Here is a 46088-nt window from a genome sequence, read left to right on the forward strand (position 1 = left end):
CAGGCCCCGCGCAAACCGCATCAGGGGGGTCAATATTGGGCGCCGATAAGGGGTCAGTTTTGCGCGCCGATTGACACGGGGGGCCGGACCGCGCTGGCCCAGCGCTTCGGGCCGCACATCTATTCGGCCCAGCACGTCGCGGCCGCGAAACCGGCCCCGGACCTGGCCCTGTTCGCCGTCGCGCGTCTGGGCGTGCCACCGGCAGAGGCCGTGTTCATCGACGACAACATCCACGGCATCCACTGCGCCCGCGCGGCCGGCTGCCTGGCCGTCGGCTTCGTCGGCCCCACCGATCATCGCCCCGATCAGGCGGGCGTCCTGCGCCGCGCCGGGGCCGATCATGTCGTGCACGGCGCGGAGGAGCTTCTGCACCTGCTGTGCACCCTTCTTCCCCAACATCAAGCGATGGCCTGACATCATGACCTCCCTTCCCCTTCTGGGCGTCGCCCTGAACACGCCGCATCTGGACACCTTCCGGGACTTCATCCTGTCCCGCGACCGGGATCTGGAGCTTCAGGATTTCTGCGACGCCGCGCTCCTGAACGGCGACTGGCGCAGCGTGGCGGATCACGCCAAGCGGGTTCTGGCCGGGCACAAAGGGCGCCTCGGGATCCACGGGCCGTTCTGGGGCCTGAACATCGCCAACCCCGACCCCGACATGGGCGCGCTGGTGCAGCGCAAGCATCTTCAGGGGCTGGAGGTGTGCGAACATCTGGGCGCCACGCAGATGGTGGTGCATTCGCCCTATTTCGCGTGGGACTTCAACAACCTCGACAACAATCCGGGGCGCGAGGGGTATGATCGGGTCCGGGCCCACTGCCATCGCATCCTGACCCCCGTCGTCCGCCGGGCCGAGGAGATCGGCGTCACGCTGGTGATCGAGAACATCGAGGACAAGGATCCGGACATCCGCTGCCTTCTGGCCGAAAGCTTCGCGTCGCCCTCGGTTGCCGTGTCGGTGGACACGGGCCACGCGCATTACGCCCATGGATCGAACGGGGCGCCGCCGGTGGACTACTACATCCGCCGCGCGGGCGGGCAGTTGCAGCATGTCCACCTTCAGGACGCCGACGGTTACGCGGACCGGCACTGGGCCATCGGCGAGGGCACAATCCGCTGGCACGCCGTGTTCCGCGCGCTGGCGGAACTGGACAGCCATCCCCGCCTGATCCTGGAGCTGCGGGACAAGGCGGGCATCCCGGCCTCCGTCGCGTGGCTGCAGGCGGCGGGGCTGGCGGAGTGAAGGCGCGCCCGGATCGCTCCGGGCGCATTCAGGCTCAGGCCGCGCGGGCCGCCAGCGCGTCCACGGCCAGGATCGCGTCCGCGATCTCCTCGGCCGTCAGGTCGGCGGCCAGGTTGCGCAGCGTGTCGCCTTCGGCATTGGCCAGTTCGCCCACCTTCAGCAGATCCTGACGCGAGGCGCCGTCAAGGTGCAGCTCCTTCAAGGTGACCGGCATACGGATGCTGCGGTAGAAGCGGATGAAGCGCGCGATCTCCTCCTCGGGGCGGCACTCCAGCACCATCTGGACCAGGGTGCCGTAGGCCACCTTCTCGCCATGGGTCAGGTGGTGGATGTCGCCGTCCAGTGCGGTGAAGCCGTTGTGGATCGCATGGGCGCCCGCCAGCCCGCCATTCTCGAACCCGAGGCCGGACAGAAGCGTCGCGGCTTCCACCACCGCCTCCACCGCGGGGGTTACAAGGCCCTGCTCCACCGCCGCATAGGCCGCCGCCCCTTGCGTCAGCAGCGTGTCCTCGCAGGCCTGCGCGATGGCAAGGCCGGCCACCGTCGGCATGCCGCCGACCATGGTCTTCGACCGCGACCGCAGAACGGCCTTCGCCTCCACGTTCGTCGCCAGACCGTCGGCGATGCCGGACGCGAACAGCCGCACCGGCGCCTTGGCGCAGATCGCCGTGTCCACCAGCACCAGATCGGGGTTCTTCTTGTAGAAACGATAGCCCTCGAACGTGCCGCTGTCGGAATAGATCACCGACAAAGCGCTGCACGGCGCGTCGGTCGACGCGATGGTGGGCACGATCGCCACGGGCAGCGACAGTTCGTCCGCGACCGCCTTGGCCGTGTCCATGGCCTTGCCACCGCCCATGCCGATGATGACTTCGGCCCCGGCGTCACGCGCCAGCGCCGCCAGACGCTGGATCTCGGCGTTCGACGCCTCGCCCCCGAACGCCTCACGCCGGAAGGTCACGTGGCCGTCCATCGCCGCCGTGGCCCGCTCGCCCGCGATGTTCCAGGTGGTGTCGTCGGCCAGAAGAAAGGCCTGCGCGCCCAGCGCCGCCACCTGCGTGCCAAGATCGGCAATGGCGCCGGCGCCCTGAACGTAGCGGGACGGGGATGCAAAGATGCGTGTGGCCATGAGGATGCTCCTGCCTTGGGGGACCGCCGGCGGGCGGCGGCTTCGCCCCTCCATCTATGACCTTGCGCTGCAAGATCAACGGGCCAAGCCTCAGGCGGCCCGGGGGGCAGGACCGGCCATCTTCGTGATAGCCTGGACGATCTGGCTGGGGATGCAGGGCTTCTCGTAGAACGTCGCCGCGGGATAGCGGGCCAGGATCTGGTCCGACGTCGCGTGACCCGAATGGAAGATCAGGGGCACGCCACGCTTGGCCAGTTCGTCGGCGACTGGAAAGATCTCGCCGTCGCGCAGGCGGACATCCAGAACCGCGCAGACGGGCACCGCCGCCTCCAGCGCCTCGATCGCGCGGGACACCGAGGAATAGGGCCCGTCGGCGACCAGTCCGGCCTCCTCGATCAGATCCTGCAACTCCATCGCGACAAGAAGCTCGTCCTCGACGAGAAACACGTATCTATTGGTCATGATCGAAGACATCGCCCGGTAGTGTGCAGGTCCTCTCGACCCGGCTTTCTGTGACAACCTGTTCCAGATGTCCCCCCAGCTGGCGGACCGACATCTCCACCAGACGGGTTCCGAAGCCGGCCTTGCCGGGGGACGTCTCAGCGGTGTCAAAGCTTTCGCGCCAAAGAAGTTCCACGCCGTCGTCGCTTCGGGCCCATGTCACGTCGAGTTGACCCGTGGACTTGCGCAGCGCGCCGTATTTGGCTGCGTTGGTCGCCCATTCGTGCAGCGTCATGGACAAGGGCGACAGGCAGCCCGGGCGCACCAGAAGGGTCGGCCCTTCGACGCGGATGGTGGCGTGGTCCTTGTAAGGGGCGATCGTGGTGCGCACGATGGCCGCGAAGTCGATCGCCTCCCCCGCCCCGTCCGAGGTGGCCAGCGAATGCGTCCGCCCGAGGGCCGAGATGCGTTCGCGCACCGACAGCGCGAAGTCGCGCACGTCGGTCTGCGACTTCGACTGTCCCATGATCATGCTGCCGATGATCGCGAACAGGTTCTTCACCCGGTGGTTCATCTCGCGGACCATCATCTGCCGGGTTTCGGCCAGCGAATATTCCGCCGTGATGTCGACCGACACGCCCACCAGCCGGACGGGCCCGTTTCCGGGGATCCGGCGCCCCAGCCCCTTGATCCAGCGGATGCCCCCGTCCGGCCCGTTGATGCGGAAGTTGACCTCCAGATCCTCGCCCGTGGCGGCGGAATCGGCCAGAAGGCTGCGGACCATCGCCTGATCCTCCTGCACCACCACCCGGTCCAGAATGTCCTCGACATCCGCCTCGGGACCGGCGCTGAACAGCGCCTGCTCGGTCTCGTCGAAGATGAAGGTCTCCTGCTCGACCAGATACTCCCACACGCCGATGCCGGCGGCCTTCACCGCCAGATCGCGCCAGTCGCGCGCCTCGGCCAGGTTGCGTTCCAGTTCCAGCGCTTCGGAGATGTCGGTGAACACCAGCGTGACCCCGTCCACCGTGCCGTTCTGCAACCGGTAGGGCAGCGTCCGGAGCGAGAAGGACTGGTCCCCCGCCCGGTTGCGCACCCGGCGCAGCTTGCCCGAGGATCCGTCGACGATGGCCTGCGCGTCCTCCAGATACCCGTCGTCGTTCAGGCGCGTGGCCACGTCCGCCAGGGGCCGCCCCTGATCGGTGGGCTGCAGCGGGAAGATGGCCCGCGCCGATTCGGTGTAGCTGCGGATGTTCAGCCGGCCGTCCAGCACCACCACCGCCAGATCGGTGGAGGCGAAGAAGTTGCGCAGGTCTGAATTCGCGACCGTCAGCTGGTCGACCTTGGTCTTCAGCTCGTCGTTGACGGTGGCCAGCTCCTCGTTCGTCGACTGAAGCTCCTCGTTCATCGACATCATCTCTTCGTTGGAGCTTTTCAGCTCCTCGTTCGCCGTTTCCAGCTCCTCAACCGCCGAGCGGAGGCGGTGGCGGGTCAGGCGCAGCTCATCCTCCAGCGCGTCGAGGTTATCGTCCGAATGCTGCAGCTCGGCCAGATCGGTGCTGCGTTCGGGGGTGAAGGTCCCCGTTTCGGTGATGACCAGAAGGGTGGTGCCGTCGGGCAAGGGATCGCAGATCACGTGGACGGGCTGGGTGCCGAATTCGGTCGTGACCTCCACGTCCCGGGCGACGGACCGCCGCCGCGTGTCGCGCGCCTGCCGCAGAAGCGGGCCGATGATCTTGCGCAGACCGGGGCGCGCCAGCGTGATGGCGCTGGACCCGCCGGTGCGCGTGACGGGGAAGTCGAAATAAGGGCCCAGCCGGCCATAGGCGGCCAGGATGCCCGCGTCCTGATCCAGCACCATGCTGGCCGGGGCGTAGCGTTCGATCAGGCGGCGGGCGGCGGCCCCTTCCTCAATGTTGCCGCGGCGGGGCGGGCGTCCGGGTTCCGTCCGGCCGATGGGGGCCGGGCCGCGATGGCTGCCGGGCAGGTCGATGGGATAGACCGGCGCGCCGGGCGACCGCTGGAACAGGCGGGCCTGCTGGTCCACGGCGGGAAACAGGCTTTCGAACCGGCCAATGCTTTCGGACGGGCCCAGGAACAGGAAGCCTTCCGGGCGGATGGCGTAGTGGAACAGCGGCATCACCGCCTGCTGCAGCTTGTCGTCGAAATAGATCAGCAGGTTGCGGCAGGACACGAGGTCCACCTTGGAGAACGGCGGATCCTTGACCACGCTGTGGCTGGAAAAGCGGATGGCGTCGCGGATGTCAGCGTTGATGGTGAAGTGATCCGCGTGCGGCGTGGTGTAGCGTTCCCGCAGCGCCCCTGGAATGTCCGCGATGGCCGACAGGGGATAGCGCCCTTCCCGGGCGATCTGCAGCATCTGCTCGTCGATGTCGGTGGCGAAGATCTGCACGGCGAAGACCTCGCCCCGCTGGCGCATCATGTCGGCCAGCAGCATCGCGATCGAATAGGCTTCCTCCCCGCTGGAGCATCCGGCCACCCAGATCCGCAACTCGTCGTCCGCGGGACGGCTGTCCAGCAGGGGCGCCAGCGCATGAGCCTGAAGGGAGGCGAACGCCTCCGGGTCGCGGAAGAAGCGGGTGACGTTGATCAGCAGGTCGCGGAACAGCGCGCTGCATTCGTTCCGGTCCGTCTTCACCCGCTGCAGATAGGTGTGGCCGGTGTCGATGCCCAGGACGTGCATCCGCCGTTCCACCCGCCGGATCAGCGTGCTGCGCTTGTAGCCGGAAAAGTCGTGCCCGATGACCGTGCGCAGTGTCTTGCACAACTCGTCCACGTGATCGGCCACCACCTCGGCCTGCGTGTCTTCCCCGTCGCCCTTGCGGGCATAGAAGCCTTGCAGGCATTCTACAATCGCGGCCGGATCCTTGACGTAATCGACCAGCCCCGTCGCCACCGCCGACAAGGGCATGCCGTCGTATTTCGCGGTTTCCGGCGTCTGGGCGATGCAGATGCCGCCGTTTTCCTTGATCGCCCGCAGACCGGTGGACCCGTCCGCCCCGGTGCCCGACAGGATCACGCAGGCCGCCCGCGCGTTCCGGTCGTTGGCGAGCGAGATGAAGAAGTCGTCGATGGGACGGCGCAGCCCGCGTGGCTGGATGAAGTCCGTCAACTCCAGCCGGCCGTTCTGGATCGCAAGACCGCGCCCCGGCGGGATGATGAAGACCTTGTCGGCCGCCACCCACTCCCCGCCCTCGGCCTGATGGACGTCCAGTTCGGTGTGGCGGTCCAGAAGCTGGGCCATCATGCTTTCATGGGTGGGGTCCAGATGCTGGACGATCACGAAGCACATCTGCGACGGGCGGTGCGCCGCGGCCAGCATCTCACGCAGGGCTTCCAGCCCCCCGGCCGAGGCGCCGATGCCGACAACCACGGGGAGTTCCGTCTTGGGGGCGGGATCAGGCAAGTGGCGGCGCCTCGTTCAAAGTGGACAGAAGCATCTTGGCCTGCGCGATCATGGAGGCGCTGTTGGCCACGGTCAGAAGCGACCCGTCGATGATGGTGCCGGTTTCCGACAGGATGGGGCGCAGCCCGGTCAGGGTGTGGCCCAGTTGTTCATCGTATTCGGCCAGAAGGTCGGTGCGCGTGCGGCTGATGTCGAACTGCGACGCGAAGATGTATCGCACGCTGCCGTCGCGGTTGCGCAGCTTCGACATGTAGAGAAGGTTCACGAAGGGCGTTCCGTCCTTGCGGAAGTTCACGAGGTCGGTCCGCACGCTGTTCTGGTCCGCCCGATCAAAGAAGGCGTGGATGCGCGCCCGGGCCTGCCGGTTGTCCGCATCGCGCTGCAGGAAGCGGCAGTTCTGGCCCAGAACCTCCTCCGCCTGATAGCCGGTCAGCGCGCTGAACCCGTTGTTCACAAGCAGAAGGGGACTCTCCCTTTCGGGCGCCGCCAGCGCAAGCGCCACGTGCGAACCCAAAAGGAACGTCTTCAGGTCGGCTGGCAGATGGGTCGTCATGCGGGCTCCGCTCCGGGGGTTATGCCGGATATATACGGTATGTTCCTAAGGAAAAGACGTTTACACGCCGTGACCCGAATTGTGAACCGCCGCAAAGGTCGCGGGGCGTCGCATGGAACCCGATCCCCGACGACCGGTTTCTGGACAGGCGGGCAGATCCTCTGGCCGAAGCCAGATCAGAGGTGCGCATGACCGACCCCCATCCCGTTGCCGCGGAAGCCGTTGCCCTTCTGCGCGCCCTTGCGCCCGGCGGGCGGGTCCTGCACGTCGCGCGCGACGAACGGGCGGCGGAGGCGCTGGCGGCCTTTCTGCGCGGCGCGCTGCCGGACCGGCGCGTCCTGATGTTCCCCGGCTGGGACTGTTTGCCGTTCGACGGCGCTTCCCCCACGCCGGACGCGATGGGGCGCCGCATGGCCGTGCTGACTCATCTGGCCGAGCCGGAGGCGGGCGATGTGGTCGTCGTGCCCCTGCCGGTCCTGCTGCAACGCTTGCCGCCCCCCTCGGCCCTGCGCCATTTCCCCATCCGCACGGGCCAGCCGCTGGACGTGGCCGCGCTGGAGGCGTTTGCCCGCGACACCGGATACGAGGTCGACGAACGCGTGGACGAACCGGGGGAGATCGCCCTGCGCGGCGGCACGATCGAGGTCTTCGGCGGCGGCGAATCCCGCCCGTGCCGGATCGAGATGGCGGACGGCCAGGTGACCGCCCTGCGGGCCTACGACCCCGTGACTCAACGCTCCACCACCGAGATGGAGGCGCTGGACCTTGTTCCCGTCACCGAACTGCCCCCGGCGGGGGAGGACGGCCATGCCCGCGGCGCCGAACACCGCCTGCCGGACGCTTGGGACGCCCTTGCCACCCTGCCCGACCACATGGGCGAGGCGCGGATCACCGCCCTGCCCGCCACGCTGGCCGACGCCGCCCGCCGCCACGCCCGGCTGGCCGAAGCCCGGGACGAGGCGGAGGCCGACGCGGCCCACCCCCTGCCCGTCGATGCCCTGTATGTGGGGCCGGAGGAGTGGGAGCAACTGGCCGAGCGGATCGAGACCCTGCCCGAACCCGAAAGCCGCGGCGTGCCCGGCTTTGCCGCCGCTGCCCGCCCGCGCGCCCGTCTGGCGCAGTTCCTGAACAGCGACGGCGTGGCGGGGCGGCGGGTGGTCTTCGTCGCCGGCTCCCCCACCGAACGGGCGCGGCTGGTGCGCATGGTCGGACAGGCCGACGGCCACCCGCCCGAAGCCGTGGACGGTTGGGCGGCGTGCGAAGCCCACGACCGCGCCATCCTTCTGGCGGATCTGGAGGAAGGGGTGGTCACCGAGGATGTGGTCCTTGTCACCGCGCAGGACCTGATGGGCAGCCGCGCAGGGGCGGCGCGGGACCGGCTGGTGCCGGCGATGGACGCCCTGCCCTTCACCGGCTTCGACCTTGGCGATCTGGTGGTGCACGAGGATCACGGGCTGGCCCGGCTGGAAGGGCTCGAAACCCTCGACCCCGACCGTCCGGGGTCCGAGGCGATCCGCCTGACCTTTGCGCAGGACGAACGGCTGATGGTGCCCACGCATGACGCGGGCCGCATCTGGCGCTATGGCACGGCCGAGGCGGGTGTGAAGCTGGACCGCGTGCGCGGCACCGCTTGGCCCCGCCGCCGCAAGGCGACCGAGGCGGCGCTGGCGAAACTGGCCGATCACCTGGTGGACCTGACCCGCAAGCGCGACGCCGCGACCGCGCCGAAGCTGGTCCCGCCCGCCCGCGACTATGAACGCTTTGTCGCCCGCTTTCCCTTCCCCTTGACGCCCGATCAGGCCGAGGCGACGCGCGCGGTCCTGAAGGACATGGCCTCGGGCCGGCCGATGGACCGGCTGGTGATCGGCGACGTGGGCTTTGGCAAGACCGAGGTGGCCCTGCGCGCCGCCGCCGCCGCGGCCCTGGCCGGTCGGCAGGTGGCCGTCTGCGCCCCCACCACCGTGCTGGCGCGCCAGCATTACGAGACGTTCCGCCGCCGCTTCGCCCCCTTGGGGATCGAGGTGGGGCACCTGTCCCGGCTGGTGACCGGCAAGCCCGCGACGGCCGTGCGCGCGGCGCTGGCCGACGGGTCCATCCGCATCGCCGTGGGCACCCATGCCCTGATCGGGAAGAACGTCCACCTTCCCGATCTGGGCCTGCTGATCATCGACGAGGAGCAGCGCTTCGGGTCGGCCCAGAAGGAGAAGATGCGCGCGCTGGGCAAGGACGGCCACGTCCTGTCCATGAGCGCGACGCCCATCCCCCGCACCCTGCAGACCGCGCTCGTGGGTCTTCAAGACCTCAGCTTCATGGCGACGCCGCCCGCCCGCCGCCGCCCCATCCGCACCCTGATCGCCGAGGACAGCGACGTGACCCTGCGTCAGGCGCTGCTGCGCGAACGCCGGCGCGGCGGGCGAAGCTTCGTCGTGGTCCCGCGGATCGAGGATATCGGCCCCATCGCCGAACGGCTGGAACGGCTTCTGCCGCAGCTGCGCCTGCGTGTCGCGCATGGCGACCTGTCCGCGGCCGAGATCGACGCCACCATGGTCGGTTTCGCGGCGGGCGAGGGCGACGTGCTGCTGGCCACCGGCATCATCGAAAGCGGGCTGGACGTGGCCCGCGCCAACACGATGCTGATCCTGCGCCCCGCGCTGTTCGGTCTGGCACAACTGCACCAGTTGCGCGGACGCGTGGGCCGGGGTGCGGCGCAGGCCTATTGCCACCTGCTGACGGCCGAGGGGGAGGAACTGGCCCCCGACGCGCAGAAGCGCCTTGGCACCCTTCAGGCCATGGACCGGCTGGGCGCGGGCATGGCGATCAGCGCGGCCGATCTGGACCGGCGCGGCGCGGGCGACCTTCTGGGCGACCAGCAGGCGGGCCACGTTCAGCGCGTGGGCCTTGGCCTGTATCAGGAGATGTTGGCCATCGCCCTCCGCCGCGCCAAGGGCGAGCCGGAGGCGCCCCCTTCCCCAAAGATCCCGGGCGAACCGGGCCACATCCCCGCCGACTACATCCCCGAGCCCGAGAACCGGATCGACCTGTATCACCGCATCGCCCGTGCCCAGCGCGCCGAGGAGGTGAACCGCCTGTCGGACGAGATCGCCGACCGCTTCGGCCCGCCCCCCGAATCGGTGGACCGGCTGCTGCGCGCCGCCCTGCTGCGCGCGCTGGCCGGAGGGCTGGGGGTGGACACCCTGAACCTTGGCCCCGAGGGCGTCGCGCTGGACTTCCGGGACGATGTGGACCTGGCGGAATACGAGGGACTCGCCATCGACGGCCTGAGTTGCGAGGAGCGGCGCCTGACCCTGCACCGCCCCGGCCCCGAGGACCGGCTGAAGGTGGCGGGCGACCTGCTGGAACAGCTGGCCTGATTCCGGGCCAGAACGTTTGGGTCAGGACAGCCTTCGGGCTGGGTCACGAGGATGGGGAAGCAGCCCTGTTCCACCGATTGTTCCTGCGCCGCGCGGCCCATCTGCCCGCCGACGATGACCTTCGCTGCCTCGATGTTGTCGCTGTTCTTCAGAACGGGGTGCGTGATGGTCGACACCCTTCCCGCGGAGCACGACGTCTGCGCGCGGGCCGCTTTTCGGCCTCACGCCCGCCTATCGATCCCTTCCGCCCAATCCGTTCAGATTGTGCGTATTTCCGCCCGGTTCATCCTCCGGTGAATCAGGGCCCGTTAAGATTTGGGCCTCAAGGTCGAGGGCATGACGCATCGTGATCCCAGTTTCGGCACTTCCCGGCGGTCGGTTTCGATCACCCTTCTCGCGATCCTCTTTCTAGGGCTGGCGGGGGTGATCGTGGCCGGAAGCTTTTCGTTCATGGGGGTGCGCAAGGTCGACCGCGACACCGCCGAGCGGGAGGTGGCCTTTGCCCGGATCGCCCTCGCCTCGCTGTTACAGGCGCAGCCGAAGGACCAGCAAAGCTCGGCCATCTGGAACGACGCCGTGCTGCGCGTGCGCGAAGAGGACGAGGACTTCATGGAAGGCAACCTCGGCGTCTGGATGCAGGAATTCTTCGGGCATGACCGCGACTTCGTGCTGCGGCCGAACGGAACGCCCGTCTACGCCTCGGCCGCGCTGGCGACCGTGCCCGTGGACGCGCAGGCCGAGGTGTATCCCGCCATCGCGCCGCTGGTGGCACGGCTGCGCGAACAGGTTCTTGAGGCCGAAAGCGCCGAGGACGCCGCGGCCCTGACGGCGCTGGATGTCGTGACGCTGGCGGACGGGCCGGCGCTGGCCAGCGTCGTTCCCATCGTGCCCGAGAACGAGGACATCCCCTTCGATCCGGCCGACACCTATCTGCATGTGGCCCTGCGGCATCTGGACGTCGGGTTGGCGGAAAAGATCTTCCGCCCCTACCAGCTGTCCGCCCCCCATTTCGAAACCGCGCCGGCCCCCGCCCCCGAACAGTCGATCCGGGTGCTGGACCCGTCCGCGCAACCCTTGTGGATGGTGTGGACGCCCAACCGCCCCGGCCTGATCCTGGCCCGCGAAATTGCGCCGGCCGCGATGATGGCGACGCTGGTCTGCCTGATGATCCTGCTGCTTCTGGGCCTGCGCCTGAACCGCACCACCCGTGATCTGGAACACAGCGAGGCGCAGGCCCGCCACAGCGCACATCACGACCGGCTGACCGGCCTTGCCAACCGCGTGCTGCTGGAGGAGCGGCTGGAACAGGCGCTGAAGCGCGCCCGCAGCGGCGATACGGGGCTGGGCGTCATCATGGTCGATCTGGACGCGTTCAAGCAGGTGAACGACGCCTATGGCCACCCCATGGGGGACAAGCTGGTGCAGCAGGTGGGCGGGCGGCTGGCCCGCATCGTCTGGGACGGCCCCACCGTGGCGCGCGTGGGCGGGGACGAATTTGTCATCCTTCTTCCCGGCCTTGCCGGAGAGGAGGATCTGGCGCAGCATTGCCGCTGGGTGCAGGACGGGCTGTCCGACCCGTTCCGGATCGACGGCCACTTCTTTCAGGTCACGGCCAGCCTTGGCGCCGTGCATTCCGATGTCTGCAGCCCCTACAAGGACGAGGTGATCCGCTGCGCCGACATCGCCCTGTACCGGGCCAAGAACGCCGGACGGGCGCAGTTCAGCCTGTATCATGGAGAGATGGACGACACGAACCGCAAGCGCAACCGGCTGGCCGCCGACCTCGCCGCCGTTCTGACCGAGGGCAACGGCAGCATCGCCGTCCACTACCAGCCCATCTTCGACGCGAATGGCCATCTGGCGGGGGCGGAGGCGCTGGCCCGCTGGCACCATCCCGAACTGGGCCCGGTTCCGCCCGACGTCTTCGTGGCCGTGGCCGAGGAGCGGGGCCTGATCGAACCCTTGGGCCGCGCCGTGCTGGACGAGGCGTGCCGCGTGGCGGCCCTTGCGGGCCTGTCCAAGGTCGCCGTCAACGTCTCGGCGCTGGAGATCTGCCGCGCGGGCTATGCCGCGCAGGTGCTGCAGGTGCTGCAACAGCGGGGCCTGCCCCCGTCGCGGCTGGAACTGGAACTGACGGAACGGGTGGCCATCGCCTCCTCCGCCGCAGCGCAGGCCAACATCGGCCCGCTTCTGGCGGCGGGCGTCACGCTGGCGCTGGACGATTTCGGGGCCGGTCATTCCTCCATCCGCTACCTGCGCGATTTCGGCTTCGACCGGGTGAAGATCGACCGCTCCTTCGTCCAGCAGATCGAGACGGACCCCACGGCCCTGAAGCTCGTCCGCGCGATGATCGACATGGCGTCGTCACTGGGGATCGCCGTGACCGCCGAGGGAATCGAGGAGGAGGCGCAGCTGTCCCGCCTCGCCTCCCTCGGGTGCAGCTCGTTCCAAGGGTATTTCCTGGGCCGGCCGATGGACCGCGACGCCATCACCCGCTTGGCGGCCGAGGCGGAGCAGGCCGACAACGTCACCTGGCTGCCCCAGGCCAGCCGGTCGATCGCGTGACGGGCGTCAGCCCCGCGCAGCCAAGGCCAGGCCGTCGACCACGGCGGTGAACGCCTCGCTGCGCAGGATGCGGGCCTGCGGGCACAGCTGACCCGACGCCTCCGCCACCAGCGTCATCAGGCTGGAGCCGCCGACCAGGATCACCCGCCCCACCGCCCCCGGCGCCACACCCGCACGGCGCAGCGTCTCCGCCGCCGCGTCGTGAAGTTCGGCGCGATACGCGGCCAGGGCGGCGTTCAGGGTGGCGGGCGTGACGGGCACCGACAGCCCACGTTCGATGAAGCCCATCTCGATCCGGGCGTCGTTGGCGCGGTTGTTGGCGGCGATCTTTCCCCGCTCCACCGCGAAGGCCAGCTCGTGGCCCAGCTCCTCCTCCAGCACGGTGGCCAGACGTTCCATCTTCGGGCGGTCCACGGCCATCCGCACCATGCCCCCCACCATCCGGCGCGTCTCGGGGGTGTAGAGGAAGGGGATCTTCGCCCAAGTCGCCAGATCCACGTAAACGCTGTTCGGCACCGGCAGCTCCCCCGCCCCCATCTCGCGCCGCAGGGTGCCGCCATGGCCCAGCGCGGGCATGGCATGGGCCATCGACACGGCGTGGTCGAAATCCGTGCCGCCCAGCCGGATGCCGTGGCTGGCAAGGATGTCAAGGCCGCCTTCCCGGCTTTGGAACAGCGTGAAGTCCGACGTGCCGCCCCCGATGTCCACGATCAGCCCCAGATCGTTCCGCTGGTCCATGCCGTGGCTGGCGATCGCCGCCGCCTCCGGTTCGGGCAGAAAGGCCACATCCTCGTAGCCCGCGGCCAGATAGCAGGCGCGCAGGTCATCCTCGGCCTGCCGGTCGCGGGCGGGGTCGGGGTGGAAATGCACGGGGCGGCCGGACAGGGCGCGGCGGAAGGTCCGGCCCGTCGCCTTGTCGGACCGTTCCCGCACCTCCACCAGAAAGGCGGTGACGATCTCAGCCAGGGTGCGGCGACGGCCGCCGATCATCCGCGATTCGTGCAGAAGCGGCGTGCCGAGGACGCTTTTCAGCGCCCGCATGTAGCGCCCCTCCTCCCCCGCGATCAGGGCCTCGGCGGCGGCGCTGCCGATGCGCATCCCGCCCCGTACGGGAAAGAAGACGGCGGTGGGCAGGGTTTCGGCCCCGTCCTCCACCGGGATGCGGGTGATGCCCCGGTCGGTCGCCACGGCCGCGGCCGAGTTGGAGGTTCCGAAGTCGATCGCGAGGATGTCTGTCATGGGCTCTGCCTGCGGATGGGCCGCACCGCGTAGCGGGAAAGCGGCACCGGCACAAGCCGTTCCGCATTGCCCCTTCCGCATCCTGTGGCTAGAACCGGACACGGATGCGGGCGTGGCGAAATGGTAAACGCTGGGGTCTTAAACACCTCTGCTTCGGCTTGTCGGTTCGAGTCCGACCGCCCGCACCACCCTAGAACACCGTCAGCCCGCGTTCGGTGACGATCGCGTCCAGCGGCTGGTCCGTCGGCTCCATCGGAACGGCGGGCAGTTCCTGCGCGGCAAAGGCGAAGCCGACCGCCAGAACCGGCCCTTTCGCGCGCAGGCGTTCCAGCGTGCGGTCGTAGAAGCCGCCGCCATAGCCCAGCCGGAAGCCCTTGGCATCGAACGCCACCAGCGGCACGATCACGATGTCCGGCACCTGCCAGTCGCCCGCCGCGGGGTTCAGCGTGCCGAACAGGCCCCGCTCCAGCGCCGCGTCCTGCGTCCAGCTGCGGAACCGCAGGGGCTGGCCCGCCCCCTCCACCACCGGCACGCAGACGGGGCCGGAATGCGCGGCCATCGCGGGACGGGGGTCGATCTCGGTCCGGATCGGCAGATAGCCGGCCAGCACCTTGCCCGCATGGGGGGCCAGCCAGGACGCCAGATGATCCGCCGCCGCCCCCTGCCCCCGGGCATGCGCGGCCGCGCGGGCCGCAAGGGCCGCCGCGCGCGCCGCGGCCTTCACAGCAGCACCACCGTCGCAAGGCCAAGGAAGGAAAAGAAGCCGACCACATCCGTCATCGTCGTCACGAAGGTGCCGGAGGCGAGCGCGGGGTCCAGCTTCAGCTTGTTCAGCATCAGCGGCACCAGCACCCCGGCCAGCGCCGCCACGGCAAGGTTGATCACCATTGCCGAGGCGATGACCCCCGCCAGCGCCAGCGACCCGCCATAAAGGAGGATCCCCATCCCACCCATGACGGCGGCGAAGAACAGCCCGTTCACCACGCCCACCGCCACCTCGCGTCGTACCACGCGCGCGGCGTTGGAACTGGTGAGGTCGCGCGTGGCCAGCGCCCGCACGGCCACCGTCAACGACTGGGTGCCCGCGTTTCCGCCCATGGACGCGATGATCGGCATCAGCGCCGCCAGCGCCACGATGACCGAGATCGTCCCCTCGAACTGCGAGATCACCCAGGCCGAGATGTTGGCCGTCAGCAGGTTCACGAAGAGCCACGGCGTCCGCGCGCGCAACGTGTCCCAGACCGAGTCCGAGATGGTGCTTTCGTCGCCCACGCCGGCCAGGCGCAGGATGTCCTCCTGGTGCTCCTCGTCCAGCACGTTCATGGCGTCGTCGATGGTGATGACGCCCACCAGCCGCCCGTCATCGTCCACCACGGGGGCAGAGATCAGGTGATACTGGTTGAAGGCGTAGGCGACGTCGCTGTCGGGATCCTCGGGGTGGAAGGTGCGGTAGCTGTCCTCGGACAACTCGCGCAGCGGCGTGTCGCGGCGCGCCGACAGCATACGGCCCAGCGTGACATAGGACACGGGCTTCATCCGCGGGTCGATCAGGATCACATGGTAGAACTGGTCGGGCAGGTAATCGGCGTTGCGCAGGAAGTCGATCGCCTCGCCTACCGTCCAGTGTTCGGGGGCGACCACCGCCTCGCGCTGCATCAGGCGGCCGGCGGAATATTCGGGATAGGTCAGCGCCTTTTCGACGGCCGCCCGGTCCGCCCGGTTCAGCGCGCCTAGGATGATCTCCTGCTGCGGCAGTTCCAGGTCCTGCACGATGTCCACCACATCGTCGGTGTCCAGTTCGCGCACGGCGTCCGCCAGCACCTGCGGCGACAGGGTGTCGATCACCTCCTCGCGGATGCCCTCGCGGATCTCGGACAGCACCTCGCCGTCCATGCCCTGCCAGAGGGTCAGAAGGTCGTGCCGTTCGGGCGCGGTGATCTGTTCCAGAAGGTCGGCGATGTCGGCGGGGTGCAGCGGTTCCAGCAGACTGGTGACGCGGGCCGGGTCCTGCGCCTCGACCGCGTCCAGGATGTCCTGGGCCAGCCGTTCGTTCAGACCCTCGTCCTCACGTTCCTCAAGTTCTGCCATGCGACCTCTCAAATGCTGCGTCCGCGATAACCTGCGTTTCGCCGGCCAGAAAGAGGGTTTAGTATGACATCACGTTAAAACGAGGAACGCGATGGACATTCTTCTGGGTCAGGTGCTGCGGTTCGACGGCGATCCCTTTGCCGAAGGCCGTGCGCATATCGACGAGGCGGTGGCGGTGGACGGCGGCCGCATCGTCGCCACCGGCACGAAGGACGCCCTGCGCGCCGCACATCCCGGCGCCCGCGTGACCGATTACGGGCGGTGCCTGATCTCGGCCGGGTTCGTTGATGCGCATGTGCATTACCCGCAGACGGCCATCATCGCCAGCTGGGGCAAGCGCCTGATCGACTGGCTGGACACCTACACCTTCCCCGAGGAGATGCGCTTCGGCGACCCCGCCTATGCCCGCGACATCGCGGACCGCTATCTGGACCTGACGCTGGCCAACGGCACGACCACCGTGTGCAGCTATGCCACGATCCACCCTGAAAGCGTGGACGCGTTCTTTGCCGCCGCAGGGGCCCGCGACCTGCGGGCCTTCGCCGGCAAGACCTGCATGGACCGCAACGCCCCCAACCGCCTCCGCGACACGGCGCAATCGGCCTATGACGATTCGAAGCGCCTGCTGGACGCGTGGCATGGCCGGGACCGGCTGTCCTATGTCATCACGCCGCGCTTTTCCCCCACCTCCACCCCAGAACAGCTGGCGGCGCTGGGCGCCTTGTGGCGCGAACATCCCGATTGCCTGATGCAGACCCACCTGTCCGAACAAACGGACGAGATCGCGTGGGTCCGCGACCTTTTCCCGCAGTCGCGCGACTATCTGGACACCTACGAGGCGCAGGGCCTGCTGGGCGAAGGCGCCGTCTTCGGCCACGCCATCCACCTGACCGACCGCGAACGCGCCCGGCTGATCGAGGCTGGCGCTTCGGTCGTGCATTGCCCCACCTCCAACACCTTCATCGGGTCGGGGCTGTTCGACATGGGCCTTGCGCGCGCCGGCCTGCGCGTGGGGCTGGCCACCGACACGGGCGGCGGCTCCAGCTTCTCCATGCTGCGCACGATGGCCGCGGCGTATGAGGTGGGGCAACTCCGGGGCGACCCGCTGCACCCGTCGCAGCTGTGGTGGCTGGCCACTCAGGGGTCCGCCCGCGCGCTGCGGGCCGAGGCGTCGATCGGAAACATCGCCCCGGGGATGGAGGCCGACCTCGTGGTGGTCGACCTCGCCTCCACCCCCGCCATCGAACAGGCGACCCCCCGCGCCACGGACGTCTGGGGCGAGGTGTTTCCCACGATCATGATGGGCGACGACCGCGCCATCCGCGCGGTCTGGGTGAACGGCCGTCCGCGCTAGCGTTCCGCTTCTGGTGTTGTCAAAAACAGGAGAAGCGTGCGCAAATGAAAGCAGAAGCGTGCGCAAGGCCGTCAAGCGCTATCTGCTGTGGTAGCCGTTCAGGGTAGAAGATGGGCGATGGCGGCACGGTCGTAGATGCGTGGGCTGCCGTCGGTCGGGGTGATGCCCTCCATCTCGAGACGGGCCCGCAAGGCGTCCCAATCCAACCGGGCCGCCACGCCCAGCCTGCGGAAGCTGATGAAGCGCTCGTGGAACTCCCGTCGGTCGGCGACGCTCATCCGCACTTGAGTTCCGCGCCGGGGGCCCGGCATCCGGCGGCAGGCAAAGCCGTTGCGGCGCAGGAACGTGAGGAGTTCGCTCGGCCCCACGCCCTGCCAGGGGGCGAAGGCATCCACGGACATCGCCTCGGGGTCCGCCTCAACATGCACGAGGATCGAGGCCACGCCCGATCGCTGCAGATAGCGTCCGCTGCGCAGCGATCCGTTGCGGATGCCGGCGATCAACTCCGGCAGCGTCACTTGCAAACGCCACGCGGCCTCGGTCAGGCTGCACCAGTCGTGCATTGCTACATAGACCGGCTCGGCGCCCAGCAGGAGATCGTCGATGGCGGCCTGCACGGCGAGCGGGTCGGGGCCATCGGGGCAAAGCCCGGCATCCTCCAATTCTCGCAAGGTCCACGGCGACGCGCACAGCGCCTGCAGGACCTTGTCCTCGGACAGCCCGACGGCCAGATCGCGCAGCACGTCGGCCGCCGCCTCGGCGCCCATGACATCCCATGCGTCCGACTGCCCCTTCAGGACCGGCACCCCGGCCGCCGCAAGCTCCGCGCGAAGATCCGCCTCGGGCCGCTGCAGCAGCTGCGCCGTCGCCGGAAGCGACAGCACCTCCCGCCGCAGGACTGGCTCGCCCAGAACCTCATCGCCGGGGCCGACAGGCCAGGTCGCCCGCATGTGCCGGCGCAGGATCTCGCGAAAGGGCACCCTCTCCTCGGGACAGGAATCGACCGCGAGCCAGTCGTGCAAGCCGCCGAAGATCTTGCGCGGCCCCTCCGCCGGGTTGCCCATCATCGACTGCAGCAGGCTCAACAAGTGCGGCAGTCGGTCCTCGCCTTCGGAAAGAAGCTGAAAGCCGGTAGCGCCCGAGCGGTGCCGCTGCTCGGGCGGAAGCTTGCGCGACTTCGCCCGCTGCGTCGAGATCGCAGCCCTGCCGAACTCCTCGCAGAAGCGGACAGCGGCGCAGAATTCGAACCGGTCAAGCCAGAAAGCACCGCCCTTGCCCTCCAGCCGGCTCAGCACCCAATGCTCGAACTCCGTCGGCTCCCGAACGTCCTGCATCGCGTCTACGCCGAGATCGGCTTCGGGCAAGCGAGCCGCCACATTCCACCGGTCGAGCTTGTCCGTCGATGACCATAAAAGGACAAGCGGACGTCGATGTTCGACGCATATGCCGAGGGCGGGAACACACCAGATGCCCTTCAGACCCGGCTGCGTCGCGAGACAATCCGGGCATCCCCGCATCACCACCCCAGTCGCGCGACCGTCCTGAACCCTGAGGCCACGAAACCACACGTCGCCACCCTGGAACTGCGGCGTGTCGTAACGCAGCGTCGCAGCGTCCAAACCTGCAAGTTCTGCAATCCGGTTTACGGCGGTGGAACGTCCCGCCCCGAGGTCGGCAGCGGACATTCCCATGTCGCGCAGAAATTCTCGCAGAGAAACGCGGTTGGCTTGCGCCAGGCGAGAGGCCGCGGACGCAGCGGCTTCGCCAAGGATCGGATGGATGGAAAGTGTTAGCCTCGACATGGCGGGCGGGTAGCGCATTAGCGCAGGAAGCGCCACCCGCCGGAGTCTGGTCGTGGGACAAAGCTGCCATTCAGCATGAGCGGTTCAGGGATCGGCATCAGTCTCCGAATACGCCGGAACATGTGCCAATCCGTCCACCGCGTGTCTCAAGACGGCCTTGACGGCTTCGACCCTTGGCAAATGTCCGGTCTGCTGATGCACCAGCATCCACAGATCGGCAGTATGACGTGGGACATCGGTCAATCCAGGGACCAGTCCGGCAGGTTCGGCCGCGAATACGGGAAGCACGGCCCATCCGAGGCCCATCCGCACGGCGGCCAGTTGCGCAGCGAGAGACGTGAGGCGCAGTGCAGGCTCCAGATGAGGCTGCAGGTCTTCGAGCCACCGAGCCATCGTCAGATGACGCAGATCCTCGGACCATCCGATGATGCGATGACGGAGGAGATCGTCGGCAGAGCTCGGCATGCCTCCGGTTGCGTGATCGGGCGACGCATAAAGCCCGAACGCGACCTGACCCACCTTGCGCTGCCGGTAGTTGCCCTGATCCGGCCGTGAGAGCCGGAGAATGATGTCGGCGTCTTCGCCTGCAAGGCGCACCGATCGAACACTGGCACGCAACTCCACCCGGAGGTTGGGATGCTGTTGCAAAAGAGATGCCAGCGCGGGCAGCAGAACGTCCTGCGCCAGAAGCTCGGGCGCTTCGATCCGGACAGGCCCGGATGTGACGCTGTCGCCACCACGCGCACTGCGTTCGAACACATGCATCTGCGCCCCCGCCCGCTCCGCCGCGGGGATGAGAGCGCGACCGGCGGGGGTCAGATCGTAGCCGTCGCGATGGGGGCGGAAAAGGCGGACATTCAGCGCGGCTTCTAGCGCCTCGATCCGCCGCGAGACGGTCGAGGGACTGACCTGCAACCGCGCCGCCGCCGTGGACAGGGTCCCCGTCTCGGCGACGGACAGAAAGTAACGGATGTCATCCCAGTTCATCCGCTTTGCATATACGCAAAACGGAAATGCGGGAAGAGTTCTGGAACGAGAGCCCGCCACATCTGATGATCCGGCAAATGGCATCAAGGAGCGAAGAGCATGGCCGAGACCATTACCGCGATCCGATTTTCCGATTATGGCGGGCCGGACGTCCTGTCCGTTGTCTCCGCGGCATTGCCGCCTCCCGCTGCCGGGGAGATTCAGATCCGCCATCTTGCGATCGGTGTGAACTTCATCGACATCTATCATCGCAAGGGCGTGTTCGGGGCACCTTTGCCCCTGCCGAACGGATTGGGGATCGAGGGGGTGGGCGTCGTGACCGCCATCGGCGAGGGGGTCACGTCGTTCTCGCAGGGGCAGCGCGTCGCCTATCTCGGCGGCCCTCCCGGTGGATACGCGACCCACAGGAACCTGCCTGCCGCCCGCGCCATCGACGTCCCCGATGGTCTTTCGGACCAGACAGTCGCCGCCTTGCTGCTGAAAGGTCTCACGGTCGAATACCTGATTCACCGTTGTGCACCTGTCACGGCAGGCGAGACGGTGGTCTGGCATGCGGCTGCGGGCGGGGTCGGCCTGATCGCCTGCCAGTGGTTGCATGCCATAGGTGTAACGGTGATCGGCACGGTCGGTTCAGACGCAAAAGCCGAGATCGCCCGCGCCCACGGTTGCGACCACACCATCGTCTACACACGGGAGGACGTGGCGGCACGGGTGGCCGACATCACGGGCGGCGCGAAGGTCAGGGTCGTGTTCGACTCGGTTGGTGCAGATACCTTCGCCGCGTCGCTGGAGTGCCTTCGTCCGCGCGGCACCCTGGTCAGCTTTGGTGAAAGTTCCGGGCCCGTGCCCCCGTTCGGGTTTGGCACACTGGGGGCCAGGGGATCGCTGTTCCTGACACGGCCCTCCATCGCGCATTACACGGCGGATCGTCGGGAATACGAGGCGGCGGCCAATTGCCTGTTCGCAGCCATTGCGTGTGGAGCCATCGCAGCGCCACAGATCACCACCTATCCGCTGGTCGAGGCCGCCCGCGCCCATGCCGATATCCAAGCCCGTCGCACGAGCGGCTCCGTCATCCTTCTGCCCTGAGAGGCCCCATGTCCGAGACCGAATACGACCTGACGCAAGCCCGTTTCGACTACACTCCTAAAGCCGATCCGGCAGAGGTGCGGCGCAACTACGACTATGATATGGAGAAGTTCCTGACCCATTCCAGCACGCACCGGATCAGCCCCGATGCCGTGGCGCTGGAGGCGTTCCTGACCTCGGCCTACCACAGCCTCGAGAAGGGTCTGACCATGGAGGTGCCCAAGGCCGGGTTCGGGTTGCGTAAGATCCGGCCCATCCTGGCCGCGGTCCGGGAACTGGAGCGCGAGGGTGCTGCCCAGTTCGCGACCGAGGGCGCGCGAGGCTGCATGCGTGCCTATGTCGCGTATCATGACACCCGAAGCCTTCCGATCCCGTCCGATGTCGAAAGCGATCTTCGCACCTTCGTGGCCGAGATGGAGACCCGGCCATATCCCGGTGGTGCCACCAAATTCACGCAGGCCGACATCGCCGCTGCGACCGCGATCGACTACGAGCGTTTCGTTCAAACCCGTTGCAGCCTGCGCCACTATACCGGCGCACCCGTTGCGCCGGACACGATCGAGACCGCCGTGCGCCTGGCCATCAAGTCGCCACGGACCTGCAATCGCGAGACGCGCCGCGTCCGGGCCGTTTTCGATCCAGCGCTCCGCGACAGCCTTCTGGCGCTTCACAGCGGCAATCGCGGCTTCGGGCACAACCTAGGGGCGGTTCTGGTTGTGACTGTCGATCTGCGGGAGTTCGACATGGTCGGAGAGCGCAACCAAGGCTGGATCGACGGCGGGCTGTTCGCCATGTCGCTCGTCTATGCCTTGCACGCCGGAGGCGTGGGCACCTGCATGCTCAACTGGTCCGAGGATTGCGAACAGGACAAGCGGCTGCGAGCTGCCTTCGACATTCCCGATCATGAGGTGGTCATCACCTTCATCGGGGTGGGTCAGATGCCCGAGACATTCGAAGTCGCCGCGTCGCCATCGCCGCCCGTGGACGAGGTTCTGTCACTTCTTCAGCCACGTTAGCGAATGTCGGCTTCGGGCTCTGAACGCCGATGCTGCTCGACCGCGCCCAGCTATGGCCGTGCCGTAGAGGATGGGACATTCCCGCCGTTCGCGCCGGCGAAGCGGAGGTATCGCACGTTCCCTGTTCTTGATGGCCAAGGTGGAAAGCCGACATTCACTGCATGAGCCATGACCGGCCAAAACGCGGCGCTCATTCATGTGGAGCTACATGTCCAGGAGCTTTTGCGTGTCGTGGTCATTGTAGGAACGATCAGTCGAGCGCCTTGCGACGTTATACATCCGCCCCGAGCGACCTCAATTTTGTGTCGATCCAATCCCGGTCAGCGCGACCTTCCTGCAGATCGACCATGTGTGCCAGTTCCTTGGCATGCTTCTTTCGGGCAGCTTCAAGCGTCGCGCGGGCTTCAGCGAACGGCACGGTGATCACGCCGTCTCCGTCACCCATGACGACATCGCCGGGTTCGATGACCATGCTGCCGAGGGCGATCGGCACGTTCAGCTCTCCTGGCCCGTTCTTGTAGGGACCGCGATGCGTCACGCCTGCCGCGAAGACCGGGAAGGACCATGTCCTCAGCGTGTCGAAGTCGCGTATCGCGCCGAAGATGACGATGCCGCCGAGGCGACGCGCGATGGCATGCGTGATCATCATCTCGCCGAGGATCGAGTTCGTCAGATCGCCCGCGGCATCGACGACGATGACGTCCCCCGGCTCAGCCATGTCGAGCGCCTTGTGGACCAGAAGGTTGTCTCCGGGAGGGGCGCGGACCGTCACGGCGGGCCCGCACATCGGCGTTCCGTCATGGACAGGACGTATGCAGGCGGGGGCGGACCAAACCCGCTCCATCACGTCGCTGACATTCGCCACAGGGACAGCTCGGAACCCCTCGACGATATCGGGTTCCACGCATCTTGCGCGTTGCAGCACTCTCAATCCGATCAAAGCCTTCTCTCCTGCGTTCACGTCGTCCGGAAAGCTTTCGCGGCGCGGGACATGAAGAACAAATCGAATGTCGTGATCGACTTATAACGTAAATTGCTAAATGCCGTCCCAAGCATAAAGGGTCGCGCCAGTTTTCGCGGCGATGCCACGAATTTCTCGGATCAGCTTGACCGACGTGTCCGTCAGGACGGACCTTTCACGACGGCACAGGAAGATGTCGCGCCGCAATTCCGGCCCGATGAGAGGCTTGAACACGACATCGGTCAGCGCCTCGGGCGGGATGGAGAGCCTTGGCAGCGCGGCGACCGCGTTGCGGCCGCGGATCATCGACAGGGTCGTGAGCGTGTTGCGCACCCGATACGCCGTCTGCGAGAACGAGATCGCAAGTTCCGGCACGACATCGATGATCTCCCGGATCTGGGTCTGGTAGCCCATGTTGAATATCTCTCGGCCGGCCAGGTCGGCCCAGTGCAGCGGGCGGTCAAGTTTGGCCAGCGGATCGTCCGCGTGGCAGAACAGCCCCACGAGGTCGTAGAACATCGGCACCGCCTCGATATCGGCGAAAGGCTCCGTGATGCCGCCGAACCCAAAATCGGCTTCGCCTTCCAGCACCTTGCGACGCACCCCTTCGGAATGATCCTCCGTCAGGCTGATCCCGACTTTTGGATGCAGCATGGAAAACGCGGCAAGCGATTGCGGCATGATCGAGCTGGCGATGGACGGCACAGTGGCGATGGCAATGTCGCTCTGGGTCCCGTCCTGCAACGCGCGCAGCTCGGCCAGCGCCGCATCCAGATCGCGGACCATGCGTTCAGCCGTGGGCAGTAGCGCTTCGCCATACCGGCTGAGCGTGACCTGCCGCGTCGTGCGCTCGAACAAGGTCGCGCCCACGCGGTCCTCCAGCTGCCGGATGCAGGAGGTGAGCGCGGGCTGTGTCAGATGCACGGCTTCGGCGGCACGGGTGAACGAACTTTCCCGTGCGACGGCGATGAAGGCGCGGATCTGGCGAAGCGTGATGGTCTGCGCGGCGTTGGTATTCATAAGAAGATCCCCCGCCCTCGAGCATCCATAGATTGCGCGAATAAATCAACGCGCCCTTTCAATTTGTGCGGCAGGGACCGCTGCCCGATTGTCGGAAGTGTCGATCCAGGGAGCCCGGCCGCGGTCGGAGGGATGGACCTCAACGGGGAGAGAAAGAATGCGTTTCACCACGAGCGCGCTGATGCTTGCGGCGTCAGCACTGATGGCGTCCCTTGCTGCCGCGCAGGACGTGCCGGCCGGATACCCGGCAGGGTATGCCGATACCATCAAGGCCGCGACGACCGAGGGCAGCCTGCTGATCTACACCAACATGGGCCAGAAGAACTGGCAGTTGGTGATCGAGGGCTTTCGCGCCAGATATCCCGGCATAACGGTCGACATTCTCGACGTCGGCTCGCGCGAATCGATCGAGCGCTATTTGGCGGAAAGCTCCACCGGGGTCGCGACGGCGGACCTGATCGCCACCGCCTCGCAGCCCGGCTGGCTGGATATGCAGGCGCGCGGGCAGATCATGGACTACGCCTCGCCCGAGGCGGGGAACTGGCCCGACTGGTCGAAGCCGTTTCCGGGCCTTTACACCGTATCCGCCGACCCTCTGGTCTTCGCTTGGAGCGCGCTGAACGTGCCCGAGGACCAGCGCGCCCACAGCTTCGCCGACTTCGTCGAACTGGCGCAGGAAAACAAGGGCGCGTGGGCAAACCGCGTGACGACCTATTCGCCGATCTCGTCGCCCTTCGGCTATGTCGCGCACTACTACTTCGTCAAGCATCACGGCGAGGAGAAGGCCTGGGCCTGGCTCGACGCGCTCGGCGCGCTGCCTCTCCGGATGGAAACCACTGGCGGGCCGCAGATGGAGAAAGTGACCAGCGGCGAATACGTCGTGTCATACTTCATGTCCGGCATCACCGTCTGGCCCCGCATCGACGAGGCGGGTCGCGGCCAGTTCCTCGACTGGACCTACATCGAGGACGGCCAGCCGATGATGATCCGCGGCATCGGCATCCCCAAGGCGTCGGCCCATCCCGAGGCGGCCAAGCTGATGCTGGACTACATCCTGTCGGAGGAAGGCCAGATCGCCTTCGGCAAGGGCGGCCTGACCCCCGCACGCCCCGGCGTGCAGCCCGGCGACGGGGTCCTCGCGACCTACAGTTCCGTGGTGGAGGCGGTGGGCGAGGACAACATCATCATGCTCGGTTACGACCCCGAGATGATGGACGGCTACGAGGTGTTCCAAGAACGCCTGCGGCAGTCGCTGGGGCAATGACGGGATGACCGTGCTCGCCCCGCCCGCCGCCGATGCCACCCGAAGGTCGTTGTTCGGCGAGATCCCGATCCAATACGGGCTTGCCGGACTGACCGTGATGCTGGTGGCCGCCCCCCTGGCCCCCATCATCCTGCAAGCGTTCAGCGACAAACCGCTTTACGACAACGGCGCGTTTACCTTCGCGAACTTCTCGCGACTGACGGGATTTCCCGGCTTCTGGCAGATGGCGTTGAACACGCTGCTGTTCGGGCTGATCGCGACCTTCGTCGCCCAAGTCATCGGCACGGCGGCGGCGATCCTGATCGGCCGCACCGACCTGCCGCTGCGCCGCCTCTTGGGGGAGGTGTTCCTCTGGCCGCTTTACGTCTCGTCGCTGATCCTCGCCTTTGCCTGGGCCACGATCTACGGGCCGTCCGGCTATGTCACCCAAGTCGCGATGCTGGCCACCGGCGGGATGCCGTGGGACCTCTACACCCTCTGGGGAATGAGCCTCGTGGCGGGCGTGTCGCTTGCGCCGGTGTCGTTCATCTACGGGCAGGCCGCCGCGGCCTCCACCGACCCGACCTTCGAGGAGGCCGCACGCATCGCCGGCGCAGGGCGCGTCTCCACCCTCGTGAACGTCACGCTGCCGCTGATGAAGCCGTCGCTGTTCTTCAGCTCCATCCTCATCTTCACCTCCTCGCTGGAGATGCTGTCGATCCCGCTGGTCTTCGGCACGCCGTCGGGGGTCAAGGTATTCTCCACGTTCCTCTACGAACGCATCGGCAATGCGGCGATCCCCGATTACGGGGTGGCCGCCACGGCGGCGCTGGTGCTGGTGGTCGTCATCGTGGGCCTCATCGCGCTGCAAAGCCGGGTGCTGGGGGCCACGCGGAAATACGTGACCATCGGCGGCAAGTCGGTGCGCCCGCGCCCGTTCCCGCTGGGGCCCTTCCGCTGGCCGGTCTTCACGGTGGTGGTGGCCTACGTCCTGCTGGCGGTCTGCCTGCCGCTGGGCATTCTGGTGCTGAGAGGGTTCGTGACGTTCCTGCATCCCATGGCGCCACTGGCCGACGTCCTGACGCTGGACAACTTCCGCGTCTTGGCCGAGTTTCCGTCCTACGCCCGGTCGATCTGGAACTCCCTGTTCATCGCCGGGGTCGGCGGTTTGATTGCCACCGCCTTCATCACGCTGGTCGCCATCGTGGTCCACCGGTCCGAGTTCCGGTTCCGCCGCCCGCTGCTCTATGTCGCACTGATGCCCCGGGCCATTCCGGGGCTGATCGCGGGGATCGGCTTCTTCTATGCCGTCGCGATGATCCCCGGTCTGGCGCCTTTGCGCAGCACGGTCTGGATCCTGATGATCGCCTTCACCATGGCCGCGATTCCGCTGGGTTACGGTGCCATTGCGCCCATGCTGCTGAAGATCGGGCCCGAGCTGGATCAGGCGGCCCGCGTTCAGGGTGCGAGCTGGTGGCGGTCGATCACCCGCGTGGTGCTGCCCTTGCTGAAGCCCGCGATCGTGGCCTGCTTCGCGCTCCTCTTCATCAACTTCTTCAAGGAATACTCGACTGCCGTGTTCCTCTACGCACCTGGCAGCGAGGTCATCGGCACCACCCTTCTGCAGTTCTGGACGCAGGGGCATCTGGGCTATGTCGCCGCCCTCTCCACCGTCCAGGTCGCTATCATCGCCTTCTGCATCGCCCTCGCGCGGTCCGTCTTCGGAGTGAAAATCTATGGCTGAGCTTGTCATCGATCATCTGGTCAAACGATTCGGGGCGTTCACCGCGCTCAAGGACTTCTCGCTGCACGTCCGCGACGGGGAGTTCGTCAGCTTCCTCGGGCCGTCGGGCTGTGGCAAATCGACGACGCTCGCGGCCATCGCAGGCCTGGACCGGCCCTCCGAGGGCAGCATCCGCATCGGCGCGCGCACTTTCTACGACGGCACCAAGGGCATCTTCCTGCCGCCCGAGGCGCGGGGCTGCGGGCTTGTCTTCCAGAGCTATGCGCTGTGGCCCCACATGACAGTCGCGAAGAACCTGTCCTTCCCGCTGAAGCTGCGCCGGGTGCCCAAGGCCGAGCAAGGCCGCCGCATCGCGCAGGCGCTGGATCTGGTCGAGATGGGCCCCTATGCCGACCGCTTCCCGCACGAGCTTTCGGGCGGGCAGCAGCAGCGCGTCGCGCTGGCGCGCACGCTGGTCTACAACCCCGAGATCCTGCTTCTGGACGAGCCGCTGTCGAACCTCGACGCCAAGCTGCGCGACCGCGCCCGCATCTGGCTGGCCGAGCTGCGCGACAAGCTGCGAATGACGACGATCTACGTCACCCACGACCAGGTGGAGGCGCTGTCGCTGTCCGACCGCATCGTGGTGATGAACAAGGGAGAGATCGCTCAGATCGGCACCCCGCAGGAGATCTACGAGAACCCGACCGACGCCTTCGTCGCGGACTTCATCGGCACCACCAACTTCCTGACGGGCGTGGCGGCGGGCAGTGGGGGGCGGATGCATCTGCAGTTCCCCGACGGCCAGACGCTCGGCCTGCCCGCTGGCGCGCGGGCGGTGCCGGGGCAGCCCGCGACGCTTGCGCTGCGCCCGAACCAGCTTCTGACCGGAGACGGGCCGGGCACCGCGCTGAAGGCCCGCGTCACGGGGCAAGCCTATGTCGGCGGGCGCTGGCAGGTCAGCCTCGACATCGGCGGCAATCCCGTCCGGCTGGAGGTGGAGGACCGGCTGGAGGGCGATACGCTGACCATCCGCGTGCCCGACGGCGCGGGCGCCGTGTTCCGCGCTTCGGCCGACACGCTGGCCCCGGTGACGGCAGGTGCCGCATGAGGATGCTGCGGAGGTCCAGCCTGACGGTCCCGCTCAGTTCCGAGCAGTTCATCGCCAAGGCGCATCTGCGCGGAGCCGACACGATCACGCTGGATCTGGAGGACGGCGTGGCACCCGCCGCCAAGCCTGCCGCGCGTGATGCGCTGCGCGATGCGGTGGTCTCGGCGGGCCGAGGGGGCGCCGGCGTCGGCGTGCGCATCAACCGCCCGCTGCGGATGGCAATGGCCGATCTGGAAGCCGCGGTGATCCCGGGCGTCGCCTACATCTCCATCGCCAAGGCGGAAAGCGCCGACCATGTGCGGCTTTTGTCCGAAACGATCCTGGAGCTGGAGGAGGAGCGCGGCCTCTCCCCCGGCGGCATCGGCCTGACCGCCGCGGTCGAGAGCGCCGCCGCGCTTCAGAACGCGCACGCGATCGCCGCCGCTGATCCGCGCCTCTTCGGCATCGGTCTGGGGGCCGAGGACATTGCCGCCGACTGCCGGATGGACCCGGTCGCCGACGCGCTGGTCCTGCCCAAGCAGATGATCGTCTTCGCCGCCCGCGCGGCAGGGATCGAACCCTTCGGCTATGTCGGCACCGTGGCCGACTATACCGATCTGGACGGCCTGCGCGAAGCGGTCCGCCGTGGCCGACGCATGGGCTTTTCCGGCGGCAGTGCCATCCATCCGGACCAGATCCCGGTGCTCAACGAAGGGTTCTCCCCGACGCCTGCCGAAATCGACCACGCCCGCGGCATCATTGCCGCGAATGACGAGGCGGTCGCGCAGGGCCGCGGTGCCTTCGCCTACGAGGGCAGGATGATCGATCGTCCGGTTCTTGCCCGCGCTCTCGCTACCCTCGCCACCGCCGACGCCATCGCCGCGGCCCATGCCCGAGAGTTCACATGCTGATCAAGACGCCTTCCCAAGCAATCCACAAGCGCGAGTTCACCCCTGTAGCCACCGGGCCGCTGTCGGGCATCCGCGTGCTGGACCTCAGCCGCCTTGTGTCCGGCAATACCGCGACCTTCCTTCTGGCAGATCTGGGTGCCGAGGTCATCAAGATCGAACCGGCCGCAGGCGACACGCTGCGCCACTGGCTGCGGTCGGGCTATTCCACCCATTGGAAGAACCTGTCGCGCAGCAAGAAAAGTTTCGGGCTGGATCTGCGGCGCCCCGGCGCGGTGGAGGTTCTGAAACGCCTCGTGCCGCAGGCGGACATGCTGGTGGAAAATTTCCGGCCCGGGACGCTGGAAAAGATCGGCCTGTCGCCCGAAGTGCTGTTGGCGCTAAACCCGCGCCTCGTCATCGTGCGGATTTCAGGCTGGGGTCAGACCGGGCCCTACCGCAATCGTCCCGGCTTCGGCACACTGGCCGAGGGAATGACCGGCTTCGCCGCCGCCAACGGTTTCCCCGACCGCGAGCCGGTGCTTCCGCCGGGCCCCCTTGCGGATACGATGGCAGGGTATTGCGCCGCCGTGTCCGCGCTGGCCGCCCTGCGCCATGCCCAGATGCCGGGAGGCGAGGGTCAGGTCATCGACCAGTCGCTGTTCACCCCGCTGTTCATCAGCCAAGGTCCGCAGGCCGCCAACTACCAGCTGTCCGGACAGGTGCGTCCGCGCGACAGCAACTCGGCCCAATACACCGTGCCGCGCGGCTTGTTCCGCACCGGCGACGGGAACTACGTCACGCTGTCCGCCTCGATGGAGCCGATGCCGCAGCGGGTGTTCGAGGCGATCGGCAAGGGCCACTTGAACCAAGACCCGAACTACAACACCGCGGCCGCCCGGACGGAGCGCAAGGACGAGATCCTGGGCTGGGTCGCCGATTTCATGGCCACCATGACCCAAGCCGAGGCCGTCGCCTTCTTCGAGGCGCGCGACGTGACGGTGGCGCCGATCTATGACATCTCGCACATCATGGACGATCCCCATTTCCAGGAAACGGAGGTGGTCGTGACGCTGCCCGACCCCGAAATGGGCGAGATCGCCATGTTCGGTTTCGCCAACCAGCTGAGCAGGACCCCCGCCAACTACTACCGTCCCGCCCCGTCCATCGGACAGGACAATGACGAGGTGCTTTCGCTGATCGGAATGGACAAGGTGGAACGCGCAGCTCTGGAGGAGAGCGGCGCGGTTCATCGCGGCAAGGTCTGAGACATCCCTATGCCGGCGGGGAGGCTGGCACCAACGGAGGAGGAAACGATGAAGAAAGTCCTGATGACGCTTGCCGCCATGGCCTTGGCGGGCCACGCCCATGCACAGGTTCCGGAAGGCTATCCCGAAGGCTACGCCGGGATGCTGGAAAGCGCTCGAGGCGAAGGCTCGCTTCTGGTCTACACTAACATGGAACCCGTCCAGTGGGAGGGCGCGGTGGAGCTGTTCAACGCCCTGCTGCCCGAGGTTGAGGTGCAGTTCCTGGAGCTGAACAGCGGCGAGATCGGCGCGCGCTATCAGGCGGAGGTCGCATCTGGGCAGCGTTCGGCCGATCTGATCGTCACGACCGACATCGCGACATGGGTCAAGATGATGGAAGCGGACCAGATCCTGCCCTACGCCTCGCCCGAGGCGTCGGTCTATCCGGCATGGAGCATGCCGCATCCCGGTCTTTACACAATTGCCGCCGATCCGATGATGCTCATGTGGAACAAGGCGCTGCTGCCGGAGGACACGGTTCCCGACAGCATGGGCACGCTTGTCGAACTGGCCGCGGAAAACCCGCAGGTCTTCGACGGCACGATCACCACCTATGACGCAACGACGCCCTATGGCTACAACGCGCACAGTGCCTTCGTGAAGTTCCACGGCGACAAGGCTTGGGAATGGCTGGACGTGCTGGCCCCGATGACCCGTCCCGACGGCACCGGACCGATGCTGGAGAAGGTTACGACAGGCGAATACACCTTGGCCTATTTCATGGGTGCGGGTGTGGCGCGGCTGGCGTTGAAGGACCCGGCACGTGCTGAAATTGTGGGCCTTGCGCCCATCAAGGACGGCAACCCCATCGTGCTGCGCGGGGCAGCCGCCCCGAAATCCGCGCGCTCGCCGGAAAGCGCCAAGGTCATGCTCGACGTGCTCCTGTCACGCGATGGTCAGATCAGCCTCGGCAAGCGTGCTCGCACGCCGCTGCGCCCCGACGTGACCTCGGCCGATGTGGATGGCGGGCTGACCTATGCCGAGGTGGTCGCCCAGATCGGCGAGGAGAACATGATCCCGATCACCTTCGACGCGGAGCTGGCCTCGAACGAGACGTTCGACGCCTTCGTTGCCCGATACCGCCAGGCCATGGGCCGCTGACCCGCGCGAGGAGCATTCCGTGTCTGCACACACCACAGAAGCATCGATGGCTGTGACCGGCCACCGCCCCGGCGGGCAGAGCAGCGATCTTCAGGCAAAGGCGATCCAATATGGCCTCGCGCTGGTCACGGTGCTGGTCGTGCTGGGGCCGATCCTGCCGATCCTCTACCAAAGCGTTATCGACCGCCCGATTTACGCCACGGGCCAAGAACTGACGACGGCCAACTACCGCGCCATCCTGTCGGCCCCGGCCTTTGGCGGGGTGGTGTGGAACTCGTTGACGTTTTCCTTCTGGTCGACGGTGATCTCGCAGGGGCTGGGCGCGGTTCTGGCGCTCTTGATCGGGCGCACGAACCTGCCGCTGGCGCGCATGTTCGGCAGTGTGACGCTGTGGCCGCTGTTCATCTCGGGTCTGGTCTTCGCCTTCGGGTGGTTCGTGGCCTACGGGCCGTCGGGCTTCGTGACGCTGTGGATCCGGGCGACCTTCGGGGTGGTGCCGTGGAACCTTTATTCGATCTCCGGGATGTCGGTGATCTCGGGCATCTCATCGATCCCGATCACTGTGGTGTTCTGCCTCGGCGCGATGGCGCTGTCGGACAGCTCGCTCGAGGATGCGGCGCGGACCTGCGGCGCCGGACCATGGCGCGTCGTCACCCGGATCACGCTGCCGATGCTGATGCCGGCGGTCGCTTACAGTGGCATCCTGAACTTTCTCGGGGCGCTGGAATCACTGTCGATCCCGTTGATCATCGGCAAACCGGTGGGGATCGAGATGTTCATGACCTTCATCTACACTGAAGGCATCGAGCGTCCGCAGCCCAATTACGGCGTGGTCGGTGCGGCGACGGTGATGCTGCTGGCCATCATCGCGGTGCTGATCCTCTTGCAGGAAAGGATCGTCGGCAACACGCGCCGGTTCCAGACGGTCAGCGGCAAGGCAACCGCTGCTCGGATATTCGACCTGGGACCCTGGCGCTGGCCCGCATTCGCGCTGGTCTCGGCCTATGTGCTGCTGGGCGTCGGGGTGCCCCTAGGCATGGTGCTGCTGCGGGCATTCGTCAGCTTCCTGTCGCCTCTGGTGCCGCTGGCGAACCTGCTGACGCTGGCGAACTTCTCCGAGGCTCTGGCTAACCCGGCTAACATCCGGTCCCTGACGAACACGCTGGTTCTCGCCATCGGCGGAGGATTTCTCGCGACCGTCGCCTATTCGCTGGTGGCGCTGGTGGTTCATCGCTCGACCTTCCGTTGGCGCGGACCGCTGAAATACGTGGCCCTGATGCCGCGCGCCGTGCCGGGGGTCATTGCGGGGCTCGGCGTGTTCTATGCCATGCTGACGGTGCCGGGGCTGTCGGCTCTGAACGGGACCATCTGGATCATCGGGCTCGCCTATCTGTCGCGCTATCTCCCTACGGGGTTCGGGGTGCTGTCGCCCGCGCTGGCGCAGATCGGCACGGACCTCGATCGTGCCGCGCGGGTGATGGGGGCCACGTGGTGGCAGGCGACGACGGGGATCATCCTGCACTTGCTGCGACCGGCCATGCTGGGGGCCTACGCCCTGATCTTCGTCGCCTTCTTGAAGGAATATTCCACGGCCGTCTTTCTGTTCGGCCCAGGGACCGAGGTGCTCGGCACCTCCATGCTCCGCTACTGGGTCAACGGCGACATCGGGCCGATGGCCGCACTCTCGGCGGTCCAGATCGGGCTGACCGTGTTCTTCATCGCGCTGGCGCAAGGCGTCTTCGGGGTGAGGCTCGTGAAATGAGGGACACAAGATGAGCGACCTTCCAAACCGCGTCACGATCAACGAGGACGGCCCGCGCGAGGGCATCCAGATCGAAAAGGCGCAGATCCCGACCGCCGACAAGATCGCGCTGATCGACGCGCTGTCGCAAACCGGGCTGGCCGAGATCCAGACGGTCTCCTTCGTCAGCCCCAAGAAGGTGCCGCAATGGAACGACGCCGAGGCCGTGGTCGCAGGCCTGACCCTGCGGCCCGGCGTCCGATATACCGGTCTTTACCTGAACGCCCGGGGCCTTGATCGCGCGATGGCGACGGGGCGCCTGTCGATCGAGGGAGGTATCAGCCTGTCGGCTTCGGCCGCGTTCCTCGCGCGGAACATGGACATGACCCCCGAGCGCCAGCGGGAAACGCGGCGCGAGATGATCGCCATGTTTAAGGCGGCGAACGTGCCGATCACCAAGGGCAGCGTCAATGCCGCCTTCGGCTGCAACTTCCAAGGCGACATTCCCCTCGACCTGCTGCTCACCACGCTGGAGGACGTGTTCGCGTTGGCAGACGAGGCGGGAGTGACGCTGGAAACGATCGGCCTGTCCGACACCATGGGCTGGGCGACGCCGGGGCAGGTCACCCGCACGATCGGCGCCATCCGGGACCGGTATCCGGACCACGCCCTGTCGCTTCATCTGCACGATACCCGCGGCATGGCCGTCGCGAATGCGCAGGCAGGGCTCGCAATGGGCGTCGCCGATTTCGACACGTCGGTGGGGGGGCTGGGGGGATGCCCCTTCGCGGCGCACAAGGGCGCCGCCGGCAACCTCTGCACCGAGGATTTCGTGTTCCTGTGTGAGGAGGCGGGAATCCGGACCGGCATCGACCTCGACGCCCTGATCGAGGCGTCGGAGCTGGCCGAGCGGATCGTCGGCCATCCGCTTCCCGGCTCCGTCCGCAAGGGGGGAAGCCTGAACGCGATCCGGGCGGCCCTTGCGGCATAGCGTCCGGGGCAGCGGACGGCGCCAGATCCTTGCGTCCGTCGTTCTCCCCGTGATGGCCGCCGGACTGCTGGTTCAGGCGACGGTCCCGCTGGCGAGGATCGCCACGACTTATGCGGCGCTCGACATCGGGCTCGGCCCGCAGATTGTCGGCCTGTTGTCCGCCGCCTTTGCGATATTGCCGGTGTTCCTCACCGTGGGCTTGGGCCGCTTCAACGATCGTGGCGGCGCTCGGACATCCGCGCTGGCCGGGGGGCTGATCCTTCTGGCGGCGACTGCGCTTCTGATGCTGGCGCCTCCGGCACTGCCGGTCCTGCTGATCGCCACATCGGCCCTGGGGATCGGGCAAACGCTTGTTCTGGCGGCGATGCAACTGTTGATCTCGCGCAGCTCCAGCCGGATGCACCGGGATGCGATGCTCGGCAACTACATGGTCGCCGTTTCGCTGGGGCAGGCCGTCGGTCCTCTCCTCCTCGGATGGGAGGGGGCGCGCCTTTCGGCGCCCTTTGCGGGATCGCTGCTGCTGGTGGTTGTGCTCGCGGTCCTGTGGCGTGTCGCGCCGAGGCCGCGCAACAGGACGCCGGTGGCAAGGATCCCGTTGTCCAGCATCGCTGCCACGCGCGGGCTCCCATGGCTCGTCGGGATCGGGAGTATCTGCGTCGCCTCGCAGGACCTAGTGCTGGCCTTCGTCCCGCTTCTGGGGGAGGAGCGGGGCGTTCCGCCTGCCGTGATAGGACTTCTGTTGAGCCTCAGGGCCGTCTCCGCGATGGTGTCGCGTTTGTTCTTCAGCCACGCGGTCCGTCGGTTCGGAAGGGCACGGGTGATGATATGGTCTCTGATCGCGGGCGGCGCCAGCCTGATCGCATTGAGTCTACCCATGCCGGTCTGGGGCATGGCGCTGAGCATGATCGCGATCGGCTTCGGAATTGGGATCGCGCTGACCAGCACGGTCTCGCTGGCCTTGATCATAGCCCCGCCATCCGCTCGCGGCACGTCGTTGTCCCTGCGCCTGACCGCCAATCGCGTTGCGCAGTTCTGCATCCCCCTTTTGGCTAGCCTCATCGTGGCCCCGTTCGGCGCTGCGGGAGTGCTTGCCATCTTGGGCATCACGCTGTGCGGCGTCACCCCGTTGCGACCGCACGCTTTTGGCAAGGGGGGCGACGAACCCTTGAAGCGCTGTTGAGCGGTTTGAGATGGGGCCCTTCGTGCCATAGAAGGACAGAATTCTGCGGCAAGAGAAAGGATGTCCGCTTCAGGAAGATGCAACGCTGATCTAAAATCGCGTTCGACAAGATGCGAACGTCAGCTCAGGGCTCTTCTCTTCATCTATCGTCCCACTGACGCATGATCCGGTCGGGCTGCGATGGCGGATGTCTCCGCCCGCCCGGATCATGCTACTGGACCGTCCTTGTCGCGTTTGATGTGGAACCCGCACGCAAAGTAGACTTGTCGCCATCTGGCAAAGTTAACCTGTCGCCTCTCGTGGATCTCGCAGAGGTGGCCTCGGATGGGACTTGTTGTGATGAGCGAACAGGAACTCCAACGCGTCGAAGTGCTGTCGCGCGTTCTGGACGGCAGCATGAGGACCTGCAGCGCGGCGGCGGTGCTGGCGATCAGCCCGCGCCAGGTGCAGCGGCTTTTGCGGCGCTATCGCGAGGATGGTGCCAACGCTGTGCGGCACGGGTTGCGGGGCTGTCCCTCGAACAACCGGATCAACCGCGGTCGTCACGATCTGGCGCTGCATCTGGTGCGTGAACACTATGCCGATTTCGGCCCGACACTGGCGGCCGAGAAGCTGGCAGAGCGGCATGCACTGACGGTCTCGCGCGAGACGCTGCGGAAGTGGATGATCGCGGATGGTCTCTGGCGCGACCGCAAGGCCCGCCGCAGCTTTCATCCGCCGCGCCTGCGCCGCGAGCGCTATGGCGAGCTGATCCAGATCGACGGCTCCGACCACCGCTGGTTCGAGGATCGGGCCGCGCCCTGCACGCTGCTGGTGTTCATCGACGATGCCACGGGCACACTGATGCAGATGCGGTTCGTCACATCGGAGAGCACCTTCAGCTACTTCGAGGCGCTGGACGGCTACCTGCGCGCTCACGGCCGCCCCGTGGCCTTCTAATCCGACAAGCACAACGTCTTCCGCGTGGCGAAGCAGGGACGACACCGTTCTGGCCGTGCTGGCCGTGGCTGCGCGTAATCACCTATTCGGTGCGGGTGAGTATCCCTTCGTGACCCGGACCGCCATTCACGGTGACCCGCTCGCCCGATCCCATGCCGCGACAGCCGAAGTCTTGGTCTTGATGGAACGCCTGGGGGCAGTGAAAGATGGCTTCTGGACCATGGCTGCCGAACCTGTCCTCTGGAGGCATCTGGACCTGCTCGATCCGCTCCCCAACTTCGATCGCGAGCCTCGCCTGATAGAGCTTGCAGACCGCTCTATCGCCACCCAGCCAGAGGATGTCGTGCGGGACATCGCACTTGCGCGCGGCCAAGCCACGACGTTCGTCTGTCGACTGCACGTGATGGACATCGTAGCACGGCATTGGCGCTATCCGGATGGGTGGCTACCAATGGACGGAGCGGACGTTCGCATCTTCAGTTTGCGCTAAGATCAACGGAAGCGCCGATCCTGTCATCTCCGAAAAATATTCCTGAAGAAGCCAGAATTTAAATCGTTTGCGCTTCTGGACCGAATTTAGTTCCTGATCCTGAAGAAGAGAGGATTCATGGACAAAATCGGCATTCGAATTATGGCGCGGCCGGAACAACGGTGCGACATGGTCATCCTGGAGGCGTTCCGCCAGTTGGGCGTGGCACAGGTCAGCGACTGCATGGGGCGCCTCTACGGCTCGGTGGGGTTGCAACCGATTCACGGCCACGGGCTTCGGATGGCCGGGATCGCGCTGACGGTGAAGACGCGTCCGGGCGACAACCTGATGATCCACCGCGCCATCGATCTGGCCCAGCCCGGCGACGTCATCGTCGTGGACGGCAGCGGCTGCACCGCGAACGCCCTCGTGGGGGAGCTGATGATGCAGCAGGCGCAGAAGCGCGGCGTCCTCGGCTTCGTTATCGATGGCGCCGTGCGGGATGCCGAAGCCTTTGGGCCCGCCGGCTTTGCCTGCTTCGCGCGCGGCATCTCCCATCGCGGTCCGTTCAAGGACGGTCCGGGCGAGATCAACGTGCCCGTCAGCGTCGGCGGGTTGGTGGTGCAGCCGGGCGATGTGATCCTCGGTGATACCGACGGTCTGACTGCGATCCCCCCCGCATATGCCGCCGAAGTGCTGCGTCTGGCGGAAGCCAAGGAGCAGGCCGAGGCCAAGGGAATGGAGCGTATCGCCGCCGGCACCTATGAGAAGCCGTGGCAGGCCCCCGCCATTGCCCGGCTGGAGAAGGACTACAAATGAGCATCGTTTCCGCCCGAATGCGGCAGGTCAAGCTGTCGCCCAGCGTTGCCGCGCGCATCATCCTGAACCGCCTGCGCGAGGAAGGCCGCCGCATCATCGACCTGACGATCGGCGAGCCGGACTTCGCCACCCCCGTCCACATCCGCAACGCCGCCTGCGAGGCGATGGAGCGGGGGGAGACCAAGTATCCGCTGTCGCAGGGCACAACGGCGCTGCGCAAGGCCGCGGCGGAGCGCATCCGCCTCGACACCGGGATCGACTATCCCCTCGACCAGATCATCGTCAGCACAGGTGCCAAGCAGGTGCTCTACAACGCGCTGATGGCGACGCTGGAGGCGGGCGACGAGGTCATCATCCCTGCCCCGTTCTGGGTTTCCTATCCCGATATGGTGGAACTGGGCGGCGGCGTGCCCGTGACGCTGGAGACCCACTCCGCCGTCGGATACAAGATCACGCCCGACGCGCTGCGCGCCGTGATCACGCCGCGCACCAAGTGGCTGATGCTGAACGCGCCGAGCAACCCCTCGGGCGCCGTCTACGACCGCGAGGAGCTGCTGGCTCTTGCGGAGGCGCTGCGCGAGAACCCCCATGTCTGGCTGATGACCGACGACATCTATGCGCGGCTGACATTCGAGGGCGGCCCCGCGCCCCACATCCTGCAGGTCGCGCCGGATCTTGCCGACCGCACGCTGGCGGTCAACGGCGTGTCCAAATGCTATGCCATGACGGGCTGGCGCATCGGCTACGGCTCGGGCCCGAAGGACCTGATCAAGGCCATGGCGGTGGTGCAGTCGCAAAGCACCTCGGGCGCCTGCTCCATCAGCCAAGCGGCGGCGCTGGCCGCGCTGACCGGCCCGCAGGACTGCGTGGAGGCGTTCACCCGGTCGTTCAAGGACCGCCGCGACCTCGCGATGTCGATCCTGTCGCAGGCTCCGGGGCTGAAGGCCGTGGCACCGGGCGGCGCCTTCTACATCTTCCCCGACTGCTCGGGCCTTCTGGGCCGCACCGCGGGGGACGGGACGGTGATCGCCACCGATGCCGAGCTTGTGCAATACATCCTGCGGACCACCGGGGTGGCGCTGCTCGACGGGGGGTCCTATGGGGTTCCCGGCACCTTCCGCATGTCCTTCGCCTCGGCGCCGGAGGAGGTGCGCGCGGGATGCGAGGCAATCAAGTCCGTCTGCGAAGAACTGACGGCTGTTCCGGCCTGAACGGAACCACACCAACAGGAGAGATGAAATGACGATACGGAACCTGATCTGCGCCGCGCTGCTGGCCCTTCCCGCCATGACGGGGCTGGCGCAGGCCGATGCGCTCGCCGACATCAAGACGCGCGGCACGCTGGTCTGCGGCACGCTCGGCACGTCCGAACCGTTCAGCTTCCAGGACACGTCGACGCGCAGCCTCGTCGGCTATGACGTCGACATCTGCAAGCTGGTGGCCGACCATCTGGGCGTAGAGGTCGAATACAAGCTTCTCGCCGTCGCGGCCCGCATTCCCGAACTGGACAGCGGGCGTGTCGACGTGCTGGCCGCAAACCTCGGCTGGTCGGCCGACCGGGCGGCCCAGATCGATTTCAGCCACCAATACTACGTGACGCCGCAGAAGCTGCTGGTGCGCGCTGACAGCGACATCCAGAGCATCGACGACCTGCAGGGCAAGCGCATCGGCGCGACCAAGGGCTCCTCCTCCGAACGGGTCATTGCCGAACGTCTGCCCGAGTCGCGCGTCATCGGCTATGCCGACAGCCCGGCCGCGTTCCTCTCGCTCCAGCAGCGCAAGATCGACGCGCAGTTCGCCTCCGAGCTGGTGCTGGTGCGTCTTGTCAACCAGAGCCCCGACCGCTCCCCCACCCGGGTTCTGGAGCAGTCGGTCGTGGACGAGCCTTGGGGCCTCGGCATCCGCAAGGGTGAGGACGCGCTCGTAGCTGAGGTGAACGCCGCGCTGGACGAGGCAGAAAACTCGGGCGAGGCGCAGGCGCTCTTCGACAAGTGGTTCGGCGCGGATACGCCCTACAAGCTGACCCGCTCGTTCCAGATCGGTCCCATCGCCAACTGAAACCGGCTTCTGCCGAAGGGCCGTGCGGTGACACCGGGCGGCCCCTTTCCATGGAGAGGCCTGGATGAACTTCCTTCTTCCGCCGGATCAGTGGGCGATGCTCTTCGGGGGCTTGCGCACCACGATCCTGCTCTTTGCCATCGCGTGGATCGGCGCCTTCGCCCTCGCGCTGATCCTCGTCATCGTCCGGGCCACCGATTATCGGGTCTGCCGCTGGAGCGTCGACGCCTTCGTCGCCTATCACCGTAACGTGCCGCTGCTGGTGCAAGTGATGTTCTGGTATTTTGCCATGCCGGAACTGCTGCCCGAAGGCATTCGCTTCTGGCTTTACGATCACAACGCGGAATTCTGCCTTGCCGCTATCGCGCTTGCCTTGGGCAGTGCGGCCTATCAGGCCGAGGACATCAGGTCAGGTCTGCGCGCGATCCCCGGCACCCAATTCGAAGCCGCGCGCGCCTTGGGCTGCACTTACATGGAAACGATGCGCTTCATAGTCGTGCCACAGGCGCTGCGCATCTCCCTGCCGCCTTTGGTGGGGCGCGCGCTGCTGTTGTTCAAGAACACCTCCATCGCCATGGCCATCGGCGTTGCCGAATTGACCTACCGCACGCGCGAGATTGAGAACCTGACCTTCAATACCTTCACCATCTTCGGCATCGCGACCGTGCTCTACCTGCTGGGCACCTTCTCGCTGATGGCATTCGGATCGTGGCTGGAGCGGCGCGCGACCCCCGGCCGGAAGGAGCGCCACCATGCTTGAGATCATCCAGGATTACTGGCTCACCTTCCTGATCGGGCAGTATCCGAACGGCCCGCTCGGCGGCCTTGCCATGACGATTATCGTCGCCGTGCTGTCGATCCTGATGTCCTTTCCGATCGCCGTCGCCTTCGCCATGGCGCGGTTGTCGGCCTTCGGCTGGCTGCGCGCGGCCAGCGCCGGCCTCGTAAACTTGGTTCGCGGCATCCCGCTCCTGATGCTGATCTTCTGGTGCTACTTCGTGATCCCGATCATGACGGGTTATGCCGTCAGCGGGTTCTGGACGCTGGTTTGCGCCCTGACCATCTACGAGGCCGCCTATCTTTCGGAGGTGATCCGCGCCGGGATGGCCTCGGTTCCGAAAGGCCAGACCGAGGCCGCCCGCTCGCTCGGCGGGGGATATTTCCTGACGATGCGCGGCGTGATCCTGCCGCAGGCGCTGTTCAACGTGCTGCCGGGCATCACCAGCCAGTTCATCTCCACCATCAAGGAAACGTCGCTTGGCTATGTCATCGCGGTGAACGAACTGACCTTCGCGGCCAACCAGGTGAACAACCTGCTGCTGACCCAGCCGCTTCAGGTCTTCACGATCCTCGCGGCCATCTACTTCATCCTGTGCTTCGTGCTGTCGCGCGGGCTGTCCAGGCTCGAAACTTCCATCCGCCGAAAGAGAGGTCTGCTGTGACCCAGTCCGTCATCGTCCGTTTCGACAAGGTCAACAAGTGGTATGGGCAGCACCAGGTCCTGCACGACGTCTCGCTGGAGGTGAAGAAGGGCGAGGTCGTCGTCGTCTGCGGTCCGTCGGGATCGGGCAAGTCCACCCTGATCCGCACCATCAACGCGCTGGAGCCGATCGGCAACGGCAGCCTGACGCTGGACGGGATCGCGGTGCACGCCAAGGGCACCGACCTGAACAAGCTGCGCCAGAGCGTGGGCTTCGTGTTCCAGCAATTCAACCTCTTCCCCCACATGTCGGTGCTGGACAACGTGACCTTCGCGCCGATCCGCATCCAGAAACGCTCTCGTGCGGAGGCGGAAACGCTGGCCCGCGACCTTCTGGCCCGCGTGGGCCTCGCGGAAAAGGCCGGAAGTTTCCCCGGCTTCCTTTCGGGCGGCCAGCAGCAGCGTGTGGCCATCGCCCGTGCGCTGGCACTGCAGCCGCCGGTGATCCTGTTCGACGAGCCGACCAGCGCGCTCGACCCCGAGATGGTCGGCGAGGTGCTACAGGTGATGAAGGCTCTTGCACGCGACGGGATGACCATGATCTGCGTCACGCATGAGATGGGCTTCGCGCGCGAGGTGGGCGACCGCGTGATCTTCATGGATCAGGGACGCGTGGTGGTTGATACGACGCCGGATCTGTTCTTTGATGCGCCCGACCATCCGCGCGTGAAACGCTTCCTGTCTGATGTGCGGGGGGAGCACTGACCCCGCCCCAGCGAAAGGCCTCGATGTACACACTCAAGCAGATCGAGGCCTTCGACGTCAGCGCAACGCTCGGCAGCTTCACGGACGCCTCGCGCAAGTTGTCGCTGACGCAGTCGACCATCGCCAAGCGGATCATGGAGTTGGAGGCGGCGGTGGGAACGCCCTTGTTCATTCGGCTGGGCAAGTCGCTGCGCCTGACCTCGGCGGGCGAACGCCTGCTGCCGGCCGCACGGGAGATGATGCGTCTGAACGAGCGGATGGTGCAGACCATGACCACCGCCTCGCATCTGGAGGGGCATGTCCGGATCGGCGCGACGGATCTCGTCGGGCTGACCTGGCTGCCCGCGCTCATTCAAGCCGTCCGGCTGCGCTACCCCAAGGTGCGTGTCATGCCCGAGATCGACGGAGGGGTGCGTCTTTACGAGCGGCTTACCCGCAACGAGCTGGACATCGTCATCATGCCCGGACCATTCGCGAGCCCTGAAGTGGACGCCGTCCCGCTGGGGTGCATCCGGAACGCCTGGATGGCAAGTCCTGCCTTCGATCTCCCGGAGGGCACCCTGACGCCGCAGCAGGTATCGGCACTGCCTGTCATCGGCCAGCCGGACAAGTCCGCGCTGACGGTCCTGTATCGCAAGTGGTTCGCCGAGCACGGCTTCGTGCTGAACAACGTGCTGTCCTGCAACAGCCTTGGCATGGTCGCAAAGCTGACGACATACGGTCTTGGGGTCAGCTATCTTCCGCTCAACCACTTCGCGCCGCAGATTGCGGAGGGTGCATTGCGCGTGGTTGACGTCGCACCGGAGCTTCCTCTGGTAACCTACTATTCCCTGATGCACCACGAGGCCTCACCTCTTGCAGAGGTCGTGCTTCCCATCATGAAGCAGGTGAACGATTTCGAAGCCGATCTTATGGAACTTCCTGACGACACTTCATCCATGGGATCGAAATCTGCACGAAATGTTTCGTCGGCCGGCTGACGATACTTGTTCGGACGCGTGCCGCGCCCCTCATGCGGTCATTGGTGGGACAAAGTGGTCACTGAAGAATGTTCAGCGAAGATGTCACACCCTGCGCTCCTACCTCGTCAAGCAGGTGTCATTTAACAAGGAGACTGCGATGACACCCCGCATGACGGATCATTTCAAACGCATTGGCGGCGCCTTTCAGGGGCTGGTGACCTTCGAGGCAGAGCTGATGAAAGGACCGCTCGACCCTTCTCTGCTCTACCTGGTGAAGCTACGGGCCAGCCAGATCAACGGCTGTGCCTTCTGCATCCAAATCCACACGGCCGACGCGCTGAAGAGCGGCGAAAGTCATCTTCGCCTGCACATGATCGCAGGCTGGCACGACAGCACGCTGTTCACCCCGCGCGAACGGGCGGCGCTGGCTTGGACGGAGGCGCTGACCTTGGTGGCGGACACTCATGCCCCCGATCCGGTCTGGGACGACGTGTCTGCTGTCTTCGATGAAGATGAGGTTGCGTTCCTGACCTTCGCCATTGGTGCGATCAACCTGTGGAACCGGACCCAGATTGCCTTCCGCGCGGTGCACAGCCTTGATCTGCCCGCCGAGCGCGTGCGCGCTGCCTGAAGGTAAAGCAGAACTAGAGAGATGCAGCGGCGCCTGCCGCTGCGTCTCCATGAGGTTTTCAGGTCCTACAACAGATAGGAAGAACGACCTTGTCCAGCAGGGCTACTTCTGCAGTTGGACCTGAACCGAACCGCTCATCCGCCGCAATCTCCTGCCGGCCCTGCGCGATCGCCTGTTCCGCCCTGTCGGACCGCGCCAGCGCCTCAAGGAAGACGAAGCTCAGGTCGCAGATGCCGATCGTTTTCAAGACGTCCGTCAAATAACCGGACAGATGATCGGGTTGCGACGCCGCCACTCCACGCACGAGCCCGCCCGAGGACACCAGGATCAGCGTCGGCCGGTCCGCCAGCAGCCCGACCTTGCGCCCGTCGCGGAACCCGAAGCTGCGCCCTGCGCGCAGGACGAGGTCGATCCATAGCTTCAGCGCGACCGGGACGGTGTAATTGTGCATTGGCGTCGCGATCACCAGCGCGTCCGTTTCCTCCAGTTCGCGGATCAGTATCTCCGAGGCTGTGAAGGCGGGGTCAGCGTGGTCAGCGTGCGACAGGATCGCCTCCGCGTAATCTGCGGTGATCTGGCCAAAGCCGCCCTGCGACAGGTCGCGTGCGGTGACCTTCAGGCTTGGATGGTGGCGGCGCAGGTTCTCCAGCGCCTCTATGGCAAGGGTATGGCCACGGGCGGTGGCACCCATCGGGCTTGCGGACAAGAACAGTGGGGCTTTCATGGGTATCTCCTTCAGACATGCGTCGCCAGCGACCGGGGCCCAGCCTTGACGCGCCTTTGGCTTCGGTGGGTTCAGTGGATCGCCAGTCCCGTCAGCTTGTCGGGGTTGCGGGTGATGTAGATGCGGGTGATACGGCCGTCCTCGACCTCCAGCGCCGTGGTCTGGATTGTGCCCCCCTGACGGCTGACAAAGCCGGGCAGGCCGTCGATGACGGTATAGCCCAGAAACTCCATCCCATCGCCAACCTTGCGGGCGAGGTTTTCGAACAGGCGCAGAAGGTTCTCGACGCCTTCGATCACGTTCAGCACGGTCACGACCTTGCCGCCGCCGTCCGAATGCAACGTCGCGCCGGAGGCTAGCATCGCACTAAGCGCCGCGGCGTCGCCCGTTTTGCAGGCGTGGAAGAACGCACGGGCCAGTTCCTCACCCGCCGCGCGCGACACGTCATAACGGGGTCGGTCGATCTGAACATGGGCCCGGGCGCGGGCGGCCAACTGGCGCGTGGCGGCTGGACTGCGCCCGATGGTTCCGGCGACGTCGTCCATCGGCTGGCCGAAAACGTCGTGAAGGAGGAAGGCCGCACGTTCCAGGGGTGACAGCCGTTCCAGCGCTAGCATCAGTGACAGGGTCAGGTTGTCGGGGCGCAGCGCATCGTCCGCCTCCTCGATCAGCGGCTCGGGCAGCCAGGTGCCGGGATAGGTCTCGCGCCGCGCGCGGGCTGATTTCATCTGGTCGAGGCACAGGCGCGAGACGACCCGTGTCAGCCATGCCGCCGGTTCCGCGATCTGGCCATGGTCGCCGTTTTGCCAGCGCAGCCACGCCTCCTGCACCATGTCTTCGGCCTCGGCATGACTGCCCAGCATCCGGTAAGCCAGACGCAACAGCCGGGGTCGCTGCGTCTCGAAGGTGGCGACCGCATCAGGCCGCATGGGCCTGCACCGCAGGCAGGGTCGTGCCATGGGCGGCGCGGAAGCCGACCTGCACGCGGTTCCACAGGTTGATCGCGCCGATGGCCAGCGACAGATAGGCGCGTTCATCCTCGGTGAAAGCCGCCTCAACCAGCGCCCAATCCTCGTCCGGCGCACCGGTATCGGCCACCCGCGTCAGCGCCTCGGTCCAAGCCAGCGCGGCCCGTTCGCGGGCGTCGTAGAGGCTCGCCTCGCGCCATGCATCCAGCATGTGAAGCCGCAGGGGCTTTTCGCCATCTTTCAGCGCTTCGGCTACGTGCATCTGGATGCAATAGGCGCAGGCGTTGATCTGGCTGGCGCGCAGCTTCACCAGATGCAGGAGCTTCGGCTCTAGCGTGCTGGCCCTGATCGCGGCCTCCACCGCGAACAGGGGCTTGAAGCCCGCTTCGGCGCGTTTCATGTGATCGGTCATGCGGGGTGTCATCGGTGTCTCCTGTTCGATCTGACACCAGCTTGACGACGCAGCCCAGCGGGATGTGACATGGGCCGCGGAAAAAGTAGGGACGGTGAGGGAAGTATCGCCCCTCATACGCGTGAGCAGGAATGACCGGTTTGGGCTCTTGTATACATGCCATGGCAGTGCAGCATCGGCCCGTGCCACGGAACCTGCATCCGCACGCTTCGTTCCTGACCCGGTCCGTGTGCGGGGTGGCGTGATGCTTGTCGAGATCGAGAGGAAATTCCTGATCAGGACCGATGTCTGCGGGATGAATAGCCCCATGTTTCGTGGACGCCTTCTTCGCTAACTTTGAGGCAAGGAGGCCATGATGGGCACGGGCAATTTC

At 66.6% G+C, this 46088-nt stretch carries 39 protein-coding genes, 1 tRNA gene and 1 pseudogene; 26 read left to right on the plus strand and 15 right to left on the minus strand.

Features of this window, described 5'->3' with window-relative positions; translation table 11 throughout:
* Both PIJ50_RS14655 and PIJ50_RS14660 read left to right on the plus strand, forming a co-directional pair.
* Window positions 1-414: HAD-IA family hydrolase (locus tag PIJ50_RS14655; RefSeq protein WP_271976246.1), on the plus strand; the 414-nt coding region annotated here is incomplete at its 5' end.
* Window positions 415-418: 4 nt separating this feature from the next.
* Window positions 419-1243 carry a sugar phosphate isomerase/epimerase family protein gene (locus PIJ50_RS14660; RefSeq protein ID WP_271976248.1) on the plus strand — a complete coding sequence of 275 codons (825 nt, stop codon included), beginning with the start codon at window positions 419-421 and terminating at the stop codon, window positions 1241-1243.
* A 34-nt stretch (window positions 1244-1277) separates the two neighbouring features.
* On the opposite strand, the gene PIJ50_RS14665 is transcribed toward PIJ50_RS14660, so the two are convergent.
* The 4 genes from PIJ50_RS14665 to PIJ50_RS14680 all read right to left on the minus strand — a co-directional run bounded on the left by PIJ50_RS14665 (window position 1278) and on the right by PIJ50_RS14680 (window position 6793).
* Window positions 1278-2372, minus strand: a complete 1095-nt coding sequence (locus tag PIJ50_RS14665; protein WP_271976249.1) for a glycerol dehydrogenase — start codon at window positions 2370-2372, stop codon at window positions 1278-1280.
* A gap of 90 nt (window positions 2373-2462) precedes the next feature.
* Entirely contained in the window at window positions 2463-2834 is a 372-nt protein-coding gene (locus PIJ50_RS14670; protein ID WP_271976251.1) for a response regulator, read from the minus strand.
* Window positions 2824-6240: a CheR family methyltransferase gene (locus PIJ50_RS14675; protein ID WP_271976253.1), complete on the minus strand. Its 3417-nt coding sequence runs from the start codon at window positions 6238-6240 to the stop codon at window positions 2824-2826. The genes PIJ50_RS14670 and PIJ50_RS14675 overlap by 11 nt, the downstream gene beginning before the upstream one ends.
* Entirely contained in the window at window positions 6233-6793 is a 561-nt protein-coding gene (locus tag PIJ50_RS14680) for a PAS domain-containing protein (RefSeq protein ID WP_271976255.1), read from the minus strand. Before PIJ50_RS14680 ends, PIJ50_RS14675 begins: the two co-directional genes overlap by 8 nt.
* A gap of 188 nt (window positions 6794-6981) precedes the next feature.
* Here PIJ50_RS14680 and PIJ50_RS14685 point away from each other — a divergent pair, with 188 nt between their 5' ends.
* Both PIJ50_RS14685 and PIJ50_RS14690 read left to right on the plus strand, forming a co-directional pair.
* Window positions 6982-10164: a DEAD/DEAH box helicase gene (locus PIJ50_RS14685; RefSeq protein ID WP_271976256.1), complete on the plus strand. Its 3183-nt coding sequence runs from the start codon at window positions 6982-6984 to the stop codon at window positions 10162-10164.
* A 336-nt stretch (window positions 10165-10500) separates the two neighbouring features.
* Window positions 10501-12729: a putative bifunctional diguanylate cyclase/phosphodiesterase gene (locus PIJ50_RS14690; protein ID WP_271976258.1), complete on the plus strand. Its 2229-nt coding sequence runs from the start codon at window positions 10501-10503 to the stop codon at window positions 12727-12729.
* A 6-nt stretch (window positions 12730-12735) separates the two neighbouring features.
* Here PIJ50_RS14690 and PIJ50_RS14695 read toward each other — a convergent pair whose 3' ends face one another.
* A complete protein-coding gene (locus PIJ50_RS14695; protein ID WP_271976260.1) occupies window positions 12736-13968 on the minus strand; it encodes an Hsp70 family protein in 1233 nt (410 codons plus the stop codon).
* Window positions 13969-14074: 106 nt separating this feature from the next.
* On the opposite strand from PIJ50_RS14695, the gene PIJ50_RS14700 reads away from it, so the two are divergent.
* Window positions 14075-14156 (plus strand) — tRNA-Leu (locus PIJ50_RS14700).
* Window positions 14157-14158: 2 nt separating this feature from the next.
* Here the strand turns inward: PIJ50_RS14700 and PIJ50_RS14705 are convergent.
* Window positions 14159-14692: a 5-formyltetrahydrofolate cyclo-ligase gene (locus tag PIJ50_RS14705; RefSeq protein ID WP_271976261.1), complete on the minus strand. Its 534-nt coding sequence runs from the start codon at window positions 14690-14692 to the stop codon at window positions 14159-14161.
* Window positions 14689-16056 carry a magnesium transporter gene (gene mgtE / locus PIJ50_RS14710; RefSeq protein WP_271976263.1) on the minus strand — a complete coding sequence of 456 codons (1368 nt, stop codon included), beginning with the start codon at window positions 16054-16056 and terminating at the stop codon, window positions 14689-14691. Before mgtE ends, PIJ50_RS14705 begins: the two co-directional genes overlap by 4 nt.
* Before the next feature lie 91 nt (window positions 16057-16147).
* On the opposite strand from mgtE, the gene guaD reads away from it, so the two are divergent.
* Window positions 16148-17410, plus strand: coding sequence for a guanine deaminase (guaD, locus tag PIJ50_RS14715; protein ID WP_271976265.1), 1263 nt, complete (start codon window positions 16148-16150; stop codon window positions 17408-17410).
* Between the two features lie 98 nt (window positions 17411-17508).
* Here guaD and PIJ50_RS14720 read toward each other — a convergent pair whose 3' ends face one another.
* Both PIJ50_RS14720 and PIJ50_RS14725 read right to left on the minus strand, forming a co-directional pair.
* Window positions 17509-19230: a TniQ family protein gene (locus tag PIJ50_RS14720; protein WP_334212734.1), complete on the minus strand. Its 1722-nt coding sequence runs from the start codon at window positions 19228-19230 to the stop codon at window positions 17509-17511.
* Between the two features lie 66 nt (window positions 19231-19296).
* The gene (locus PIJ50_RS14725) at window positions 19297-20199 is read right to left on the minus strand and encodes a LysR family transcriptional regulator (protein WP_271976267.1); all 903 of its coding nucleotides are present in this window, start codon (window positions 20197-20199) and stop codon (window positions 19297-19299) included.
* Window positions 20200-20298: 99 nt separating this feature from the next.
* Here PIJ50_RS14725 and PIJ50_RS14730 point away from each other — a divergent pair, with 99 nt between their 5' ends.
* Entirely contained in the window at window positions 20299-21288 is a 990-nt protein-coding gene (locus PIJ50_RS14730; RefSeq protein ID WP_271976269.1) for a quinone oxidoreductase family protein, read from the plus strand.
* An 8-nt stretch (window positions 21289-21296) separates the two neighbouring features.
* Window positions 21297-22304 carry a nitroreductase family protein gene (locus PIJ50_RS14735; RefSeq protein ID WP_271976271.1) on the plus strand — a complete coding sequence of 336 codons (1008 nt, stop codon included), beginning with the start codon at window positions 21297-21299 and terminating at the stop codon, window positions 22302-22304.
* 271 nt (window positions 22305-22575) lie between these two features.
* Here PIJ50_RS14735 and PIJ50_RS14740 read toward each other — a convergent pair whose 3' ends face one another.
* Both PIJ50_RS14740 and PIJ50_RS14745 read right to left on the minus strand, forming a co-directional pair.
* Entirely contained in the window at window positions 22576-23265 is a 690-nt protein-coding gene (locus PIJ50_RS14740; RefSeq protein WP_334212735.1) for an RraA family protein, read from the minus strand.
* A gap of 75 nt (window positions 23266-23340) precedes the next feature.
* A complete protein-coding gene (locus tag PIJ50_RS14745) occupies window positions 23341-24285 on the minus strand; it encodes a LysR family transcriptional regulator (RefSeq protein ID WP_271976275.1) in 945 nt (314 codons plus the stop codon).
* 157 nt (window positions 24286-24442) lie between these two features.
* On the opposite strand from PIJ50_RS14745, the gene PIJ50_RS14750 reads away from it, so the two are divergent.
* The 10 genes and pseudogenes from PIJ50_RS14750 to PIJ50_RS14795 form a co-directional block, all read left to right on the plus strand.
* Window positions 24443-25549 carry an ABC transporter substrate-binding protein gene (locus tag PIJ50_RS14750; RefSeq protein WP_271976277.1) on the plus strand — a complete coding sequence of 369 codons (1107 nt, stop codon included), beginning with the start codon at window positions 24443-24445 and terminating at the stop codon, window positions 25547-25549.
* Between the two features lie 4 nt (window positions 25550-25553).
* Window positions 25554-27272, plus strand: coding sequence for an ABC transporter permease (locus PIJ50_RS14755; RefSeq protein ID WP_271976279.1), 1719 nt, complete (start codon window positions 25554-25556; stop codon window positions 27270-27272).
* Window positions 27265-28362: an ABC transporter ATP-binding protein gene (locus tag PIJ50_RS14760; RefSeq protein WP_271976281.1), complete on the plus strand. Its 1098-nt coding sequence runs from the start codon at window positions 27265-27267 to the stop codon at window positions 28360-28362. The genes PIJ50_RS14755 and PIJ50_RS14760 overlap by 8 nt, the downstream gene beginning before the upstream one ends.
* Complete coding sequence (locus PIJ50_RS14765) at window positions 28359-29252, plus strand: HpcH/HpaI aldolase/citrate lyase family protein (RefSeq protein ID WP_271976283.1); 894 nt, start codon at window positions 28359-28361, stop codon at window positions 29250-29252. The genes PIJ50_RS14760 and PIJ50_RS14765 overlap by 4 nt, the downstream gene beginning before the upstream one ends.
* Window positions 29246-30496, plus strand: coding sequence for a CaiB/BaiF CoA transferase family protein (locus PIJ50_RS14770; protein ID WP_271976284.1), 1251 nt, complete (start codon window positions 29246-29248; stop codon window positions 30494-30496). The genes PIJ50_RS14765 and PIJ50_RS14770 overlap by 7 nt, the downstream gene beginning before the upstream one ends.
* A 48-nt stretch (window positions 30497-30544) precedes the next feature.
* Window positions 30545-31636: an ABC transporter substrate-binding protein gene (locus tag PIJ50_RS14775; RefSeq protein ID WP_271976286.1), complete on the plus strand. Its 1092-nt coding sequence runs from the start codon at window positions 30545-30547 to the stop codon at window positions 31634-31636.
* A 46-nt stretch (window positions 31637-31682) separates the two neighbouring features.
* Window positions 31683-33398, plus strand: a complete 1716-nt coding sequence (locus PIJ50_RS14780; protein WP_271976287.1) for an ABC transporter permease — start codon at window positions 31683-31685, stop codon at window positions 33396-33398.
* 10 nt (window positions 33399-33408) lie between these two features.
* Entirely contained in the window at window positions 33409-34368 is a 960-nt protein-coding gene (locus PIJ50_RS14785) for a hydroxymethylglutaryl-CoA lyase (protein ID WP_271976289.1), read from the plus strand.
* 52 nt (window positions 34369-34420) lie between these two features.
* Entirely contained in the window at window positions 34421-35548 is a 1128-nt protein-coding gene (locus PIJ50_RS14790; RefSeq protein ID WP_271976291.1) for an MFS transporter, read from the plus strand.
* Between the two features lie 324 nt (window positions 35549-35872).
* Window positions 35873-36547: pseudogene (locus tag PIJ50_RS14795) on the plus strand (ISNCY family transposase); the annotation flags it as partial.
* Between the two features lie 22 nt (window positions 36548-36569).
* On the opposite strand, the gene PIJ50_RS14800 reads toward PIJ50_RS14795, so the two are convergent.
* Complete coding sequence (locus tag PIJ50_RS14800; RefSeq protein WP_271976293.1) at window positions 36570-36911, minus strand: hypothetical protein; 342 nt, start codon at window positions 36909-36911, stop codon at window positions 36570-36572.
* A 183-nt stretch (window positions 36912-37094) separates the two neighbouring features.
* On the opposite strand from PIJ50_RS14800, the gene PIJ50_RS14805 reads away from it, so the two are divergent.
* The 8 genes from PIJ50_RS14805 (at window position 37095) to PIJ50_RS14840 (ending at window position 43611) form a co-directional block, all read left to right on the plus strand.
* On the plus strand, window positions 37095-37775 hold the full coding sequence (locus PIJ50_RS14805) for an RraA family protein (RefSeq protein ID WP_271976294.1): 681 nt from the start codon (window positions 37095-37097) through the stop codon (window positions 37773-37775).
* Window positions 37772-38986: an aminotransferase class I/II-fold pyridoxal phosphate-dependent enzyme gene (locus PIJ50_RS14810; protein WP_271976295.1), complete on the plus strand. Its 1215-nt coding sequence runs from the start codon at window positions 37772-37774 to the stop codon at window positions 38984-38986. The genes PIJ50_RS14805 and PIJ50_RS14810 overlap by 4 nt, the downstream gene beginning before the upstream one ends.
* 28 nt (window positions 38987-39014) lie before the next feature.
* Window positions 39015-39833, plus strand: coding sequence for an ABC transporter substrate-binding protein (locus PIJ50_RS14815; protein WP_271976296.1), 819 nt, complete (start codon window positions 39015-39017; stop codon window positions 39831-39833).
* Between the two features lie 97 nt (window positions 39834-39930).
* Complete coding sequence (locus PIJ50_RS14820) at window positions 39931-40593, plus strand: amino acid ABC transporter permease (RefSeq protein WP_271976307.1); 663 nt, start codon at window positions 39931-39933, stop codon at window positions 40591-40593.
* Window positions 40586-41275 (plus strand): amino acid ABC transporter permease, encoded by a 690-nt coding sequence (locus PIJ50_RS14825; protein WP_271976297.1) that lies wholly within the window; start codon window positions 40586-40588, stop codon window positions 41273-41275. Before PIJ50_RS14820 ends, PIJ50_RS14825 begins: the two co-directional genes overlap by 8 nt.
* Window positions 41272-42018 (plus strand): amino acid ABC transporter ATP-binding protein, encoded by a 747-nt coding sequence (locus PIJ50_RS14830; RefSeq protein ID WP_271976298.1) that lies wholly within the window; start codon window positions 41272-41274, stop codon window positions 42016-42018. The genes PIJ50_RS14825 and PIJ50_RS14830 overlap by 4 nt, the downstream gene beginning before the upstream one ends.
* Before the next feature lie 23 nt (window positions 42019-42041).
* The gene (locus PIJ50_RS14835) at window positions 42042-42998 is read left to right on the plus strand and encodes a LysR family transcriptional regulator (protein WP_271976299.1); all 957 of its coding nucleotides are present in this window, start codon (window positions 42042-42044) and stop codon (window positions 42996-42998) included.
* 139 nt (window positions 42999-43137) lie between these two features.
* On the plus strand, window positions 43138-43611 hold the full coding sequence (locus tag PIJ50_RS14840) for a carboxymuconolactone decarboxylase family protein (RefSeq protein ID WP_271976300.1): 474 nt from the start codon (window positions 43138-43140) through the stop codon (window positions 43609-43611).
* Between the two features lie 58 nt (window positions 43612-43669).
* Here the strand turns inward: PIJ50_RS14840 and PIJ50_RS14845 are convergent, their stop codons facing one another.
* The 3 genes from PIJ50_RS14845 to PIJ50_RS14855 form a co-directional block, all read right to left on the minus strand.
* Window positions 43670-44335 carry an FMN-dependent NADH-azoreductase gene (locus PIJ50_RS14845; RefSeq protein WP_271976301.1) on the minus strand — a complete coding sequence of 222 codons (666 nt, stop codon included), beginning with the start codon at window positions 44333-44335 and terminating at the stop codon, window positions 43670-43672.
* A gap of 71 nt (window positions 44336-44406) precedes the next feature.
* Window positions 44407-45264: a sigma-70 family RNA polymerase sigma factor gene (locus PIJ50_RS14850; RefSeq protein WP_271976303.1), complete on the minus strand. Its 858-nt coding sequence runs from the start codon at window positions 45262-45264 to the stop codon at window positions 44407-44409.
* Entirely contained in the window at window positions 45254-45727 is a 474-nt protein-coding gene (locus PIJ50_RS14855) for a carboxymuconolactone decarboxylase family protein (RefSeq protein WP_271976304.1), read from the minus strand. Before PIJ50_RS14855 ends, PIJ50_RS14850 begins: the two co-directional genes overlap by 11 nt.
* Window positions 45728-46088: the final 361 nt, after the last annotated feature.

Origin of the sequence: Falsirhodobacter sp. 20TX0035, assembly GCF_028307215.1 — a bacterium.
Lineage (GTDB): Bacteria > Pseudomonadota > Alphaproteobacteria > Rhodobacterales > Rhodobacteraceae > Falsirhodobacter.

Coding starts and splice junctions, on each gene's coding strand:
- PIJ50_RS14660 (WP_271976248.1), top strand. CDS start 419: ATGACCTCCCTTCCCCTTCTGGGCGTCGCCCTGAACACGCCGCATCTG.
- PIJ50_RS14665 (WP_271976249.1), bottom strand. CDS start 2,372: ATGGCCACACGCATCTTTGCATCCCCGTCCCGCTACGTTCAGGGCGCC.
- PIJ50_RS14670 (WP_271976251.1), bottom strand. CDS start 2,834: ATGACCAATAGATACGTGTTTCTCGTCGAGGACGAGCTTCTTGTCGCG.
- PIJ50_RS14680 (WP_271976255.1), bottom strand. CDS start 6,793: ATGACGACCCATCTGCCAGCCGACCTGAAGACGTTCCTTTTGGGTTCG.
- PIJ50_RS14685 (WP_271976256.1), top strand. CDS start 6,982: ATGACCGACCCCCATCCCGTTGCCGCGGAAGCCGTTGCCCTTCTGCGC.
- PIJ50_RS14690 (WP_271976258.1), top strand. CDS start 10,501: ATGACGCATCGTGATCCCAGTTTCGGCACTTCCCGGCGGTCGGTTTCG.
- PIJ50_RS14695 (WP_271976260.1), bottom strand. CDS start 13,968: ATGACAGACATCCTCGCGATCGACTTCGGAACCTCCAACTCGGCCGCG.
- mgtE (WP_271976263.1), bottom strand. CDS start 16,056: ATGGCAGAACTTGAGGAACGTGAGGACGAGGGTCTGAACGAACGGCTG.
- guaD (WP_271976265.1), top strand. CDS start 16,148: ATGGACATTCTTCTGGGTCAGGTGCTGCGGTTCGACGGCGATCCCTTT.
- PIJ50_RS14720 (WP_334212734.1), bottom strand. CDS start 19,230: ATGCGCTACCCGCCCGCCATGTCGAGGCTAACACTTTCCATCCATCCG.
- PIJ50_RS14725 (WP_271976267.1), bottom strand. CDS start 20,199: ATGAACTGGGATGACATCCGTTACTTTCTGTCCGTCGCCGAGACGGGG.
- PIJ50_RS14730 (WP_271976269.1), top strand. CDS start 20,299: ATGGCCGAGACCATTACCGCGATCCGATTTTCCGATTATGGCGGGCCG.
- PIJ50_RS14735 (WP_271976271.1), top strand. CDS start 21,297: ATGTCCGAGACCGAATACGACCTGACGCAAGCCCGTTTCGACTACACT.
- PIJ50_RS14745 (WP_271976275.1), bottom strand. CDS start 24,285: ATGAATACCAACGCCGCGCAGACCATCACGCTTCGCCAGATCCGCGCC.
- PIJ50_RS14750 (WP_271976277.1), top strand. CDS start 24,443: ATGCGTTTCACCACGAGCGCGCTGATGCTTGCGGCGTCAGCACTGATG.
- PIJ50_RS14755 (WP_271976279.1), top strand. CDS start 25,554: ATGACCGTGCTCGCCCCGCCCGCCGCCGATGCCACCCGAAGGTCGTTG.
- PIJ50_RS14760 (WP_271976281.1), top strand. CDS start 27,265: ATGGCTGAGCTTGTCATCGATCATCTGGTCAAACGATTCGGGGCGTTC.
- PIJ50_RS14765 (WP_271976283.1), top strand. CDS start 28,359: ATGAGGATGCTGCGGAGGTCCAGCCTGACGGTCCCGCTCAGTTCCGAG.
- PIJ50_RS14770 (WP_271976284.1), top strand. CDS start 29,246: ATGCTGATCAAGACGCCTTCCCAAGCAATCCACAAGCGCGAGTTCACC.
- PIJ50_RS14775 (WP_271976286.1), top strand. CDS start 30,545: ATGAAGAAAGTCCTGATGACGCTTGCCGCCATGGCCTTGGCGGGCCAC.
- PIJ50_RS14780 (WP_271976287.1), top strand. CDS start 31,683: ATGGCTGTGACCGGCCACCGCCCCGGCGGGCAGAGCAGCGATCTTCAG.
- PIJ50_RS14785 (WP_271976289.1), top strand. CDS start 33,409: ATGAGCGACCTTCCAAACCGCGTCACGATCAACGAGGACGGCCCGCGC.
- PIJ50_RS14790 (WP_271976291.1), top strand. CDS start 34,421: ATGGCCGCCGGACTGCTGGTTCAGGCGACGGTCCCGCTGGCGAGGATC.
- PIJ50_RS14800 (WP_271976293.1), bottom strand. CDS start 36,911: ATGCCGTGCTACGATGTCCATCACGTGCAGTCGACAGACGAACGTCGT.
- PIJ50_RS14805 (WP_271976294.1), top strand. CDS start 37,095: ATGGACAAAATCGGCATTCGAATTATGGCGCGGCCGGAACAACGGTGC.
- PIJ50_RS14810 (WP_271976295.1), top strand. CDS start 37,772: ATGAGCATCGTTTCCGCCCGAATGCGGCAGGTCAAGCTGTCGCCCAGC.
- PIJ50_RS14815 (WP_271976296.1), top strand. CDS start 39,015: ATGACGATACGGAACCTGATCTGCGCCGCGCTGCTGGCCCTTCCCGCC.
- PIJ50_RS14820 (WP_271976307.1), top strand. CDS start 39,931: ATGCTCTTCGGGGGCTTGCGCACCACGATCCTGCTCTTTGCCATCGCG.
- PIJ50_RS14825 (WP_271976297.1), top strand. CDS start 40,586: ATGCTTGAGATCATCCAGGATTACTGGCTCACCTTCCTGATCGGGCAG.
- PIJ50_RS14835 (WP_271976299.1), top strand. CDS start 42,042: ATGTACACACTCAAGCAGATCGAGGCCTTCGACGTCAGCGCAACGCTC.
- PIJ50_RS14840 (WP_271976300.1), top strand. CDS start 43,138: ATGACACCCCGCATGACGGATCATTTCAAACGCATTGGCGGCGCCTTT.
- PIJ50_RS14845 (WP_271976301.1), bottom strand. CDS start 44,335: ATGAAAGCCCCACTGTTCTTGTCCGCAAGCCCGATGGGTGCCACCGCC.
- PIJ50_RS14850 (WP_271976303.1), bottom strand. CDS start 45,264: ATGCGGCCTGATGCGGTCGCCACCTTCGAGACGCAGCGACCCCGGCTG.
- PIJ50_RS14855 (WP_271976304.1), bottom strand. CDS start 45,727: ATGACACCCCGCATGACCGATCACATGAAACGCGCCGAAGCGGGCTTC.